A 56365-nucleotide genomic window follows, 5' to 3' on the forward strand; every position below is an offset into this window, starting at 1 on the left:
CAACCCGGCATGGATGCCGGGTTAGCCGCCCCCGGCCATGGATGGCCGATGGCGGCGGGCCCACGGAGCAATGCCGGAGTGAGGGCATGCCGAGCCTAGGCGAGGCACCGAGTGGTGGGGCAAGAGCGTTTGGTTACTTGGCGCTTCTCCAAGTGACCCGCCGTAAGGGCGGAACCAATAGCCGCCATCACCAAAGAAATGGATATACCCCCAATCCCAATCCCAATCCCAATCCCCCCCGTCCCCAGTTGTTCAAAGTTGTAACAGACACACCTCCCCAGAACAAAGCACAAACAAAAACCCCTTTAAAACCAAAAACATACCTACGTTTTAAACCTGTTACAGCCCAAAAATCTCAGATTGCCGCCTTGCTGAACACTCGTTTAGTATGGCCTCAAGTCGCATCACCTCAGACCAATCAAAACAATTAGAGGATTCGCATGACTACTCAATCTTCTCTGCTCAGTCAGGTCGAAGCCGGCGTTGCCTGGATCACCCTCAATCGCACCGCCCAACGCAACGCGCTGGACATCCCGACCCTGAAAGCCCTTCACACCTTGCTGGACGATTTCAACGCCGATCCCGCCGTCCGGGTCGTCGTGCTGACCGGCAGTGGCCGCAGCTTCTGCGCCGGCGCCGACCTCGCCGAATGGGCCGAAGCCGAAGCCCGTGGTGCCCTCGAAACCTACGGCTGGACCGAAACCGCCCACGCCTTGATGAGCCGTTTGTACAGCCTGGAAAAACCCACCATCGCCGCGATCAACGGCACCGCCGTCGGCGCCGGCATGGACCTGACGCTGTGCTGCGATCTGCGCATCGCCGGTCAGTCGGCACGGTTCAAGGCCGGCTACACCAGCATGGCGTACTCGCCGGACGCCGGTGCCAGCTGGCACCTGCCACGCCTGATCGGCACCGAACAAGCCAAGCGCCTGCTGTTTCTCGACGAGTTGTGGGGCGCCGATCGCGCATTGGCCGCCGGCCTCGTCGGCGAAGTCTGTGCCGATGAGCAACTGCTCGACGTGACCACTGAGTTGGCAAATCGCCTGGCCAATGGCCCGACGTTCGCCTTCGCCCAGACCAAAAAGCTCATGCGCGATGGCGCCCAGCGCAGCCTGCCGGAACAACTGCAAGCCGAACTCGCGGCAGGCCTGCTCTGCGGTCGCAGCGAAGACGGCGCCGAAGCCTTGCGTGCTTCCGTGGAAAAACGCCCGGCGCGGTTTGTCGGCAAGTAAATCGGCCTCGCCCCTCTAACCCGTGAACGAACAACAGGTAGCACCATGAATTTCCAACTGACCCAAGAACAAGAAATGTTGGTGGACGCGGTACGCAGTTTTGTCGCCAAGGAACTGCTGCCCCACGAGGAAGCGGTCGACCGTGCCGACGAAGTCTCCCCGGAGCTGGCCGCGCAAATCCGTGGCAAAGCGATTGCGGCGGGTTTCTATGCCTTCAACATGCCTGAGGAAGTGGGCGGTGGCGGTCTGGATTACCTGTCCCAGGCGCTGATCGAGCGTGAGCTGTCCAAGGTCTCCTGGGCGCTGCATGTGTTCGTCGCACGGCCGTCGAAAATCCTCATGGCCTGCACCGGGGACCAGATCAATGACTACCTGTTGCCGTGCATCCAGGGCGAGAAGATCGACTGCTTCGCGCTCACCGAACCGGGTGCCGGTTCCGATGCCAACGCGATCAAGACCCGCGCCGTGCGCGAGGGCGATGACTTCTTGCTGAATGGCAGCAAGCACTTCATCAGCCACGCCGGGCACGCCGATTTCGCCATCGTCTTCGCCGTGACCGACACCTACGAGCAAAACGGCAAGAAGCGCAACGCCGTGACCTCGTTCCTGGTCGATCGCGACACCCCGGGCATGACCATTCGCCGGGGGCCGAAGTGCGTCAGCAACCGTGGCTACCACACCTACGAAATGTTCTTCGACGATTGCCGCGTGCCGGCCTCCAAAGTGCTCGGCGAAGTCGGCAAGGGCTGGGAAGTGGCCAACGCCTGGCTGACGGCCGGCCGCGTGATGGTCGCTGCCAATTGCGTCGGCCAGGCGCAACGGGCACTCGACGTGTCGCTGCAATGGGCGGCGGATCGCAAGCAATTCGGCCAGCCGATCGGCACTTATCAAGGCATCTCGTTCAAGCTCGCGGACATGGTCACGCAGATCCGCGCGGCCGAACTGCTGACCTTGCACACCGCCTGGAAAATGGACCAGGGCACCATGACCGATGGCGAGGCCGGCATGGCCAAGCTGTTCGCCAGTGAAGTGCTCGGCAAGGTGGCCGACGAGGCGGTGCAGATTTTTGGCGGCATGGGCCTGATGGATGAATGCCCGGTGGAACGCATCTGGCGCAACGCGCGGATCGAGCGTGTCTGGGAAGGCACCTCGGAGATCCAGCGTCACATCATTTCCCGCGAGCTGCTGCGGCCGCTGTTGCGCTGACCGGCCTGGAGAATACCTATGTCGCAGACTATTCGTGACAACCTCAAGCGCCTGCTCGCACCGCGCCACCTGGCGTTTGTCGGTGGCCGCAGCATGGCGCGCGCCCTCAAGCGCTGCGCCGAAGGTGGCTACCTGGGGCAGATGTGGCTGGTCAATCCGCAACATGAAACCCTGGAAGGCGTGCCCTGTGTGCGCAGCGTCGCCGAGCTGCCATGCGGGCCCGACGCGGTGTTCATCGCGACTAACCGAGAGCTGACCCTGACCTGCGTCGCCGAGCTGGCGGCAAAAGGAGCGGGCGGAGCGATCTGCTACGCCTCGGGGTTCGCCGAAACGGGCGCCGAAGGTCAGGCCCTGCAGCATCAGTTGCTCAAGGCGGCCGGCCACATGGCGTTGCTCGGCCCCAACTGCTACGGCGTGCTCGACTACCTGCACAGCTCGGCGCTGTGGCCGGTGGCGCACGGCGGCAAGGCCGTGGAGAAGGGCGTCGCCGTCCTGACCCAGAGTGGCAACTTCGCCTACAACCTGTCCATGAGCGACCGCTCGTTGCCGGTGGCCTACATGGCCTCGGTCGGCAATCAGGCGCAATTGGGGGTCGCCGAGTTGATGGACGTGTTGCTCGACGAGCCGCGTGTCACCGCCATTGGCTTGCACCTGGAAGGCCTGAAGAACGTTCCGGGGTTTGCCCGGGCCGCGCACAAGGCGCTGGAGAAGGGTATTCCGATCATCGCGCTGAAAACCGGCGTGTCGCAGATCGGCGCAGAACTGGCGATCAGTCACACCAGTTCATTGTCCGGTTCCGATGCGCTGTACGACAGCCTGTTTGCGCGTCTCGGGGTGATCCGCGTCAGTGGGCCGGTGAGCTTCGTCGAAACCCTCAAGGCGGCCGCGTGCGGCAAACTTCCGGCGGGCAACAGCCTGATCGCGCTGGCCTGTTCCGGCGGCGACGCCGGGCTGATCGCCGACTACGCCGAACACAATGAATTGAGTTTGCCCAAGCTCGATGAAACCCAGCGTGAAGAGCTCGCTCAGGTACTGCCGAGCTACGCCAACCTGGTCAACCCGCTGGACTTCACCACGGCGATCTGGGGCGATGGTGAAGCCTTGAACCGCATGCTCGACAGCGCCCTGCGTACCGAAGCCGATGCAGCGATGCTGGTGCTCGATTACCCGTCGGAGTTCACCGGCGAACGCAAGGAATGCGACCTGCTGCTGGAGTTGTTCTGCGCCGCGCTGGTGCGCCACGGCAAGACCGGTTTCGTCGCGTCGGCGTTCCCTGAACTGCTGCCGCCTCACGCCCGTGAACGTCTGCACGCGCAAGGCGTGGCGGCGCTGCAAGGTGTAGAAGACGGGTTGGCTGCCTGGGGGCGAATCGCCAACTATCAGCGCAATCGCCAGGCCCTGCTCGCGCTCGGTGAATCGGCGCTGGTGCCGCTGTGTCCGCAGGCGCTGGAAGGTGAGGGTCGCTTGCTCAACGAGTGGGAATCCAAACAGGCCCTGCGCGCCTTTGGTCTGCCGACTCCCAACGGAGTGCTGAGCTCACCGGACAACGCGCTGAAAGACGCCGAAGCATTGGGTTATCCACTGGTGCTCAAAGCCGTCAGCGCACAACTGCCGCACAAGACCGAGGCCGGCGCCGTGGCGCTGAACCTCAAGGACGCTGCCGCACTAAGTGCAGCCCTGGAAAAAATGCGTGCGAGCGTTGCCGATTACGCGCCGCACGTGCCGTTCGATCAGGTGCTGCTGGAGCCCATGGCCACGCCGCCGTTGGCGGAGTTGATCGTCGGCATCAAGCGCGAAAACGACTTCGGCCTGGCCCTGATCATCGGCGCCGGCGGAATCCTGGTGGAGTTGCTCAAGGACAGTCGCAGCCTGTTGCTGCCGACCACCGATGGTGCCATTCGCAACGCCTTGTTGAGCCTGCGCAGTGCGACGTTGCTGCAAGGTTTTCGCGGTCGCGAAGCGGCGGACCTCGACGCGCTGGTCGCGGCGATCCGTGCCGTGGCCGACTACGCCTGCGAAAACGCCGGGGTATTGCTGGAACTCGATGTGAACCCATTGTTGGTCAGTGCCCACGGCACGACTGCAGTCGATGCGTTGATTCGCCTCGGCCACGCGTGAGGAAATGAACATGCAAACCAAGACATTGACCGGCGGCCAGGCCCTGGTGCGTCTGTTGGCCAATTACGGCGTCGACACCGTGTTCGGCATTCCCGGGGTGCACACCCTGGAGTTGTATCGCGGCCTGCCCGGCAGCGGCATCCGCCATGTGCTGACCCGTCACGAGCAGGGCGCCAGTTTCATGGCCGACGGCTATGCCCGCGTCAGTGGTAAACCGGGGGTGTGCTTCATCATCACCGGTCCCGGCGTGACCAACGCCGCGACTGGCATCGGCCAGGCCTATGCCGACTCGATTCCGATGCTGGTGATTTCCAGCGTCAACCACACCGCCAGCCTCGGTAAAGGCTGGGGTTGCCTGCACGAAACCCAGGACCAGCGCGCCATGACCGCGCCAATCACCGCGTTCTCGGCGGTCGCGTTGAGCGCCGAGGACCTGCCGGAATTGATCGCCCGGGCTTACGCCGTTTTCGACAGCGAACGGCCACGCCCGGTGCATATTTCGGTGCCGCTGGATGTGCTGTCGGCGCCGGTTGCGCGGGACTGGAGCAACGATGTGGTACGCCGTCCCGGTCGCGGCGCTGCTGCGACGACGGCACTGGATGAAGCCGTGGCCAAGCTGCACGGCGCCAGGCGCCCGATGATCATTGCCGGTGGCGGCGCCTTGAATGCGCAGCCGCAATTGCTCGAACTCAGCACCCGACTGGCGGCGCCGCTGTTCACCAGCGTCGCGGGCAAAGGCTTGCTGGCCCCGGACGCGCCGCTGAATGCCGGCTCGACCCTGTGCGTGGAACCGGGCTGGAACCTGATCGCCGAAGCCGACGTGGTGCTGGCCGTCGGCACCGAAATGGCCGACACCGATTTCTGGCGTGAGCGTCTGCCGCTGAATGCCGAACTGCTGCGCGTCGACATCGACCCGCGCAAGTTCAACGACTTCTATCCCTGCGCCGTGGCGTTGCACGGCGATGCCGGGCAAACCCTCGCCGCGCTGCTGGAACGCCTGTCGCCCGCTCAACGGGATGCCAGCGCCGCCATCGCTGCCGTCGCCGCACTGCGTGAACAGGTCAAGAGCGTCCACGGCCCGTTGCAGACGATCCATCAGGCGATTCTTGAGCGGATCGCCGCCGAGCTGCCGGACAACGCCTTCATCAGCACCGACATGACGCAACTGGCCTACACCGGCAACTACGCCTTCAACAGCCTGGCACCGCGCAGCTGGCTGCACCCGACCGGCTACGGCACCTTGGGTTATGGCTTGCCGGCGGGCATCGGCGCCAAGTTCGGCGCGCCGCAACGGCCGGGCCTGGTGTTGGTCGGCGACGGCGGTTTCCTCTACACCGCGCAGGAACTGGCGACGGCCGTCGAGGAGCTGGACAGCCCGTTGGTGGTGTTGCTGTGGAACAACGACGCGCTGGGTCAGATTCGCGACGACATGCTCGGCCTCGATATCGAGCCGATTGGCGTGCTGCCGCGCAACCCGGATTTTGCCGCACTGGGCCGGGCGTTCGGATGCACCGTAAGCCAGCCGCAAAGCCTGGCCGAGCTGCAAACCGATTTGCGTCACGGCTTCAAGCGTAACGGCGTGACCCTGATCGAACTCAAGCACGCGTGCGCGCACTGACTTTCATTTTTCTGCAGGGATAACGCCATGCGCTTTTCCGATCTGACTCAACGCATCGCTGGTGACGGCGCCGCCGCCTGGGGGATTCATTACCGGGCCTTGGCTCTGCAAGAACAGGGTGAAGACATTCTGCTGCTGTCGGTGGGCGACCCGGATTTCGACACCCCGATGCCTATTGTGCAGGCCGCCATCGACAGCCTGCGCACCGGCAACACTCACTACGCTGAAGTGCGCGGCAAGCGCGCCCTGCGGGAAAGCATCGCCAGGCGTCACCAGCAACGCAGCGGCCAGCAGGTCTCGGCCGATCAGGTCACCGTGCTCGCCGGTGCGCAATGCGCGTTGTTCAGCGTCGCCCAGTGCGTGCTCAACCCCGGCGACGAAGTGCTGGTCGCCGAACCGATGTACGTCACGTACGAGGCGGTGTTCGGTGCCTGTGGCGCGGTGGTGATTCCGGTGCCGGTGCGTTCCGAAAACGGCTTTCGGGTATTGCCCGAAGACGTCGCGGCCCGCATCACCCCGCGCACTCGTGCGCTGGCGCTGAACAGTCCGCACAACCCGTCGGGCGCCAGTCTGCCGCGCAGCACGTGGGAGGCGCTGGCCGAACTGTGCATCGCCCACGACCTGTGGCTGATCTCCGATGAGGTCTACAGCGAATTATTGTTCGACGGTGAGCACGTCAGCCCGGCCAGTTTGCCGGGCATGGCTGAACGCACCGCGACGCTCAACAGCCTGTCGAAATCCCACGCCATGACCGGTTGGCGCGTCGGCTGGGTGGTGGCGCCGCTGTCGCTGTCAGCCCATCTGGAAAACCTCGCGCTGTGCATGTTGTACGGTTCGCCGGACTTCATTCAGGACGCCGCCGTGGTGGCGCTGGAAAGCCACTTGCCGGAACTGGAAACCATGCGTGAAGCCTATCGCCAGCGCCGGAATCTGGTCTGCGAAAGCCTGGCCGGTTGCCCCGGCGTGCGCGCCCTGAAACCCGATGGCGGCATGTTCGTCATGGTCGATATCCGGGAAACCGGGCTCAGCGCCCATGCGTTTGCCGATCGCCTGCTCGACCGTCATGGCGTGTCGGTGCTGGCCGGTGAAGCGTTCGGCCCGAGTGCGGCCGGGCATATTCGCCTGGGGTTGGTGGTGGGCGAAGCACCGTTGCGTGATGCCTGCCAGCGCATCGCCCAGTGCGCCAGTGAACTGATGGAGGTCCGCAACTATGCATAACTACACGACGCTGTTTATCGATGGCCGCTGGCAAACCCCGTCGGGGCGGGGCATCGCCGAGGTGATCAACCCGGCCACGGAAGCGGTGGCCGGTTCGGTGCCGCTGGGTGATGAGCGCGATGTCGACAACGCGGTGGCCGCCGCACGCCGGGCGTTTGGCCCATGGTCGCGTACACCGTCGAGCGTGCGCGCCGGCTACATCCGCGCCCTCGCCGAGCAGTTGCGCGCAGGGGCCGATGAAATGGCCGCGGTGATTACCGCCGAGCTGGGCATGCCGGTGCAATGGTGCCGCTCGGTACAGGTCGACGGGCCCATCGAGGGGCTTGAGCACTATGTCGAACTCGCCGGCCTGATGGACGAAGTGCGCGAGGTCGGCAACTCCCTGGTGATTCGCGAGGCGGTGGGCGTTTGCGCCTTCATCAATCCCTGGAACTACCCGTTGCATCAGCTGATCGGCAAGCTCGCGCCCGCGCTGGCTGCCGGCTGCACCGTGGTGCTCAAGCCGAGTCAGGAAACCCCGCTGCACGCCTTCTGGCTGGCGCGGATGATCGAAGCCATCGACTTGCCGGCGGGGGTGTTCAACCTGGTCAGCGGACCGGGTTCGAAAGTCGGCGAAGCGCTGGCCAAGCACCCGGACGTGGACATGGTCTCGTTCACCGGTTCCACCGGCGCCGGTGTTCGCGTGGCGCAAGCGGCCGCGCCTTCGGTGAAGCGGGTGTGCCTGGAACTGGGCGGCAAGTCGCCGTTGCTGATTGCCGAGGACGCCGACCTGGCCGCCGCCGTGCGCTACGGCGTGCAGGACGTGATGATCAACTCCGGACAGACCTGCACCGCGCTGACCCGCATGTTGCTGCCCGCCAGCCGTTACGCCGAGGCCGTGGAACTGGCCATCGCCGAAACCCAAAGCCTGCGCATGGGCGATCCGCTGGACCCGCACAGTTTCCTCGGGCCGATGTGCTCGGCGGCGCAACGGCGCACGGTGCGTGACTACATTCAGGTCGGCCAGCAAGAGGGCGCACGACTGGTGTGCGGCGGCGACACGGCGGCGGAGTTCGAGCGTGGTTTCTACGTCCGCCCGACGCTGTTCGCGGACGTCGACAACCGGATGCGCATTGCCCAGGAAGAAATCTTCGGCCCGGTGCTGTGCCTGATTCCTTACGCCGACGAAGCGCAAGCGATCCAGATCGCCAACGATTCGCCGTTCGGCCTGTCCAGCGGCGTCTGGGCCGGCAGCAAGGAGCGCGCGTTGCAACTGGGTCGGCAGTTGCGTGCCGGGCAGTGTTTCCTCAATGGCGCGGCGTTCAATTATCAGGCGCCGTTTGGTGGCTACAAACAATCGGGCAACGGCCGTGAATGGGGCGAAGAAGGGCTGGCCGAGTTTGTCGAAGTGAAGGCGATTCAGGTGTGATCGCTGAATGAATGCACCCGAACCACAGGCCATGTCGTAGGTACCGAATTCATTATTTTCTCCGTTTCAAATCAGGGGCAATGCAATGAGCGATAACAAAAACAACAGTACTCAAGCGAACCAGGCATTCAGTTTTCCCCGACGGGACTTTCTAAAATACAGCGCCGCTGCGGCGGCGTTCGCGGGGGCATTTTCCATGGGGTTGCCGATGGGCGCCTTCGCCGAGGAAGCGACGCCAAAACCGGGCGGCGTCTTGCGTCTCGGCCTGGCGGGCGGTAGCACCACCGATTCCAAAGACCCCGGTTCCTGGAGCGACACCTTTACCTTCGTCGGCTTCTCGGCGGTCTATAACACCTTGACTGAAATTGCCGTTGACGGCACCGCGATTCCGGAACTGGCCGAGAGTTGGACCTCGACGCCGGACGCGCGGATCTGGACCTTCAAACTGCGCCAGGGCGTCACCTTCCACAACGGCAAGACCCTGACCGCCGACGATGTGGTTGCCTCTATCCAGCATCACCTCGGCGAGAAATCCACGTCGGCCGCCAAGACCGTGTTGGGCGATGTCGCCAAGGTCAGCGCCCAAGGCACTGACAGCGTGGTGTTTGAACTGCATTCGGGCAACGCCGACTTCTCCTATGTGGTCGCCGATTACCATTTGGTGATCATGCCGAGCAAGGACGGTGTGCCGGACTGGCAGGCCGGTGTCGGCACCGGCGGCTATCGCCTCAAGGACTTCGAGCCGGGCGTGCGCATGACGCTGGAGCGCAGCCCCGATTACTGGAAACCGGGTCGGGCGCATTTCGCCAGCGCCGAGTTGCTGGCGATTTCCGACGGCGCAGCGCGGATCAACGCGCTGGTCACCGGGCAGGTCGATGTGATCAACAAGGTCGACCTTAAAACCGTGGCCTTGCTCAAGCGCAATCCGAACCTGGCCATTGAAGAAACCAAAGGCGCCCAGCACTACACGTTCCCGATGTTGTGCGACAGCCAGCAGTTCCAGGACAGCAATATCCGCCTGGCCATGAAGCACGCGATCAATCGCGAAACGCTGCTGGCCTCGGTGCTGCACGGCTACGGCCTGGTGGGCAACGACCACCCGATCCAGCCGGGCAGCCGCTTCATCAACACCGCGCTGGAGCAGCGTGCGTACGACCCGGACAAGGCGCGTTTCTACCTGCGCCAGGCCGGCGTCGAGTCGCTCAAGGTCAAGCTGCAAGCCTCCGACGCGGCGTACGCCGGGGCGGTGGATGCGTCGGTGCTGTTCAAGGAGCAGGCGCGTCAGGCCGGGATCGATATCGACGTGGTGCGTGAGCCGGCCGATGGTTTCTTTTCCAACGTCTGGATGAAACAGCCGTTCACCACCTCGTTCTGGTACAGCAGCCTGACGGCTGACCGGATGTTCAGCATCGGTTACGCCAAGGGCGCAGCGTGGAACGAAACCCATTGGGACAACCCGCGTTTCAACCAGCTGCTGAACGCCGCGCGCGGCGAGATGAACGACCCGTTGCGCCGCGAGATGTACAACGAAATGCAGTCGCTGTGCCGGGATGACGGCGGGGCGATTGTGCCGTTGTTCGCCAGTTCGGTGGCGGCGCGTTCGAACCGGGTCGCGCACGGTGGGCAGACCGCGCCGTACGGCGAGCTAGATGGCCTGCGCGTGATCGAGCGGTGGTGGCAGGCGTAAGGGATTTGAAAAGCAATGAACATCAACTGTAGGAGCGAGCTTGCTCGCGATGGTGGGTCAGTCACCTTGGTGTCGACTGATAGTCCATCGCGAGCAAGCTCGCTCCTACAGTTGGATATTCGCAGTCTTTGCTGGCGTGCCCGATTCAAGGAACCGCACGATGAATAGTATTTTCAAGTTGTTGGCGCAGCGTTTGGCATTGGGCCTGTTATCGCTCTTCGCGGTGTCAGTGATTATCTTCCTCGCGGTCGGCATGCTCCCGGGCGACATCGCCCAGGCGATGCTCGGCCAGTCCGCCACCCCGGAAACCGTCGCGGCATTCCGCACACAACTGGGCCTGGATCTGCCGCCACTGACGCGCTTCGGCCACTGGATCTGGCACCTGCTGCAAGGAGATCTCGGCGTCTCGCTGGCCAACCAGCGGCCCATCGCCGAACTAGTCGCCTCGCGCCTGGGCAACACCTTCAGCCTGGCGGCGCTGGCGGCAATGGTTTCGGTGCCGCTCGCCTTGTTGCTGGGGATGCTTTCGGCGTTATATCGCAACAGCTGGTTCGACCGCTTGCTCAACACCACCGCCCTGAGCGCGGTGTCGTTTCCCGAGTTCTTCGTCGCCTACATCCTGATCCTGGTGTTCGCAGTGAAACTCAACTGGTTCCCGAGCATTTCCAACCTGGCGCCCGACGCTTCATTGGGCACGATCCTGGAACGCTCGGTGCTGCCGGTCGCGACCCTGAGCCTGGTGGTCATCGCGCAGATGATGCGCATGACCCGCGCCTCGCTGATCAACCTGCTGGCCAGCCCGTACATCGAAATGGCCCGGCTCAAAGGCATCAGCCAGTCGCGCATCATCTTCCGCCACGCCTTGCCCAATGCACTGGCGCCGATCGTCAACGTGGTCGCGCTGAACCTCGCCTACCTGGTGGTCGGGGTGGTGGTGGTCGAAGTCGTGTTCGTTTACCCGGGGCTGGGCCAATTGCTGGTGGACTCGGTGGCCAAGCGTGACATCCCGGTGGTGCAGGCGTGCAGCCTGATTTTCGCGGCGACCTACATTTCGCTCAATACCACGGCGGACGTGCTGTCCATCGCCAGCAACCCACGCCTGATGCACCCAAAGGGGTAGAACATGAGCCTGCTCAAACAATTATTACGGGCGCCCCTGAGCGCCAAGTTCGGCATTCTGGTGATCATCCTCTACATCCTCGTGGCGCTGTTCGCCCCGGTGCTGGCGCCGTATGGCGAAACGCAAGTGGTCGGCGACGGCTTCGCACCGTGGAGCGGCGAGTTTCTGCTGGGCACCGATAACCTGGGGCGCGACATGTTCAGCCGCTTGGTGTACGGCGCGCGCAACACCCTGGGCATTGCCTTTCTGACCACGGTGCTGGCGTTCCTGCTCGGCGGCTTGAGCGGGTTGATCGCGGCGATCAAGGGCGGAGCGGTCGATCAGGGATTGTCCCGGCTGGTGGATATCCTGATGGCAATCCCGCAGCTGATCTTTGCCTTGCTGATTCTCAGCGTGGTCGGCACCACGGCGACGTCGCTGGTGCTGGTGATCGCGCTGCTGGACGCGACCCGCGTGTTTCGCCTGTCGCGGGCGGTGGCAATGAACGTGGTGGTGCAGGACTTCGTCGAAGCCGCGCGTCTGCGCGGTGAAGGCCTGTGGTGGCTGGTGACCCGCGAAGTGCTGCCCAACGCTGCCGCGCCGTTGATTGCCGAATTCGGCCTGCGTTTTTGCTTTGTGTTCCTGTTCATCAGCGCGCTGTCGTTCCTCGGCCTGGGCATCCAACCGCCCACCGCCGACTGGGGCAGCATGGTCCGCGACAACGCGGTGCTGATCACGTTTGGCGACATCAGCCCGTTGCTGCCCGCCCTGGCCGTGGCGTTGATCACGGTCAGCGTCAACTTCGTCGTCGACTGGATGCTGCACAAATCCAGCGGCCTCAAGGAGTGCTGAACATGAACACGAGCAACCACGAAAAACCGTTGCTGGACATCCGTGACCTGCACATCGAAGGTCACTACGAAGACGCCTGGCATCCGCTGATCAAGGGCATCGACCTGACCCTGAAAAGGGGCGAAGTGCTGGGGCTGATCGGCGAGTCCGGGGCGGGCAAGTCGACCCTCGGCCTGGCCGCCATGGGCTACACCCGCGACGGCTGCCGGATCACCGGCGGTTCGGTGCAGTTCGATGGCATCGACCTGCTGCGCGCCAAACCCGAAGCGCTGCGCAAACTGCGTGGCCTGCGCATCGCCTACGTCGCACAAAGCGCTGCGGCGTCGTTCAACCCGGCCCATCGACTGATTGATCAACACGTGGAAACGGCGGTGAAAAACGGTGGCATGAGCCGGGCCCAGGCGATGGCCGAGGCGGTGGAGTTGTACCGGGTCTTGCGTCTGCCGAATCCGGAGCAGATCGGCCAGCGGTATCCGCATCAGGTGTCCGGCGGGCAATTGCAGCGGGTCATGACCGCCATGGCCATGGCCTGCCACCCGGACTTGATCATCTTCGACGAACCGACCACCGCCCTCGACGTCACCACGCAGATCGAAGTGCTGGCGGCGATTCGTGATGCCGTGGCGACCTACGGCAGTGCGGCGATCTACATCAGCCATGACCTGGCGGTGGTCGCGCAAATGGCCGACCGGATCATGGTCTTGCGTCACGGCAAATTGGTGGAAGAGGCCGAGACCCGCAAAATGCTCGGCGATCCGCAGGAGGATTACACCAAGTCATTGTGGGCAGTGCGCAGCTTTCGCACCGAGCCAAAACCCTCACCGCAACAGGAAAAACCGCTGCTGGAGTTGCGCCAGAGTTGCGCCAGCTACGGCCATCAACCGGTGCTGCACGACGTCTCTTTGCGCTTGTATCGCGGCCAGACGCTGGCGGTCATCGGCGAGTCCGGCAGTGGCAAGAGTTCGACCGCACGCTTGATCACCGGGTTGCTGCCGCCCACCTCGGGCCAGGTGTTGTACGACGGTGAGGCGCTGCCGGCGAATTTTCGTCAGCGCAGCAAGGAGCAGTTGCGGCGCATCCAGATGATCTACCAGATCCCCGATACGGCACTGAACCCGCGGCAGCGCATCGTCGACATCATCGGCCGGCCACTGACCTTTTACCTGGGGCTCAAAGGCAAGGCGATGCGTGCGCGGGTGGCCGAGTTGCTGGAAATGATCGAGCTCGATCCGGCGACGTTCATGGAGCGTCAGCCCCGGGAATTGTCCGGCGGACAGAAACAGCGGGTGTGCATCGCCCGGGCGTTGGCGGCTGATCCGCAGCTGATCATCTGTGACGAAGTGACCTCGGCGCTGGATCAGTTGGTGGCCGAGGGCGTGCTGAAACTGCTCAACCGGATTCAGCAGCAACTGGGCGTCGCCTACTTGTTCATCACCCATGATGTTGCCACGGTGAGAGCCATTGCCGATGAGGTGCTGGTGATGCAGCGGGGCAGGGTGGTTGACCACGGCTCGCGCAGCGCTATTTTCACGCCACCGCATCAGGATTACACCGGGCTGCTGTTTTCGTCCGAACCGCAAATGGACCCCGACTGGCTCGACCGGTTACTGGCCGCGCGTGCGTTAACCCCTTCCACAATACAGCTTGAAAGCGTTTAAGGAATTGCCATGAAAGTACTGATCGTTCACGCCCATCCGGAGCCGAACTCCTTCACCGCTGCGCTGCGTGACCAGGCTGTTGCGACCCTCGAAGGTCAAGGGCATGAAGTGCAGGTCAGCGACCTGTACGCGATGAACTGGAACCCGGTGGCCAGCGCCGATGACTTCTCTTCGCGGGAAAACCCGGAGTACCTGGTCTATGCCCTGGAACAACGTCTGGGCGTGAAGAGCCAGTCGCTGGCGCCGGACATCCAGCAGGAACTCGACAAACTGCTGTGGGCCGACCTGTTGATTCTCAACTTCCCGATTTTCTGGTTCTCGACCCCGGCCATCCTCAAGGGCTGGATTGATCGGGTGCTGGTATCCGGTGTCTGCTACGGCGGCAAGCGCTTCTACGACCAGGGCGGGTTGAGCGGGAAAAAGGCGCTGGTGTCGGTGACCTTGGGCGGGCGCGAGCACATGTTCGGTGACGGCGCGATCCACGGTCCGCTGGAAGACATGCTGCGGCCGATCCTGCGAGGCACGCTGGCGTATGTCGGTTTCGACGTGCTGGAACCGTTCGTGGCCTGGCATGTGCCGTACATCAGCGACGACGCGCGCAAGGCCTTTTTGCGCAGTTATCAGCAGCGCCTTGAGCACTTGAGTGATGATCAGCCGATGGTGTTTCCGCGGTTGTCGCAGTTTGATGATGCGTTGTATCCGTTGCCTGGCTGAAGATGCTTGGCCAAAGGTTGATGGTGAACTTTAGGGCCCTATCGCGAGCAAGCTCGCTCCTACAGGGATTTTCGGTGAACCTGCTATTCAGGAACGACCGAGAACCCTGTAGGAGCGAGCTTGCTCGCGATGAGGCCGGTGAGGTCACCCCAAAACCAGGCCTAGATCTCCTTCACCGGCGTCTCACTCTCCACGCCCTTGATCAACCCGATGGCGTGCATGCAATCCGCCTTGTTCACATACGACTCGCCACTGGCGATTGTCTCGTGGTTCCCGGCCCTCAAGCGCCAGCGCCACTGGCCTTTGCCAGTGCTCGGGGTGCCTTTGGACTGCCTGTAAATCTCGAAATACATGGTGCTCGCTCCCTGCGATTGGTCTGTGCGCGTCTGTGTGGCGCGTCGAATGCAGCGTAGCGGAGCAGTTTTTTTTGGCTATCGGGCATGTGTTTCGAATAGTTTGAACATCGGCGCCGCCAGCGCAGTAGACGCTTTCCCCATGGCTTCCTAAACTGAGGCGGGTTTTGGGGCATGGGGGAAACGTATGAATCGTAATGAGCTGCGCAAGGCCGACATCAACCTGATGGTGGTGTTCGAAACGTTGATGCTGGAACGCAACGTCACGCGGGTGGCGGAGAAACTGTTCCTCGGCCAGCCGACTATCAGCTCGGCGCTCAACCGCTTGCGCACGATGTTCAACGATCCGCTGTTCATTCGCGTCGGCCATCGCATGGAGCCGACGGCGCGGGCCGAGGAAATCATTCGGCACTTGTCGCCGGCCCTGGATTCGTTGTCGGTGGCGCTGAGCCTGACCCATGATTTTGACCCCGCCAGCAGCACCATGACCTTCCGCATCGGGCTGTCGGACGATGTCGAATTCGGCTTGTTGCCGCCCTTGCTGCGCGCCTTGCGCCAGGAAGCACCGAAGGTGGTGTTCGTGGTGCAACATGTCGATTACTGGCGGATTCCCGACTTGCTGGCCTCCGGCGATATCACCGTCGGTATCAGCCAGACGCGGGGGCTGCCGGCCAATGCCAAGCGCAAATTGTTGCGACACATCCAGCCAAGCATTTTGCGCGCGGATGCCTCCGACAGCCCGTTGACCCTCGATGAATATTGTTCGCGCCCCCACGTGCTGGTGTCCCACACCGCCAACGTCAGTGGTTACGCCGATGAATGGCTGGCGGAGATCGGGCGTACGCGTCAGGTGGTGCTGTCGGTGCCGCAATACAGTTCATTGCCAGCGCTGCTGGCGGGGACCGACCTGATCGCCAGTCTGCCGGACTACACGGCCGAGGCGATGGCGGCTTCGGGTCAGCTGTTCAAGGAACCGTTTCCGTTCAAGACGCCGACCCTGGACCTGTCCATGGTCTGGCTCAGCCATGTCGACACCGACCCCGCCGAGCGCTGGTTGCGGTCCAGGCTGGAGGCGTTCATGAGTGAACGCGACTTGTCGCTGCTGGCCCGGTGAACAGCCCGGCTCTGTGTTATATGTACGTCTTTGCCGCCCACTTTCAGGAGCCCTGCCATGCCCCACCTGCACATGGAATACACCGCCAACCTGCCGGAACTGAACGCCGACGTCGCGTTGATCCGGCTTAACAATACGTTGGTGGCTTCCGGTCAGTTTGCTGCCGAATACGACATCAAGAGTCGTGCGGTAAAGGTCGAGACCTTCAAGGTCGGTACCGCCCTGGCGGAACGGGGTTTTGTGCATGTGAAGCTGGCGCTGCTCAGCGGTCGTTCGCCGCAGATCAAGAAGCAGTTGTCCGAAAGCCTGCTGGCGGTGGTGCAGGATCTGTGTGCCTGGCCGGCAGACGTCGAAGTGCAACTGGCGGTGGAAATCCTCGACATCGACCGCGAGTCGTACACCAAGGTCGCGATCGAGCACTGATATCCCCTGTGAGAGCGAGCCTGCTCGCGATAGCGGTGGGTCAGTCACCCCATGTGTTGACTATGAATCCGTCATCGCAAGCAGGCTCGCTCCCACATTGGACAATGGGTGTATCGGCAATCAATTGTTTAGCCAACCCACACCCAAAGTTCTTCAAATCCCGATTTAACGACTTGATCGCCCGTGTGACGCTGCTGCGCATCTGTTCACTTCGGTTTTCTCTATGGACGGTTCTCCCGTCGCACTTCCTTCCGAATTAGCCTTCTGGGCGCTGTGGCACTGCCGTCACGCGCGCCCGCCGGATTCCTGCATTTCCCGTTGATTGTTCTTACAGGTCCCGCCCGTTGCGTGGGGCCCAAGCGGCGACGCCTGCGCGTTCGCCTGACGCGGAAAAAAGAGAATTCCCATGAGCAGTGCCACGACCTCCTTTGCCACGAAACAAGAAGCCCTGACCTTTCTCGAACAGAACCCGGACATCGAAATGTTCGAGCTGTTCATCCTCGACAACAACGGTGTACCTCGGGGCAAATTGCTGCACCGCGATGAATTGCTCGCGGTGTACGAAAGCGGGCGGCCGTTGCCGAGCACCATTCTCGGCCTGACCATCAACGGCGACGACGTGGAAAACTCCGGGCTGGTCTGGGACGTCGGTGATATCGATTGCCGGGCTTATCCGGTGAGCGGCAGCCTGACGCGGATGCCATGGCGCCTGATTCCGACAGCGGCGGTGCAGGTCAGCATGCACCCGACAGAGGGCATGCCAGCGACCGTCGCCGACCCTCGACACCTGTTGGCGAAGGTCATTGAAGGCTTGCAGGCCGATGGGTATTACCCGGTGATGGCGGCGGAACTGGAGTTTTATTTGCTGGACCAGCAGCGCGACAGCAACGGTCGGCCACAACCGGCGCGCGATATCGACGGGGGTCGCCCGCGGGCCACTCAAGTCTATGGCTTGCGTGAACTGGAGCAGATCGAGCCGTTTCTGGCTGACCTGTACAGCGCCTGCAAACTACAGGGCATTCCGGCGCGCACGGCGATTTCCGAATATGCACCGGGGCAAGTGGAAATCACCCTCGAACACCGCACCGACGCGTTGCAGGCGATGGACGAAGCGGTGCGCTACAAACGGCTGGTCAAAGGTGTCGCGCACAAACACGGCATGACGGCCTGCTTCATGGCCAAACCGTTCGATGACCTGGCCGGCACCGGCATGCACATGCACGTCAGCCTGGCCGACAAGGAGGGCAACAACCTCTTCGCCAGCGAAGCTGCGGACGGCACGCCACTGCTCAGGCACGCCGTCGGCGGCATGCTCAGCACCTTGCTCGATTCGCTGCTGTTGTTCTGCCCGAATGCCAACTCCTACCGCCGCTTCCAGACCAACAGCTACGCACCCCTGGCGGCCACCTGGGGCGTGGACAACCGCACCGTGAGCTTGCGCGTGCCGGGCGGGCCGGCATTCTCGCGGCATATCGAACATCGCATCTGTGGCGCCGATGCCAACCCTTATCTGGCGGCTGCAGCGATCCTGGCCGGTATCCATCGTGGTATTCGTGAGCAACTCGACCCGGGCGCCCCGGTGGAAGGCAATGGTTACGCGCAGGCGAAGGAGCTGTTGCCGACAGACTGGCTCACCACTTTGCGGGCGCTGGAAGGCTCGAGCTGGGCCCGCGAAGCGTTCGGCGGCAAATTCCTCGGCGTGTACCTGGCGGTGAAACGCGCCGAGTACCGGCAGTTCATGGGGGAGGTGGGTGAGCAGGACTGGCGGTGGTACCTCAACCAGGCCTGAATCCGGGTCAAATAAGTTAAAAGTTTTAGTTCTCGCCAGAAGCCAACCATTCGTTGGCTTCTTTTTCACAAAAAATTGATGGATGGCTACCTAGAATTACTGCTGCCATGGCCAATGGAATTTTCACATTTGCCAAAGGTATTTCTTTTCAGGAACAGCCGATCATCATGTTGAAGATTAAAGCCGTGCGCCCCGAATGGGTGACACTGATTGCCAGCGCCTTTCTACTGGCCGGTTTCAATTTAGTTCTCTGGCAACACCTTTTTGAAATCACCGCGTCCGACGGCAAAGGCATCGTCATGCGTGTGGCCTTCGGGGTGATGATCCTCGCTGCCTTCAACATTGTGCTGACCTTGCTGGCCTTCCGACGCGTGATGAAGCCGGTCCTGACCCTGATCTTCATGATCAGCGCCGGGGTCGCTTACTTCATGACGCAATACGGCGCACTGATTGATACCGGCATGTTGCGTAACTTTGCGCAAACCAATGCAACGGAAGTGCGAGATTTACTGTCGGTCAAGTTGCTTGTTTATATTCTGCTGCTCGGTGTTTTGCCGTCGTGGTTGTTGTGGAAAACACCGGTCAATTATCGCCGCTGGCATCGCGAGTTGTTAAGTAAAGTACTGGTCAGTGTCGCCTCGGTTGCCGTGATCGGTGGCGTCGCGTTAATCAACTATCAGGGCTTGTCGTCATTGTTTCGCAATCACCATGAATTGCGCCTGATGGTGGTGCCGAGCAACTACATCGGTGCCTCGGTGGGTTACCTGCGGGAGCAAGTGGTGTCGGCGCGACAGCCTTTTGTCAAAATCGGCGAAGATGCCCAGAGAAACCCGGCCTGGCAAACCCATGACCGCAAATCCCTGACGGTCCTGGTGGTGGGTGAAAGTGCCCGGGCCGAGAACTTCGGTATCCTCGGTTATAACCGCGACACCACCCCTAAACTGAATAACGAAGCCGGCCTGATCGCGTTTACGGATGTGCATTCCTGCGGCACTGAAACCGCCGTGTCCGTGCCGTGCATGTTTTCCAACATGGGCCGCAAGGATTACAACGCCAGCAAGGCCAAAAACGAAGAGGGCCTGCTGGACGTGCTCAAACGCGCTGGCCTGGACGTGATCTGGCGGGATAACCAGTCGGGCTGCAAAGGCACCTGCGATCGGGTCACCCTTCAGGACGTCAGTAATTTGAATGACCCGGCGCTGTGCGCCGACAGCGAATGCCGCGATGAAATCCTGCTGCAAGGTTTGCAACACTTCATCGATACCCTGGATAAAGACACCGTGCTGGTATTGCACCAGATGGGCAGTCACGGTCCGGAATACTTCAAGCGTTATCCGAAAGAGTACGAGCACTTTACTCCGGTGTGCGAAAGCAACGCGCTGAATAACTGCAGTCGCGAAAGCATCGTTAATGGCTACGACAACACGTTGGTGTATACCGACCATGTGCTGTCGACCCTGATCGATCTGTTACGCAAGAACCAGGAAAAAGTCGATACCGCGATGCTCTATCTGTCGGACCACGGAGAATCCCTGGGCGAGTACAACTTGTTCCTCCACGGCACGCCTTACATGCTGGCGCCGGAGCAACAGAAGCATGTCGCGATGCTGGCGTGGTTTTCCGACAGCTACCAGAAGTCATTCTCGGTTGATACGCATTGCCTGCAAATGAGCCGTGACAAACCCTTGAGCCAAGACAACCTGTTTCACTCGATGCTCGGTTTGCTGGAGGTCAACAGCAAGGTGTACAACCAGGATCTGGATATGTTTGCCGGGTGCCGCGGTGCCGTGGTCGACGGTGTGTTGGCCAAAAAGTGAGTATTTCGACCTGTTTTTTCAAACGTCGGCCGTGATCCAGCGGCCGGTGAATTGTCCCTCTAGAGCATCGAACATGTCCGCTCAGCCCCCTTCCGCCATCGAACTCGAGTTCGCCAGGCGCTACAACCAGGAGCACGCGCGTGTCTGCCTTGAGCCGCGACCTCGTGGCGTGGCCGGGCGCCTGGGGTTGTGGCGTGATGAGCAGCGGGTGCGCAGGGCGCTGAAAATGGCCGGCGAACCGGGTCTGATCCTCGATGTGGCGTGCGGTATCGGGCGCTTCTGGCCGGTGCTGGCGGAACATTCGAACCGGGTGATTCTGGCGTCGGACCCGTCGCAGGACATGCTCAATCACGCGCAGACTCACCACTCGCCGGACCTGCTCAAGCGGATCAAGACGTTTCAGAGCTCGGCGTTCACCATTGAGTTACCGGCCAATGCGGTTGACTGCATTTTTTGCATGGAACTGTTTCAGCACATCGCCACCTCCGAACATCGGTTGGCCATGCTCGAAGAGTTTCATCGCGTCAGTCGCGACACGGTGATCGTGGCGTTGCGGGTCGAACCTCGTTTCAAATTCCTTCGCTCGGGCTTACGCAGTGCTGCCGACCCCTCGCTCGTCAACCGGGCCGACGTAGAAGCCGAGTTCAAGCGAGCCGGATTCTGTTTGCTCAGCCATCAGGATTTCCTGCCCGGTTGTGGGCAGATGCGGGTCTACGTACTGCGTAAGGCCGGTTAGCCCCCACTTGTCAGACAAATCTTGCAGTTCGGCAGGTAATTTCGCTAATGCTCTTGTTCAGTGGATGCGCGGAAATCGCCGGGGGCGATATATACTGCGCGCCATTCTTCAAGGGAGAGCCGTGTGGCCATCGATATTCACTGGATTCGCGACAACGATAGCCTCGGTCAGTTTTGCGCCGAGTGGCAGCAACTGCCGTTCGTTGCCCTCGACACCGAATTCATGCGGGTCGACACCTTTTACCCGATCGCTGGCCTGCTGCAGATCGGTGATGGCGTACGCGCTTACCTGATTGACCCGCTGACCATTGATAACTGGCAACCGCTGGCTGCGTTGCTGGAAAACCCGGCGGTGGTCAAGGTCGTGCATGCGTGCAGCGAAGACCTCGAAGTGCTGCTGCGCCTGACGGGCAGCCTGCCGGCGCCGTTGTTCGATACCCAATTGGCTGCCGCCTACCTGAACCTGGGCTTCTCCATGGGGTACTCGCGCCTGGTGCAAGAGGTGCTCGGCATCGACCTGCCCAAAGGCGAGACGCGGTCCGACTGGCTGCAACGACCACTTTCCGACACCCAGATCAGCTACGCCGCCGAAGATGCCCTGCACTTGGCGGAGGTTTTCGTACAGCTGCGTCCGAAACTGTCTGACGACAAATACAACTGGGTCCTGGAGGACGGCGCCGAACTGGTGGCCAACCTGCGCCGCGAAGTCGACCCGTACGAGGTCTATCGCGACGCCAAGCTGGCCTGGAAACTGTCCCGTGCCCAACTCGCCGTGTTGCGTGAACTGTGCGCCTGGCGTGAGCGCGAGGCCCGTGCACGTGATCTGCCGCGTAACCGCATCGTCCGCGAGCATTCCCTGTGGCCGCTGGCCCGGACTCAACCGGACAACCTCGGCGCCCTGGCGAAAATCGAAGACATGCATCCGCGTACCGTGCGTCAGGACGGCGAATTTCTGATTGATCTGATCAAGCGTTCAGGCAGTGTGTCGCCTGATCAATGGCCACCTGCCGTGCCCGAGCCTTTGCCGGTGGACGCCGCGGCGCTGGTCAAACAGCTGCGCGCGATTGGCCAGGCCGAAGCCGAGCGCCTGAACATCGCGCCGGAACTGATGCTGCGCAAGAAAACCCTGGAAGCGCTGCTCAAAAGCGGTTTCCCCAATGGTCCTTACCAATTGCCTGATTCGCTGCGTGGCTGGCGCCGCGAATTGATGGGCCAAGCGCTGCTTGACAGCCTGGCCACTGCCGGAGAACAGCCTTGAAACGTATTTGCTCCATCTACCGAAGCCTGAAGAAAAACGAGATGTACCTCTACGTGCTCAAAAGCGATGCACTGGAGCGTGTCCCGGAAAGTCTGCTGGCGGCTTTCGGCAAACCCCACCACGCTTTCGACCTGGTGCTGACCCCCGAGCGCAAATTGTCGCGCGAGGACATCACCGTGGTCCTGGAAAACCTCGAAAAGCAGGGCTACCACCTGCAAATGCCACCGGCAGAAGACGAGTACATCGAGCATTTGCCGGAAGAGTTGCTGCGCCGCAACGATCCGATGTAATCGCCAGACAGGTTCTGTTCAGAGCCTTTATGAAACACTGAATGATTTTGGCGATGGCTGCGACGACGGAGGCAACTCCGTCAGCGGGCGTCTGCACTGCTTTTGAAAGGTTTTAACCATGCGCGTTCTGATTGCTGAACACGACCACCCTGTGTACGCCGAACTGTTGCGCCAGGCAGCGCCTGAGCTGGAAGTGCTGACCAGCGGTGACTCTGCCGAGCTGGCCAGTCAGGCTGCCGATTGCCCGATCTGGCTCGGTCAGCCCGACCTGCTGGCGACCCTGTTGCGCCAGGGGCACGAGCCTCAATGGCTGCAATCGACCTGGGCGGGCATCACGCCGCTGCTGGCCGACGGCTTGCCGCGGCACTATCGCCTGACACGGGCGGTGGGGATTTTCGGCCAGGTCATGGCCGAATACGTGCTGACTTACATGCTCGGCCACGAGCGCGAGGTGCTGGCGCGGCTGGTCAGCCAGGTTGAACGCAAGTGGGACAATCGCCATGGTCAGAGCCTGGCGGGGCGCAAGGTGTTGATCGTCGGTACCGGAGACATCGGGCAGACCGTGGCGAAGTTCCTCGTTCCGTTTGGCGTCGAGTTGTATGGCATCGCCAGCGAAGCCCGGGAGCAGGCGCCGTTTGTCGAAGTCGGGACATTGGCTGACCTGCCGCGCTTGGTCGGTGCGGTCGATTACGTGATCAACCTGCTGCCCAATACGCCGGACACTCACGACCTGTACAACGCGGCGCTGTTCAAGCAGTTCAAGCCTACCGGGTTGTTCATCAACGTTGGGCGTGGCGTGGCGGTGGTGGATGCTGATCTGGTCGAGGCGTTGAAAGAAGGGCATCTGGCGGGCGCCGTGATCGACGTCTGCCGTCAGGAGCCGCTGCCGCAACGCCATCCGTTCTGGACCGCCTGGGGCTTGCTGCTGACCGGCCACAGTTCGGCGCCGACTTCGCCGTCGATGATGGTGAACCTGTTTGTCGAAAACTTGCGGGCGTATCAGGCGGGAGAGGCGTTGCGCGGGGAAGTGGATTTCAATCGCGGGTACTGAATACCCGCTCGCTTGAATGTTGTGCAAAACCAACTGTGGGAGCGAGCAGGCTCGCTCCCACATTGGTTTTATGCGCACGCTTAGAGGGTGAAATCACCCTCGGCCGCCAGCTCGCTCAACGGACGACGAGGGCTCGGTTCCTCACGCGCTTGCAGGTAATCCGCCAGCGTCGCTTTATCGCCCAGCTTGCCGATGGCCACGGCCGCGTGCAGCGCGTAACCCTCGGGAATGTTCAGCTCCTTGCGGGTCAACTCCTGATCAAAACCAGCCATGCCATGGGTATGCCAGCCGCTGATGCTCGCTTGCAACGCCAGATGGCCCCAGGCCGAACCGGTGTCGAAGGTGTGCCACAAGGCCGGGGTTTCTTCGGTCGCGCCAGGCACCGCGAACGTGGTTTTCGACACCACGATGACCAGCGCCGAGGCGTGTTGCGCCCAGCTGCGGTTGAATTCGTTCAGCAGGCCCAGGTAACGCTCCCAGTTCGGCGTATCGCGACGCGCGTACAGAAACCGCCAAGGCTGCGAGTTGTAGGCCGATGGCGCCCAGCGGGCGGCTTCGAAGAAGCTCAGCAGGGTTTCCTCGGGAATGGTCTCGCCGGTGAAGGCGCGGGGCGACCAGCGATCGGTGAACTGAGGGTGAATGGCATAGTCGGCAACGCGTGGGTTGGCACTCATCAAGAGATTCCTTGCTACGTTTGAAGGGAAGGTCGTCTGAAACCTGCGGGCGCAGTTGAGCTGAGCGATGAGGTTTTCGCGAGCCGTGGCAATTCACCTGAATGCAACGCGGTTGGGCGTTAATGGCACGCAAGCGTGGCTCCTTGCGACTGGCAAAGCTACTTGGCGGCGCATGAACTGACAAGTGCCGATCTACCGGCAGTCGCCAATGCTTGGCCCACGGGGCTGTGGGCACTAGACTGGCGGCCTTTTCACCACCTGATGTTGATGCTTGAGCCATGGCCGCCAAAGTCGAACCGTTCTGGAAACGCAAAACCCTCGATCAACTCGATCAAGAGGAATGGGAATCGCTGTGCGATGGCTGCGGCCTGTGCTGCCTGCAAAAGCTGGAAGACGAAGACGACAATGCCGTTTATTACACGCGCATTGCCTGCAAGCTGCTGGACCTGAAAACCTGCCAGTGCACCGACTACCCCAACCGCCGGGATTTCGTGCCGGACTGCATCCAGCTCACGCCGGGCAAGGCTGACGAGTTCAAATGGCTGCCGCCGACCTGCGGTTATCGGCTGGTCAGCGAGGGCAAGGACTTGCTGCTCTGGCATCATCTGGTGTGCGGTGATCGCGATGCGGTGCACCGCGAACGTATTTCACAATCCGGGCGCATGCTCGCCGAAGGCAGCGTGGCCGAAGATGACTGGGAAGATCACCTGATTTTTCGAGCGGGTTAATTCCCGACGCTGTTCAATCTGTGGCGAGGGAGCTTGCTCCCGCTTGAGTGCGTAGCACTCACATAATCAGCAGGGATTACAGGAATTTTGGGGCCGCTACGCAGCCCGGCGCGAGCAAGCTCGCTCGCCACAATAGGAGAGGGTATGGCTGTGGGATTGCGGCTGGCATTGGCGGTTGGGCTGTTGACTCTGAGTTTGCCTGGGTGGGCGGCACGCAAAGTCGATCTGGATTACCACGTGCGTCTGCTGCCGCAAAGCGATCAGGCGGAAGTGCGTCTGACCCTGGCCCAAGGCTCGGCCGTGCGCAGTCTGGATTTCGACCTGGGTGACGGCAGCCGTTACAGCGATTTCAAGGCTGACGGCCAGTGGCAGCTCACCCCCGGCCAAGGCACGCGGGGCGTGTGGCAACCGTCCGCCGACAAGGCCAGCCTGACTTACCGCGTGCGCATCAGCCACAGTCTCAAGAGCGGCAGCTTCGACAGCCGCATGACCCCGGGCTGGGCACTGATGCGCGGCGATGACCTGGTACCCGCAGCCAAACTCGATCAACAGGACGGTATCGAGTTGATATCGCGCCTTGAATTCGAACTGCCCAGCGGCTGGAAAAGCGTTGAAACCGCCTGGCCACGGATCGGCAAGAACAAGTTCCGCATCGATAACGCCTCCCGGCTGTTCGACCGGCCCACTGGCTGGATGCTCGCCGGGCATCTGGGCAGCCGTCGCACGCGGCTCGGGGAAACCGAGGTCACTGTCGCCTCGCCCCAAGGCCAGGGCATGCGCCGCATGGACGTACTGACCCTGCTGACGTTTGTCTGGCCGCAGGTGCAAGACGTGTTCGCGCGGCACCCCGGCAAGTTGCTGATTGTCGGCGCCAACGACCCGATGTGGCGCGGCAGCCTGGCCGCGCATGACTCGATCTTCCTGAATACGCGCCTGCCGTTGGTCAGCGAAAGTGGCTCCAGCGCCTTGGTGCGTGAATTGGCCCAGGTGTTCGGGCGGATCAAAGACACGCAACGCAGTGACTGGATCAAAGAAGGGTTTGCCGAGTACTACGCGATCGAACTGGTGCGCCGTGCGGGCGGTATGAGTGATGAGCGGTTCGCGGGTCTGCAGCACAAGCTGGCCAAGGACAGCCAGAAGGTCACGACTTTGCGCGGCGAGCAGATCAGCCCGGCGCAGGTGTCGAAAGCGGTGGTGTTGCTACAGGAACTGGATCGCGAGATTCGCTTGAAGACGCGGAACAAACGTTCGCTGGATGACGTGATGCGCGGGGCGATGCGTCTGGAAAGTGTCGATACCAAGGCATTTGTTCAGCTGGCCGAGAGCGTCATCGGCGACTCTTCCAAAGTCCTCGATACCGAGTTGATTCAGTAACACCAACATTCGCAAGCAGGCTCGGGATCTATTCCGTACACATGACCCCTGTGGGAGCGAGCCTGCTCGCGATGAGGCCATACGCCTCAGCACAATTTCCGGATCAAACCCCGGTTTTAGGCGATTTCAACGAATCATTACCCGTCACCGTCGCGGTTTTCGTCGCCGCCTCGGCATTCGCCTTCAACCGACTCAACTCTTCACCGGCACGCTGAATCTTCGCCCGCACGTTATCCATGTCCTGACGGCTCTTCTCCAGCAAACTCTTGGCCGAACTGTGCCCGGTAATCCCGCGAGCCAGGGCCACACCGCCAATCGCCACCTGGATCAAGCCAAACAAGCCGCCGCGGCGCAGGCCCTTGCCGACCATGACCACGCCGCCGGCCAGGGAGCCGATGCGTTCCCAGCCCTGGACGTTCTGGTCGGGATGCGTCTGGAACGGGGTGGATTCGATACGCTCTACGCGTTTGAGTTCGTGCATGATCTGTCTCCAGGCTGGAAAGCTGCTTCAAGAATAGATATTTAAGCTGACTGCCGAAGCGGACAGCTTGTTCCATCGGATGTGCAGTGAATCAGCGGAATTTAGCCCCGGATCGGGTGTTCAGGCCCTTGGCCATGCGGTCGTAGAGTACGACGTTGACGGTGGCCGCGAGGTTCATGCAGCCGGTCGTCGGGATGTAGACCACGTCTTCGCACCAGTCACGGATTTCTTTATCCAGCGAACCGTCTTCCGGGCCAAATATGTACAGGGCGCGATCAGGGTGGGTGTACTCCGGCAGCGAACGGGCACCTTCGACCAGCTCCACCGCAACCGGCACGCAACCGAGCGGCAGGATTTTTTTCAGGTCATCGATGCCGATCAGCGGAATGTCGTAGTGCACACGCTTGGTGTCGGTGACGAAGTCGGCGGCGCGTTCATAGCGCTTGCCGGTGTAAAACACCGACGCCACGCTGTAACAGCCAGCGGCGCGCATCACCGAACCGACGTTCTCGGGTGATTTGGGGTTATACAAACCAATGCAGCTGTACCGTTTGTCTGCCACGAGCGGGGTGCCTTCGGGGAAAAAACGGCGATTATACGGGGATTGGACGGCAGAGGTCAGTTCGCGGATTGGCGGTGTCTGAGCGATTGCTATCGCGGGCAAGCCCGCTCCCACAGTGATTGCGGTGATTCCAAATAGTGGGTACACCGCAAGCCCCTGTGGGAGCGGGCTTGCCCGCGATGGGACCAGCCAATTCGCTCAAAATCTTCAGTCTTCTTTTTTCATCAGCCCCGCCAACGCCGCAAACGGGTTGTGCGTCGCCTTGGCGATCTTCGGCGAGCTCAGCGAGCCTTCGCCAAAGTACTGCTGGTCGGTATACCGCGAGTGCTCATTGTCGTGGCAATACAGGCACAACAACTCCCAGTTCGAACCGTCTTGCGGGTTGTTGTCGTGGTTGTGGTCGCGGTGGTGCACCGTCAGCTCGCTCAGGCGTTTGCCGGAAAACTCACGGGCGCAGCGGCCGCACACGTGCGGGTACATCTTCAGGGCCTTGTCGCGGTAGCCCATTTCCTTGTCGCGCTGGTTGTCGGCGAGGATGCGGTCCAGCTTCGAAGTGTTGGTCGGAGGCGTTGACGAACTCATGGGTTCACCTTTGTAAAAGACTAATGACGGTATAAGTGGAGTTTAGCTCAGCCCTTGAGCTTCTCGGCAATCCAGATGGTGTGGCGGGTGCCCTTGTTGCCATGGGCGAAGACTTGCACTTCCTCGGCCTTGAAACCGGCCTTCTTCAGCTTGTCGGAAAACTGCTTGTCGGCGCTGGCCGACCAGACCGCCAATACGCCTTTGGGCCGCAGGGCCTTGGCGCAGGCGCTCAGGCCGCCGGCGGAGTAGAGCCAGCTGTTGGCCCGCTGAGTCAGGCCTTCGGGTCCGTTGTCGACGTCGAGCATGATGGCGTCGAACCCTTGCGGCTCGGCTTGCAGCACCTTGGCCACGTCTTCCATGCGGATCACGGTGCGCGGGTCGAGCAATGGGTTTCCGGCTTTCTCCCCCAACGGCCCGCGGTTCCACTCGACCACGCCGGGCACCAGTTCGGCGACCACCACTTCGGCGGTCTTGCCCAAATGTTTAAGGGCCGAGGCGAGTGTGAAGCCCATGCCCAGGCCACCGATCAACACGCGCGAGTCCGGCCGGCCGGCGACTTTGCGGCACGGGATCTCGGCCAACGCATCTTCGGAGCCGTGCATGCGGGTGTTCATCAGCTGCCCGCCGTCGCCGCCCTGGATCTTGATGACAAAATCCTCACCGTATTCGAACAGGCACAGGGCACCGCCGTTTTCAGGGATAGGGGCGGTGTCGAGCAGAACGAAACGTTTCATGGAGCTCTCTTGAGAAGATTGGGCATTGGGGGAGGGCAAACGGACGCAGTTGGGAGTAGCCTGCAAACAGACAACAAGGCCAACGGAGCCATTGATGAAGCGCACCATTCTAACGGTCATTGCCTTGGCCGCGCTCTCGATAACTGCAGTGCGGGCTCAGGAATTGCAGACGATACCGATCAGCCCTTCGCCAGCGCCCGGTTCGCCCGGTACCGCGACCCCCACGCCGTATCCGCAAATCAGCCCGGCACCCTTGCCCAAAGTCGGCCCGGGCAGCGGCGGGCCGCCCTTGGTCCCTATCGAGATGCCAAGCCCGCCGAGCAAAGACCAGCCCGTGCCGGGACTGGAGCAAAACCCGCCCAGGGGCAAACCGCCGGGCGGTTAGATTTGCTGCAACAGCAATTGCCCGTCGGCCATGCGCAGGCGTTTGGACAGGGAGACGGCGAGGGCGCGGATGATCTTCGCGGCGATTTTCGGCGCGTCGTTGATCATTTTTTCAAGCGAGTCCTTGCCCAGGTTGAGCAACTGGCAGTGACTGGCGGCCACGCAGCTGGCTGAACGACGTTCACCGTCGAGCACGGCCATCTCGCCGAACGAGCGCCCGCTGCGCAAGGTGGCCATGGTCACCAATTGCCCATCTTCGGTGGTTTTCTGCACCGCCACCTGGCCAGTGTGGATGATGCACATGAAACTGCCGGCATCGCCCTCGTGAAAAATTTCTTCGCCCTGGGCGACGGTGCTGATGCTGAAATAGCCCGAAGCCGCTGCAAAGTCTGCGGGCAGCAATTGATTGAACAGGCCGCAGTCCATCAGCCAGTCGCGAATTTCGTTGTTCAGTAAGGTCGGTTCTGACATGTCTTCACAGTCTTTTTATTGTGTCTGGTTCCGGTTGTTCGGGATGTCCCCAATCCCTTGTGGGAGCGAGCCTGCTCGCGATGGCGGCGGCACATTCAACATCTCTATTGAATGTTGAGGCCTCATCGCGAGCAGGCTCGCTCCCACATTGAAAGGGTGAACATGCCTTAAGACCAATACACCCGGCCAAGTTCCTCAGGCAATGCCCAAAACCGCGAAAACAAATGCGTATTCGAGCGCCACGTCACGCAATCCCTGATATCGGCCGCTCATCCCGCCATGTCCGGCGCCCAATTCGGTCTTGAGCAGTAGCGGATTGTTGTCGGTCTTGGTCGCGCGCAGTTTCGCCACCCATTTGGCGGCCTCCCAGTACTGCACGCGACTGTCGTTGTAGCCCGCGATCACCAGGGTCGCCGGATACGCTTGCGCGGTGACGTTTTCGTACGGAGCGTAAGCCTTGATCCGATCATAAACGTCCGGCTCTTCGGGATTGCCCCACTCGTCGTATTCGGTGACGGTCAGCGGCAGGTCCGGGTCGAGCATGGTGTTCAGCACGTCGACGAACGGCACTTCGGCAATGGCTGCAGCAAACAACTCTGGCCGCATGTTGAGCACGGCGCCGATCAGCAGGCCGCCGGCGCTGCCACCGCTGATCGCCAATTGCGATGACGTGGTAAAGCCATTGGCAATCAAGTGTTCGGCACAGGCGATAAAATCGCTGAACGTGTTGTGTTTGTGTTCCTGCTTGCCCGCGCGATACCAGGCCTCTCCCAGCTCTCCGCCGCCCCGCACGTGAGCGATGGCAAAGGCAACGCCGCGATCCAGCAGGCTCAGTCGTGCATGGGAGAACCAGGGGTCGAGGCTTTCGCCGTACGCGCCGTAGCCGTAGAGATACAGCGGGGTTGGCTTGCCGAGGGCTTCGCGCTTGACCACCAGGCTGATAGGCACTTGCGTGCCGTCGGGCGCCGTCGCCCACAGGCGCTGACTGACGTAGGCGTCGGCGTCGAACGGGCCCAGCACCGGGGTTTCCTTCAGTACTTTTTGCTCGCCAGTCCCCAGCTCGAGCTGGCGGATTTGTGCCGGGCGGTTCAGCGCTTCATAGCGCAGGCGAATCCGCTCGCTGACGAACTCCAGGCTGTTCTGCACATGCAGGCTGTAGGCCGCATCCGGCAATTGCACCCGGTAACTCGGCAGGTCGTGCGGGTGGACTTCAATGATGGGCAAGCCGCCTTCGCGCAAACTCAGGGTCATGGCCCCGGCGTTGAGGCTCATGCCGTCGATCATCACGGTGTCGCTGTGCGGGATCAGGTTTTGCCAGTCAGCCTCGGTCGGCGCCACGCCGGTATCGATGGCGTGATAAAGGGCAAAATTGATGCCGTCGCGGTTGGTGCGGATGAACCAGGCCCATTGGCCGTCGAGCGCGCCGTGGTCGACGTCGTATTCGTGGTCTTCAACCCGTGGCGCCAGGCAGGTGAAGGGTTGCTGCGGCTGGAACGCGTCGAGCACCCAGACTTCGCTGGTGGTCTTGCTGCCCAGGGACAGCAGTAGTTGCTGTTCGGAACTCGAGCGGTAGCAGTGCATGAAGAACCGGCCGTCCGGCTCGTGGAAAACTTCCTCGGCGGCGGTGCCGTCCAGCCGATAGCGGAACAGTTTGTGCGGGCGGTGGGTGTCGTCGAGTTCGCCGAAGAACAGCGTCAGGCTGTCGTTGGCCCAAGTCATGCTGCCGTCGCAATCCTGAAACTCCAGTTCGCTGACACGGCCGTTGGACAATTCCTTCACGAACAGCGTGTAAATCTCGTCGCCCGTGGTGTCGAGGCTGTAGGCCAGGCGTTGATGGTCAGGGCTGATGCTGAACGCGCCGAGGGAGAAGAAGCCGCCGTTGGCCAATTCGTTCGGGTCCAGCAGCAGTTGTTCCCGGCTCTCGTCCAGCTGCAGGCTGTCATCGGCCGGGCGCGGGCAGCGGTAGTGACGGGCGTATTCGTCACCGGCGGTGGTCCGCGTGTAATACAGGTACGGGCCCCAAGGGGAGGGTAGGGACAGATCGGTTTCGAGAATCCGGCCCTTGATCTCTTCGAACAGGGTTTCACGCAGCCCGGCCTGATCAGCGGTTTGCGCTTCCTGGTAGCTGTTTTCAGCCTTCAGGTAGTCGAGCACCGCTTCGGTGTCGCGCTCCTGCAGCCAGGCATACGGGTCAGAACCTTCAGCCTTGCGGGCAATCGGGGCATCGGAAACGTTGGCGGATAGGGGCATGACGGGCTCTCGAACTATGTACGGAATTAGGTTTCAGGCGAACTGCAAATCTTGATGCTTTCACAAAACCTGTGGGAGTGAGCCTGCTCGCGATGGCGGACGGACAGGCAACATGGATGTTGAATGAGCTGACCTCATCGCGAGCAGGCTCGCTCCTACAGGTTTGGCATCGTGACCGACTGGCATTGGGACAAGCCTGAAGTGTGAAAAGTCGTTACTATAAGCGCCTCTTTGCCTGCCTTGCCATGGACACCATGACCGAGAACGACTATCTGATCGCTTGGGGCTTCTACGCCTTTGCCGCTTTAGGCTGCCTGTTGGTGTGGATGCGCATGACCCGCTGGATGTGGCGCTGGCTGCGTGAGCCACTGCGACTGCTGATGGCGGTGTTGCTGTTCAGCCCGACCATCATCGACCCGGTGAAGGAAAAAGTCGCCCCGGCCATCGCCATTACCGTCCTGGACCTCGCGTTCAAGGTCGGCAACAACGCCTGGCGGGCAATTTCCGACCTGTTCATGTACGGCATGATCGCTTTCGGGATCTACCTGGTGTTCGTCGCGATCCGTTTCCCTATCGAGCGTGCATCCAGGGCTCGCAAGGAACAGGCCGAGGCCGCCAAAGCGGCGGCCAGGGCCGACGACCCTGAAGACGATCAACCGTTCGGCGGTGCCGGCGATGATCGTTACGGTCGTCCTCCCGTCCCGAGCAACCCTCAGCGTTTGCGGGTCGAACCGCGTTTGTAACGTTGCCCCTGCCTTGAAGCGAGAGTCCGAACATGTGTGAGTTATTGGGCATGAGCGCCAATGTGCCGACCGATATCGTGTTCAGCTTCACCGGGCTGATGCAGCGCGGCGGCCGTACCGGGCCGCACCGTGACGGTTGGGGCATCGCGTTTTATGAAGGCCGTGGCCTGCGACTGTTCCAGGACCCGGCGGCCAGCTGCGAATCCGAAGTCGCGAATCTGGTGCAGCGCTACCCGATCAAGAGTGAAGTGGTGATCGGGCACATCCGCCAGGCCAACGTCGGCAAGGTCTGCCTGTCCAATACCCACCCGTTCGTGCGCGAACTGTGGGGGCGCAACTGGTGTTTCGCCCATAACGGCCAGCTCGCGGACTTTCAACCGACCGCCAGTTTCTATCGCCCCGTCGGCGATACCGACAGCGAAGCGGCGTTCTGCGATTTGCTCAACCGCGTGCGTGCCGCGTTTCCGGAACCGGTCGAGATCGAAGCGCTGCTGCCCGACCTTGTCGCCGCCTGCGCCGAATACCGCAGCAAAGGTGTGTTCAACTGCCTGCTGAGCGATGGTGACTGGCTGTTCTGCTATTGCTCGACCAAACTGGCGCAGATTACCCGTCGCGCCCCGTTCGGCCCGGCACGCCTGAAAGATGTCGATGTGATCGTCGACTTCCAGGCCGAAACCACCCCCAATGACGTGGTCACGGTGATCGCCACCGAACCCCTGACCGAAAACGAAACCTGGACCCGTTACGAACCGGGCCAATGGAGCCTTTGGCGACGCGGCGAATGCGTCAGCCAGGGCAAGACCGAATAAGGATCTCCCCCCATGTTGCTCAGTTATCTAAGGCTGGTGTTGTTTGCGGCGGGCCTGTTGATCGGTGTCCAGGTGCCGGGTTTCCTCAGCGATTACACCAAGCGGGTCGAAGCCCATCTGATTGAAGCGCAAACCAGCCTCAGCGGTTTCCAGGGCACGGCCAATCAGTTCTTCAAGGGTGACATGCAGGCGCTGGTCGCCCATTACCGCGCCAGCGAAGACCCAATCTTTCGCAGCGACGCCGACAGCCTGAGCACCTTGCTCACCCGTCAGTTGGCCCTCGATAAACAGTTCCAGGCCATGCAAGGCCCGTGGTACATCCGTGTGCTGCAGGTGGTATTGGCCGCTGATCCGGACATTCGCAAGGAAACCTGGAATGGCTACAGCTACCAGATCCTGTTGACGCCCGAAGCGATGATCTGGGGCATGAGCGGCGCGTTGCTGCTGTCTTTCGGCATCGAATGCCTGTTGCGGTTGATCGACTGGGTGGTGCTGGGCGGCAAACGCCTGCGCCAGAGCCGGCCGATTGAAGACCGGGATGTGCGTGGGCTGTAACGGTTGATGCGGTTCCTGTGGTGAGGGGATTTATCCCCGTTCGGCTGCGCAGCAGTCGTAAAATCGGCGAGCGCGATTTGCCTGAATTTGCGGGGGCGGATGGTTTAGGGCCGCTTCGCAGCCCAACGGGGATAAATCCCCTCGCCACAGTCAGGGTTTAGTCAGCAAGAATGATGTAATCCTCACCCACCTCACGCGCATACCCCGTCAACACCTGCTGACACAACGCCACAATCTCCTCGACCCATTCCACCCCCGTGCGCCACGACACCACCACTTGCAAATCCGGTGGCCGTTGATCGATGGCCAGCAAGGTCAAATCCCCCCGCGCCAGTTCCTCGGCCACCAGCACCGGTGGCAATGCACCAATGCCAAAGCCATCGCGCAGCAGCCGGGTAATCGCCGACACCGAGTTCACGCAGTTCAGTCGCGGCGTCATCACGCCATTGGCCTGCATCAGCGCCAGCACTTCCTGGTGCGGGTGTGAATTCTTCGAGTACGTAATGATCCGCTCCCGCGCCAGGTCGGCCACGCCGGAATACTCGCGGTTGTAGATCGAGTGGGTGGCGGCAATCCAGCCCATCGGATGACTCGCCAATTCCAGGCTGCGCACGCTTTCCTGACGCAACAGATCTGTCTGCAGGATCAGATCGAGGAAGCCTTTTTGCAGCTGATCGCAGAGGTTGAGCGAGGTATCAGCCACCAGCTCGATTTCCACCAGCGGATAGTGCTCCGTCATCTGCGCCACCAGCGGGCTGAGCCAGGTGTGAATCACCGTGTCCATCACGCCGATGCGCACGCGTCCGACCTTGCTCGAACGCGTCTCGATCGACTGCCTCAGGGCCTGCATCGTGTCCATCATCTGCTCGGCATAGTCGAGCACTTTCAAACCTTCGGGGGTCAGGCTCACGCCGCGTGAATCGCGCAGGAACAGCTTCACCCCGAGCTCGCCTTCGAGCACCGCGATGCGGCTGGAAATCGAGGCCTGGGTAGTGAAGAGCTTGTCGGCGGTCAGGCGAAAACTCTTGAGGCGTGCGACCCAGACGAAGGTCTCGAGAAACTTCAGGTTCATGGGATAAAGTTTTTCTTATGTCTAGGGCGGGGTTTTATTAGTTGGACGCAGCAGGGCAGGGAGCCCAAGAATCAGCGCATCCGGTTCCCACGATAGGCGTCGTCGGGGCTCAGAACAATACCAATAAAATATGCGCGGAGATTTGCCATGAGTGCGCCCGACACCCTCGACATCCCCACGGCCACGGCTCGCCCGGGACCTTTCGACTGGTATCGCAACATCAATCAGCAGGAACGCCGCACCTTCTGGAGCTGCAAGATCGGCTATGGCCTGGACGGCATGGACACCCAGATGCTCAGCTTCGTGGTGCCGACCCTGATTGCCATGTGGGGCATCACCACCGGCGAGGCCGGGCTGATTCACACCAGCACCTTGATCGCCTCGGCCATCGGCGGTTGGGTGGCGGGGATTCTCTCCGACCGCATCGGTCGCGTACGCACCTTGCAGCTGACGGTGCTGTGGTTCGCCTTCTTCACTTTTCTCTGTGGCTTCGCGCAAAACTACGAACAGCTGCTGATCAGCCGCACCTTGATGGGGTTCGGTTTCGGCGGCGAATGGACCGCCGGTGCCGTGCTGATGGGCGAAGTGATTCGCGCCAAGGACCGGGGCAAAGCGGTGGGCATGGTGCAATCGGGCTGGGCCCTGGGGTGGGGGCTGACGGCGATTCTGTATGCGCTGCTATTTTCGGTGTTGCCGCCGGAAGACGCCTGGCGCGCTCTGTTCATCCTCGGCATCGTCCCGGCGATTTTTGTGATCTTCGTCCGTCGACTGGTCAAGGACCCGGAAATCTACCGCGAAGCCAAGGCCAAACAAGAAGCGAGCAACCCGGCGAAGTTCTACGAGATATTTGCCCCCGGCATCCTCTTCACCACGATTCGGGCCTCGGTACTGACCACCGGCGCGCTGGGCGGTTACTACGCGATTACTTCCTGGCTGCCGACGTTTCTGAAGAACGAACGTGGTTTGAGCGTACTCGGCACGGGCGGTTATCTGGCGATGGTGATCGTCGGTTCCTACGTCGGTTACGTCATCAGCGCGTATTTGACTGACCTCCTGGGGCGCAAGAAGAACTTCATCCTGTTCGCGGTCGGCTCGTTCACCATCGTGCTGCTCTACACCCAACTGCCGGTCAGTAACGGCGTGATGCTGTGGCTGGGCTTTCCGCTGGGCTTCTTTGCCTCGGGGATCTTCAGTGGCATGGGCGCGTTTCTGACCGAGCTGTTTCCCACGCGGATTCGCGGTTCGGGGCAGGGTTTTTGCTACAACATCGGCCGGGCGTTGGCGGCGTTGTTTCCGCTGCTGATCGGTTTGCTGAGCCAGAAGGTGCCCTTGGGTGTCGGCATTGGTGCCTTTGCGGCGGTTTCCTACGGGGTGGTGATTCTTGCGGCGCTCAGTCTGCCGGAAACCCGTGGCAAACAACTGGATGCGCAGTAATCTGCCTTCATCTGAAAAGAATAAAACCTACAGGAGTGTTCACCGTGAGCCGCCTGCTATTGAACTGCGACATCGGCGAGAGTTTCGGTAACTGGACCATGGGTCTGGATGCGGAAGTCATGCCGTTCATCGACTGCGCCAACATTGCCTGCGGCTTCCATGCCGGCGACCCGAGCATCATGCGCAAGACCGTCAGCCTGGCCTTGAGCAATGGCGTGAAGATTGGCGCACACCCGGCCTATCAGGACCTGGTCGGTTTCGGCCGTCGCTCCATGGCCTACACCGCGCAGGAAATTCAAGACATCCTGCATTACCAGATCGGCGCCCTCGACGGGATTTGCCGGGCTCAGGGCGGGCGCGTCAGCTACGTCAAGCCGCACGGTGCGATGTACAACGACATGATGGCCAACCCGGCGCAATTGCGCGCCGTCCTGCAAGCCGTAGCGGCTTATGACAAGACGTTGCCGCTGATGTTGATGGCGACGCGCGATAACAGCGCCGCCCAACGGTTAGGTGATGAGTACGGCGTGACGCTGTGGTTCGAAGCCTTCGCTGACCGCGCTTACGACAGTGCAGGCATGCTGGTCTCGCGGCAACAGCCGGGGGCGGTGCACCACGATCCGGAAAAAATCATCGATCAGGCGCTGACCATTGCCCGTGGCGATCATCTCACCGCCAGCGACGGCAGCGCTTTGTACTTGCAGGCCAATACCCTCTGCGTGCACGGCGACAACGCCAGTTCGGTGGCCGCTGTGAGACGGATTCGTGAAGCCCTCGATCAGCAGAGTGCACCATGAAACCGCGTGTGGAAGTGGTGGCGCTGGATTGCCTGATGGTGCGCCTGTTCGATGAAATCGCCGAAGCCAATATGCCGTGGATGCTCGCCGCCAGTGAAAGCCTGCGTTCGGTGTTCGGCGGGCATCTCATTGATTTGGTGCCGTCCTATACGACGTTGATGGTGCATTTCGATTTGACGGCGTTGAGTCCGTCTCAGGCTCGGGAGCTGATTGCGCTGGCCTTGATCGATCTGTCGCCCAATGCCCATGCCCGCGGTCGATCTCATGTGCTGCCGGTCTGGTACGACTTGAGCGTTGGCCCGGAGCTGAGCCTGTTGTCCCGGCGCAGCGGGCTGGCGGTGGAGGAGGTGATCCGCCGCCACAGCGAGCGCGAGTATCAGGTGTTTGCCTTGGGCTTCGCACCGGGTTTTGCCTTTATGGGGCTGGTGGAAGAAGTGCTCGCCGCGCCGCGCCTGAACACACCACGCAAAAAGGTCGCGGCGGGCAGTGTCGGCATTGCCGAACGCCAGACCGCCGCGTACCCGGTCGTGTCCCCCGGCGGCTGGAACCTGATCGGCCGCACGCCGGCCAAACTGTTCGACCGCGAACGTGACGGCTACAGCCTGATGCAACCGGGCGACACCGTGCGTTTCGAAGCGGTCAGCCATGCCGAGTTCATCAATCTGGGCGGTAACGATACGCCACTGGAGGCGCAGGCATGAGCCGTCTATTGATTGAGGCGAGTACGCCGCTGTGCCTGTTGCAGGACGCTGGTCGATTTGGCGTGCGGCATTTGGGCGTCACCCAGGGCGGAGCGCTGGACTGGCGTTCGATGTCGTGGGCCAACTGGCTGCTGGGCAATGAGCTGGATGCAACGGTGATCGAAATCACCTTGGGCGGGTTCAGCGTTGTCGCCGAGGAAGACTGCCTGCTCGCGCTGGCGGGGGCGGATCTGGGGGCACAACTGGACGGTCAGGCGCTGGCGCCATGGCGCAGTTTCAAACTGCGCAAGGGTCAGCGTTTGCAGTTCACTCAGCCGCTGCTGGGCGCGCGGGCTTACCTGGCGGCGCCGGGCGGGTTTGATGCGCCACAAGTGTTGGGCAGCCGTGCGACGGTGGTGCGCGAAGAACTCGGTGGCCTGGACGGTATGGGCCGGGCGTTGGCCAAAGGCGCGTCGTTGAGTTACGCCGCGCCAGCGCCGTTGCTGGTGCGGGAACTGGCGGCTGAGCAGGTGCCGGATTTCAACGCCGACTCACCGTTGGACCTGGTGCTTGGCGCGCAGATTGGCGAGTTCAGCGGCCAGAGTCTGTTCGATGCGTTCAACAGCGCCTGGACCCTCGACAGCCGCGCTGACCGGATGGGTATTCGTTTGCTGGGGACTGCGTTGGCGTACCAGGGAAAGCCGATGATTTCGGAGGGAATACCGCTGGGCGCGGTTCAGGTCCCGCCGGACGGGCAGCCGATTGTGTTGCTCAATGACCGGCAGACCATTGGTGGTTATCCGCGTTTGGGAGCGTTGACGCCGTTGGCGTTGGCGAGGCTGGCGCAGTGCTTGCCGGGGGCAACGGTGCGGTTGCGGCCGGTGGTGCAGGACGTCGCGTATCGCGAACAGATTGAATATTTGCAGCGCTTTTAGTTGTGGCGAGGGAGCTTGCTCCCGCTGGGTCGCGAAGCGGCCCCTCTCATCTGAAAAAAGAATGGGACTGCTGCGCAGTCCAGCGGGAGCAAGCTCCCTCGCCACAAGTTCAGCGTGCTACTTGGAAAGAAACCGCATCCCTTCCTCCAACCCCCGCAACGTCAACGGATACATCTGGTCGTCAATCAAATCGCGCACGATATTGGTCGAAGACGTATACCCCCACGTATCTTTCGGATACGGGTTAATCCAGATTAGCTTCTTGTACTTCTCCTTGAAACGCTGCATCCACACATACCCGGCTTCTTCGTTCCAGTGCTCGACGCTGCCACCGGCCTGGGTGATTTCATAAGGCGCCATCGCCGCGTCCCCAATGAAAATCACTTTGTAGTCCGCGCCGTACTTGTGCAGCAGATCCTGGGTCGACGTGCGTTCGGACGTGCGACGCATGTTGTTCTTCCACACCGATTCATAAATGAAGTTGTGGAAGTAGAAGTACTCCAGGTGCTTGAACTCGGTCTTGCAGGCCGAGAACAATTCCTCGCAGATCTTCACGTGGGCGTCCATCGAGCCACCGATGTCGAACAGCAGCAACAGCTTGACGGTGTTGCGCCGCTCGGGCCGCATCTGGATGTTCAGCAACCCGGCATCTTTGGCGGTGTGGTCGATGGTGCCATCGATGTCGAGCTCTTCCGCCGCGCCCTGACGGGCGAATTTACGCAGCCGGCGCAGGGCGACCTTGATGTTGCGCGTGCCCAGTTCCACCGAGTCGTCGAGGTTCTTGTACTCGCGCTGATCCCAGACCTTGACCGCTTTGCCCTGGCGCTTGCCGGCATCGCCGACCCGAATGCCTTCCGGGTTGAAGCCGCCGGAGCCGAACGGGCTGGTGCCGCCGGTACCGATCCATTTGTTGCCGCCGGCGTGGCGCTCCTTCTGTTCCTCGAGGCGTTTCTTGAACTCTTCGATCAGCTTGTCCAGGCCACCCAGGGACTGGATCGCTGCGCGTTCTTCATCGGTCAGCGAACGCTCGAATTCCTTGCGCAACCAGTCTTCAGGGATCAATGCCTGAAGGTGGTCGTCGAGTTTTTCCAGGCCGTTGAAGTAAGCCCCGAAGGCGCGGTCGAATTTGTCGAAATGCTTTTCGTCCTTCACCAGGATCGCCCGGGACAGGTAATAAAACTCGTCCATGTCGGCGAAGGTCACGCGTTGTTTCAGCGCGTTGATCAGGTCGAGCAACTCGCGCACCGAGACCGGGACCTTGGCTGCGCGCATTTCATTGAACAGGTTGAGCAGCATGGCGTTGGCCTCTACGTATCGGAGCTTAGCGAGTGCCGCGACGGCTCATGAACGCCAGGCGCTCAAGCAATTGCACATCCTGTTCGTTTTTCACCAGTGCACCGGCCAGCGGCGGAATCGCCTTGGTCGGATCGCGTTCGCGCAGCACCGCTTCGCCGATGTTGTCGGCCATCAGCAGCTTCAGCCAATCCACCAGTTCGGAGGTCGATGGCTTCTTCTTCAACCCAGGCACCTTGCGTACGTCGAAGAACACGTCCAGCGCTTCGCTGACCAGGTCTTTCTTGATGTCCGGGTAGTGAACGTCGACGATCTTCTGCAACGTGTTGCGGTCCGGAAAGGCGATGTAGTGGAAGAAGCAGCGGCGCAGGAACGCGTCCGGCAGCTCTTTTTCGTTGTTGGAGGTAATGATGATGATCGGGCGTTTCTTGGCCTTGATGGTCTCGTCGATTTCGTAGACGTAGAACTCCATCTTGTCGAGTTCTTGCAGAAGGTCGTTCGGAAACTCGATGTCGGCCTTGTCGATTTCGTCGATCAGCAGAATCACCCGCTCTTCAGACTCGAAAGCCTCCCAGAGCTTGCCCTTTTTCAGGTAGTTGCGAACGTCGTGGACTTTTTCCGTGCCCAGCTGTGAATCGCGCAGGCGGCTGACCGCGTCGTACTCGTACAGGCCCTGGTGCGCCTTGGTCGTGGATTTGATGTGCCAGGTGATCAGCTTGGCGCCGAAGGACTCGGCCAGTTGCTCGGCGAGCATGGTCTTGCCGGTACCCGGTTCGCCCTTGACCAGCAGCGGCCGTTCCAGGGTAATGGCGGCGTTGACCGCCAGCTTCAGGTCATCGGTGGCGACGTAGGCCTGGGTGCCTTCGAACTTCATCTGCTAATCCTCGAACGGTAACGCCGACCTGACGGGGCAGGGCGGGGCGCAATAATTGTAGTGCCCGACTATAACGCGCTGCCCGGTCGACTGTGAACGCAGACGGCTTATTCAGTCTCTGAATGGAGCGTCACATCTTGACTCGGTCTCGGCGGCTGGCCAGTATTGAGCTATCGCCATTTTGGCGATAGCTTGCCCGGCATGTCTACTAAATATCGATTTCGCGACACGTACCGCATTCAGCTACGCGAGAAGGATCACCCACCGCCCCATGTCCACCTGACCGGTGGCGGGCTCGACGTGATGCTCAGCCTGGAGACCGTCGAAGTGATGGTGGGGAAGGCGCCGCCGCTGATTATCAAGGAAGCGCTGAGTTGGGTCAGGGCTCATCAAGCGCAATTGCTGGAGGATTGGAAACGATGTTACCCATGAAGCGACCACGGTTGTTGGCCGTGCAGGCCTTGCCCGATTACCGCCTGTCGCTGACGTTTATCGACGGTCAGCAACTTAACATTGATTTGAGCCGGGACCTGCGCGCCTATCCGGGGTTGAAGCCATTGCTGGAAGCCGGGGCTTTCGAAGGTGCAACCCTTGGCGACGATGGTTGGTGCGTCGAGTGGCCGGATCATGACATCCAGATTGGGGCAGACACACTTTATCTGGATGCCTTGGCGCAAAACGCAGTGGACGAAAATACCCGGGTCTTCATCGACTGGCGTGCTCGCACCGGTTTGCCGCTTAATCAAGCGGCCGAGGCATTGGGGGTCAGCACCCGCAGCATCACCCGCTACAGCAGTGGTCGTGAGCCGGTGCCCCGATCTCTCGCCCTGGCTTGTCTCGGTTGGGATTTTTTGCAGCAGCAATCAAGCTCGGCACGGGCGGCCGAAGAAACCGGCCGCTACACCGTTACGCGCAAACCCTAACCGGCCTCGGGCTTCGGCCGTTCATAGCGGGCATTGAACGCCTGAATGAAACCATTGCGTAAAATCTGCAAAAACGCCTGGAACGCGCTGATATCTTGCCGATGCACGCTGCCACTCAGCTCGACGCGGGTTGCAAACTGGTTCTTGCCCTGGTTTTTCAGCACGGTTTCGGAACCGCCGACAATGGCCTCCCAGATCGAACGGAAAATGCCTTTGTCCTTGTTTTCCACGTCCTGCTGCCAATTGAACACGTCCACGTCCTTGAGCAGCGGCTTGATGTAACCGGTTAACTGGGCCTTCTTGGCTTGCGCTTCAATCACCACATCGCCGTGCCCGGCGTTGAAGTCAAACTTGCCGTAGGCCGAGGCGAAGTCGTTCATGCGCTTGAGTTCCAGGTCCTTGGCCCGCAGTCGGAATTCGAAGTCTTCGAAATTGCTCAGCGGGTCGAAGGTCGCGGTGGTTTCCAGAGGCGCCTGGCCCAGCAGCAGGGCTTTGCCTTCAAAGCGTGCATCACGTTTGCCTGCCTTATCGACGACATTGGTCAGGTTATAAATGCTGGCATTGACCTTGGTGGCGTTCATGTTCACTGGCGGCTTGGAATTGAAGTTCCGGAAACTGATCTTGCCGTCGAAGATGCGCACTTCGTCCAGTGTGATCGGGGCCAGTTTGCTCAATTGCGCCCGCCAGTCGGTGCCCTGGCCGGTCTGCGAGTTTTGTTTGTTGGCGCCACCGTCGACAAAATTCACCTCGGGGTTGAAGAACTGCACCTTGGCCACGACAGCATGGTCGTATATCAGCGAGTGCCAGCTCACGGAAAGGTCGATCAGCGGTGCGTTGACGAAGGGCACCGGGACCTTGCCATCGACCTTGACGATCTTCAGCCCGTTGATTTTGTAGGCCCCGCGCCAAAGGGCCAGGTCTACGTCGGTGACTTGCCCACGGTAATCGCCCATGTTCGCCAGCTTGTCGTTCAGATAATCGCGCACCATGTAGGGCAGGGCGATGTGCAGTGCAATCAGCAGCACGACGAGGGCGGCGAGGATCCACAGGGGCCATGTGTATCGACGTTTCATGATGGCAAATCTCTGGCGTTGTAAAGGCATTGACTGCTGCGACGCGTGGACGTTCGGCCCGACTGGACGACCACAGGCAAGAGGCATACCTTGGTGCGCTTATTCAACGCTGTATAAGGACCCAGCCATGAGTCGTATTTTCGCTGACAACGCCCATTCCATTGGCAATACGCCGCTGGTTCAGATCAACCGCATCGCTCCGCGCGGCGTGACCATCCTGGCCAAGATCGAAGGGCGCAACCCGGGTTATTCGGTCAAGTGCCGCATTGGCGCGAACATGATCTGGGATGCCGAGAGCACCGGCAAACTCAAGCCTGGAATGACGATCATTGAACCGACTTCGGGTAATACCGGCATCGGCCTGGCCTTTGTGGCTGCGGCACGCGGCTACAAGCTGATGCTGACCATGCCGGCCTCGATGAGTATCGAGCGCCGTAAAGTGCTCAAGGCACTGGGCGCCGAACTGGTGCTCACGGAACCGGCCAAGGGTATGAAGGGAGCGATTGAAAAGGCCGCCGAAATTCTCGCCAGCGACCCCTCCACCTATTTCATGCCGGCGCAATTCGATAACCCGGCCAACCCGGCCATCCACGAAAAAACCACCGGTCCGGAAATCTGGAACGATACCGACGGTGCGGTCGACGTCCTCGTGGCAGGCGTCGGAACTGGTGGAACCATTACCGGCGTTTCGCGGTATATCAAGAATACCCAGGGCAAACCGATCATCTCCGTGGCGGTGGAACCCGTGGCTTCGCCGGTGATCAGCCAAGCGCTGGCCGGAGAGGACATCAAACCGAGCCCGCACAAGATTCAGGGGATCGGCGCCGGTTTTGTGCCGAAGAACCTTGATCTGTCGATTGTCGATCGGGTCGAGTTGGTGACCGACGACGAATCCAAGGCCATGGCGCTGCGGTTGATGCAGGAAGAAGGGATTCTGTGCGGAATTTCTTGCGGTGCGGCCATGGCAGTGGCCGTTCGCCTGGCCGAAACCCCGGAAATGCAGGGCAAGACCATTGTGGTGATCCTGCCGGATTCCGGTGAGCGCTACCTGTCGAGCATGTTGTTCAGCGATTTGTTTACCGAACAGGAGAATCAGCAGTAACGGCGATCGGCATCAGGTTGACTCAGGTCAGCCCATGTTCAGGCGCCTTATGTTAATAAGTACTTTGTTGCGCAATCGTTAACACTGAATGTTTGGTTTTACGGGTTCTTCCCCGGGCCGCTAGTGATTTATCATGGGCGGCTGCCACGTCGGGTAAATGACGTTGTGCAATGTTGCCTATTCTCAAGGAGTTGTTGATGACCTTTTCCTTTGCCGCGAAGGCGTCGCTGTTGCTGCTGTTCCTGGGCAGCACCCTCTATGTGCATTTGCGCGGCAAGGCGCGGTTGCCGGTCCTGCGTCAATTCGTCAACCATTCGGCGCTGTTCGCACCGTACAACGCCTTGATGTACATGTTCTCCGGCGTACCGTCCAAACCGTATCTGGACCGCAGCAAGTTCCCGGAACTGGATGTGCTCAAGGACAACTGGCAAGTCATTCGCGACGAAGCCATGCACCTGTTCGATGAGGGCTACATTCGCGCCGCCGAGAAAAACAACGATGCCGGTTTCGGATCGTTCTTCAAGAAAGGCTGGAAGCGTTTTTATCTCAAGTGGTATGACAAACCCCTGCCGTCCGCCGAAGCCCTGTGCCCGAAAACCGTGGCGCTCGTCAGCAGCATCCCCAATGTCAAAGGCGCCATGTTTGCGCTGTTGCCCGGTGGCAGCCATCTCAACCCGCACCGCGATCCCTTTGCCGGTTCCTTGCGTTATCACTTGGGCCTGTCGACGCCGAACTCCGATGATTGCCGCATCTTCGTCGATGGTCAGGTTTACGCCTGGCGTGACGGTGAAGACGTGATGTTCGATGAAACCTATGTGCATTGGGTCAAGAACGAAACCGAGAAAACCCGGGTCATTCTGTTCTGCGACATCGAACGTCCGTTGAGCAACCGCGTCATGACCCGCATCAACCGCTGGATCAGCGGCTGGCTGGGCCGTGCCACGGCACCGCAGAACCTGGACGATGAACGCGTTGGCGGGATCAACAAGGCTTACGCCTGGAGCAAGAACTCCAGCGACAAGTTCAGCGGTGTAGTGAAACAGTGGAAGCGCCGCAATCCAAAGGCTTACCGCGTGCTGCGGCCGGTGCTGGCGGTGGTGGTGCTGACGTTGTTGGGGTATTGGTTGTTTGGGTGATTCGCTTTTCAGATGAAAAAACCGCTCCTTGTGAGCGGTTTTTTTATGAAGACAGTTTAAACGACGCTCCCGCGAGCACTCCCATAGGCTCTTCGGCTACAGGGTTTGAAATGAACAGTTGACCCGATACTAGTCGCACTTTCTCCAAGGTAGGCGGCATCCAGTGAATTGTCGTTACTGGCCCTTTGTCCAAGTCATTGCAATCCATGTCACCCGCTGGTTATAGTCGGCGCTCGGTGATTCCAACCCACCGTTCACCCCATCCAATAAAGATCAGCCCATGCCAGCTTCCCTCATCAACGCGGTAGTCGATTCAGCGGTCAACGCTGGCGTCGTGCCGTGCGGGGATCAGCAGCCTGCGCAGATCAGTCATTACCCCCCACCTGTCCGTAGCACGCCGGTGTACGCAGTCGTATCACCGCCGGGCGTTGGCGTTTCGGGCTGATCAGCGTTCCTTGCTGTTCCCATGCCTGTCTGAAAAAGCGCCCGTCTGAAAAAACTACTGGATTTCAGCTTCGGCTGAGTTGGCTTTTTGTCTGACTACAGGTGGTATTCATGTTTGTCCTTTCGAAAAAATCCGCGCTCGCGGCGGCGTCCACGAGCCTGTTCGTCCTGCTGTGGAGCAGTGGGGCGATCTTCTCCAAATGGGGCCTGGCCCACGCGTCACCCTTTGCCTTCCTGCTGATTCGCTTTGCCATTGCGCTCTGTGGGTTGGTGTTGCTGGTGCCGTTGCTCAAGCTGAAATTGCCCAAGGGTGGCAAGCCGATGCTGTATGCGATGGCCACGGGCGTGGTGTTGCTGGGGGCTTATCAGATTTTCTATCTGTTGGCCCTGGACCTGAAAGTTACGCCCGGCGTGATGGCCACCATCATGGGGGTGCAGCCGATTCTTACGGTGGTGATCATGGAGCGTCAGCGATCGGCCAGCAGGGTGTTCGGCCTGATGCTGGGGCTGGCCGGGTTGATCATGGTGGTTTACCAAGGGATTGGTCTGGCCGGTATGTCGATGGCGGGTATGCTTTTTGGGTTGCTGGCGCTGGCGAGCATGACGTTCGGGTCGATCATGCAAAAACGGATTACCGATAATCCGCTTGGGACGCTGCCGGTGCAGTACCTCGCGGGACTGTTGCTGTGCGGGGTGTTTGTGCCGTTCCAGCCTTTTCACTTTGAACACAGCAGCGGGTTTATTGTGCCGGTGTTGTGGATGGGGTTGGTGGTGTCGGTGTTGGCGACGTTGTTGCTGTATCGGCTGATCGCCCGGGGCAATCTGGTGAATGTCACCAGTTTGTTCTATCTGGTGCCGGCGGTGACGGCGGTGATGGATTATCTGTTTTTCGGGAACAGGCTGGCGATGTTGAGCATGGTTGGGATGGTGCTGATTATCGTTGGTCTGGGGGTTGTATTTCGTAAGGCTGGGTAAATGGACCTGGCTTTTGCGGGTGTCCGCATTCCCCCTGTGGGAGCCAGCAGGCTGGCTCCCACATTGGATTGGGGTGTACTTGAGAGAGATCAGTCGACTGTCAGGCCGCCTTGCTGTTGATTTCGCTTTTGAGGCGGAACCAATATCAGCCGTTACCAAAAAAAACGGATATGTACGCCGATAAAAAACCAGCCCTACTATTTGCCCAACGCATGCTCCGCCCGCACCGAATTCATAAACGCCTGCATCGCCGACGACTGAATGCGATGCCGCCGGGTAATCAACCCATACGGCGGCAAACGCGATTCAAACTTGATCGGCAACACCGCCAGCAAATCCCGCCCCGGATAATCCTCGACCACCGACACCGGTGTAACACCGAGCATGTCGGTCTGCTGGATCAACGAGAGCAAGGTCATGATCGACGTGGTCTCGACGATGCTGTTGGGGATGTCGACCCGCGCATTGTGGAACACCTGATTGATGATCGCGCGCATCGGGCTCGGGTGTTGTTGCAGCACCCAAGTCATGTTCTGCAGTTCCGCCCAGCTCAGTTGCGTCTCCTGTGCCAGCGGATTATGCGCACCGGCAATCACGCACAGGGCTTCTTCGCCGAGGCTGTCGAACAGCAGCTCTTCGGCGCGCGCACCGGCCGGAATCCGTCCCAGCACCACATCCAGTTGATCCTGCAACAGCGCCTGCACCAGCACGTCGCTGGTGTCGACCTGGATGCTCATGGACAGCCGTGGATGACTTTGTTTCAAGGTCGCGATGGTGCGGGTCAGCAACCCCGAGGCCAGCGCCGGAATCGCTCCGACTGCCACCCGCCCGAGGTTGCCGGATTCGAGCGCGACCAGTTCTTCACGCATGCCGCTGAGTTCGGCAAACACCATGCGCGCGTAGTAAATGACGGTTTCCCCGAACGGGGTGGAGCGCATGCCCCGAGGCAGGCGTTCGAAGAGTTCGACACCGAGCAAATCCTCGGCCTCATGCAGCATTTTCGTCGCCGCCGGTTGGGTCATGCCGATGTGGTCGGCGGCGCGGCGCAACGAGCCGAATTCCTGCAGCGCCAGCATCAGGCGCAATTGGCGCAGACGCAGTCGACTGTGGATCACGTTGGCTTCTGGAATTCGGGTCATGAGGCGCGCTCGAAAAAAAGACTGCGGCAAGCCTGACAACAAATGTCAGGCGTTGCCAGCATTGCTGCGTCACAGCACCGATTTTGGCTTGGCGACGTGGGGTTTGCGCAGGCCCGTCAGCGCACCCAGTGCCTTGGAAATCAGCGGCCAGAACAGCATCAGCAGCGCGGCTGTGGTCAGGCTGCCCACCAGTGGGTTGGACCAGAAAATCCCCAGATGCCCGTCGGAGAACAGCATCGACTGGCGGAACGCATCCTCAGCCTTGTCCCCTAGCACAGCCGCCAGCACCAGCGGCGCAATCGGATAACCGAGTTTCTTGAACAGGTAGCCCAACGCGCCGAAGCCCAGCATCAACACCACGTCGAAGAACGAGTTGTGCACCGAATACGCGCCGATGGCGCAGACCATGATGATGATCGGCGCAATGATCGAGAACGGAATGCGCAAGATCGAGGCGAACAGCGGCACAGTGGCCAACACCACGATCAGACTGACGACGTTGCCCAAGTACATGCTCGCAATCAGGCCCCAGACAAAATCATGCTGCTCGACGAACAGCGTCGGGCCAGGGTGCAGGCCCCATATCATCAGGCCACCGAGCATCACGGCGGCAGTCGCCGAACCTGGAATGCCCAGGGTCAACATGGGCAGCAGGGCGCTGGTGCCGGCCGCGTGGTCGGCGGTTTCCGGGGCGATCACGCCTTCCAGTTCACCCTTGCCGAAGTTGTCGCGATTTTTCGAGAAGCGGCGCGCCAGGCTGTAGCTCATGAAGGACGCTGCAGTTGGACCGCCCGGTGTGATGCCCATCCAGCAGCCAACCAGCGTGCTGCGCACAATCGTCCACCAGTAGCGCGGCAACTTGGCCCAGGTCCGCAGGATCACCATCGGCGTAATGCGCGCATGCTCGCCGCGAAACACCAGGCCTTCTTCGACCGTGCAGAGGATTTCACCGATGCCGAACAGACCGATCACCGCCACTTCGAAGCTGATGCCGGTCATCAGGACGGGCTGGTCAAACGTCAGGCGCAGGTTGCCGGATACGGTGTCCATGCCGACCGCCGCCATGGCAAAACCGATCATCATCGCCACCACGGTTTTCAGCGGCGGGTTCTTGCTCATGCCGATGAAGGTGCAGAACGCCAACAGGTACACCGCGAAGAACTCCGGTGAACTGAACGACATGGCGAACGCAGCAATTCGCGTCGACAGGAACGTCAGCAGCAGCACCCCGGCCAGGGCGCCGATCAATGCCGAGCTGAACGCCGCGGTCAGGGCTTCGGCGGCTCGGCCTTCGCGGGCCATCGGGTAGCCGTCGAAGGTGGTCGCCACCGATGACGGCTCTCCGGGAATGTTGAACAGGATCGAGGTGATCGAGCCGCCAAACAGCGCGCCCCAATACATGCACGACAACAGGATGATCGCCGACACCGGCGACATGGTGAACGTTAGCGGCAGCAGCAACGCCACGCCATTGGGGGCGCCGAGGCCAGGCAATACGCCGACCAGAATGCCCAGCAAAACGCCGATCACCATCAGGCCGATGTGGCCCGGGGTCAGGATCAGGTTCATGCCTTGCAGCAGGGAATCGAACTCGCTCATTTGAAATTTCTCCCGGCCAGCGCAATCCAGTCACCCATCGGGCCGGCATCCAGCGGGACCTTGAACCACAGCGCGAAAATCAGGTAACTGGCCAGCACCGCACCCAGCGACACCGTGCCGATCATCCATTTGCCATAGGGTTTGACGCGGACCTTGTCACGCCACATGAACCAGGCAATGAAGCACGCCGAGGCCACGTAGATGCCGGTGAAAGGCATCGCGCCCACGAACAGCGCAATCGGGATGAACACTGATAGTACTTGCCTGAATGCACTGCGGCTGACGAAGGCAATGCTCAGGGCCTGCCAGCGCACCAGGGTCAACACGCCGTTGGCCACGCTGGCGGCGCTCAGCATCAGGCCGATGTAGAAGGGAAAGTAACCCGGCTCGGGGCCGGAATCGCCCCAGCCGATACCTTGTTCGAGACTGCCGAACATCACCACCACGCCAATCAGCGCCGTGAAGAGGGCCAGGCCGAGTTCGACCCAGCGAGTACCGACCAGCGCCGGTGAATCCGAAGAATGGGACATGAAAACACCTCCAGGGGCGACGGCCGCGCGCAAGCGAGCGGCCGTCGGCGGCTCAGTTTTTCAGCCAGCCGGCTTCTTTGAACACCGGGGTCACGCGGGCGGTGTCGCTCTCGATGTAGGCGGTCAGTGGCTCGCCTTCGAGGAAGGTCGGCACCAGCGCGTTCTGTTTCACGTAGGCCTTGAATTCCGGGGTCTCGGTGACTTTGCGCATCAGCTCGACATAGAACGCCCGCTGTTCGGCGGTGACTTCGCCGGGCATGAATACGGTGCGCGGGAAGCGGTATTGATCGATGCCCAGGCCTTGTTCGTGACAGGTCGGTACGTCGGCCCAGGCTTTATCACCGGCGACTTTCTCGGTATAGCTCATGCGTTCTTTACTGAACACGCAGAGCGGCTCGACCTGATCGCCGCGCCATTGGCTGATGCTTTCGCTGGGGTTGTTGACGTTGGCGGCGATGTGTTTGCCGGCCAGTTGCGTGGCGGCTTCGCTGCCGCTCTTGAACGGGATGTACACCAGTTTGCTGTTGTTGGTCTGGTTCAGCAGCAGGGTCAGGGTCTGGTCCACGTCCTTGGACTGGCTGCCGCCCATGCGCAGGTTCGACGGGTCGGCCTTGACCGCTTCGTAGAAGCCTTTGGCATCCTTCCATGGCGCGTCTTTGTAGCTCCAGAGAATGAAGTCGTCCTCGGCCACGGCGGCGACCGGCGTCAACTCCTGCCATTGATAGCCGAGCTTGGAAACCAGGGGCAAGAGGTAGATGTTGTTGGTGCCGATCACCAGTTTTTCCGGATCGCCCTTGTTCATTTTCAGGTCGAGAAAGGCTTCGGCGCCATTGCCGCCGCCCTTGTTGAGGACGATGGTGTTCACGTCGAGAAACTTGTGGGTGGTGATGATCGACTGGATCAGCCGACCCAACTGGTCGGTGCCGCCACCGGGACCGCCAGCGACCACGATTTCGACGTTCTTGTCGGGCTGCCACGCGGCTTGGGCCAGGGCGGGGAGGGTGCCCGCGGCGATCAGGGTGCAACCAAGAAACAGACGGGATGTGCGACGGACGAATGCATTTCGCATGGAAGGGCCTCGTTTTTGTAGTTGTTATGAGTGGCTTGTCGATGCTTGTAAGCTGCAAGCCTGGGCCGAGTGTGGGAAGCCTGTGGCCCGGCGTCTAGTCAAAACAATACATACACCGATAGCCTGGGGTTATAGCTCGGCATCTTCAGTAGGAGCGAGCATGCTCGCGATGGACTCAAACGCGCTACGGTAATCCTGGAACCACGCGTTTTCGTTGAAGACCATCGCGAGCAAGCTCGCTCCTACAGACAACGTTGAAAGCTCATTGAAAGCCAGGCATGCCATAACTCAAGGCTATCGCCGTATTCCCAGTTTTGATTAGACGGTTATCACTGAGCCTTCGATAGTGCTCACCAACGCCGTCCTGTACGGCAACGTTGCCCCACACAAAAATAATAAATCGAGGTACGCACCATGGCTCGTCCCAGTGCTTCCCTGCATCTGCCCGGCGCAGGTGTCCAGCCCACGGCAGCGGCCACACCGCTGACCGGCACCACCAAAGCCAGCAGCGTGCGCTGGCGGATCTTCGCGATCATCTTTGCGTTGACCATGGTCAACCTGATCGATCGGGTGTCGCTGTCCATCGCGATGCCGACCATCGCCCATGAATTTTCGCTGTCGCCGAGCATGCAAGGGCTGATCCTCAGCAGCTTTTTTTGGGCGTATGCCCTGTTGCAGATCCCCGGTGGCTGGATGATCGATCGCTTCGGTCCGCACCGGGTCATCAGTTGGTCCACCGGGTTGTGGGGGACGTTTCAGGTGTTAGCGGCGTTTGCCACCGGCGGCTTGTCGTTGCTGTTTGCCCGGGTCGCCCTCGGTGCTGCGGAAGCGCCGTTGTTCCCTTCGGGCGGCAAGCTGATTTCCCTGTGGCTGGCGCCGAGCGAGCGCAGTCGCGGCGCGGTGCTGATGGACAGTGGCAGCCCGTTGGGGGTGGCCATCGGCGGGTTGATCATTGCCTACCTGATTGCGTCGCTGGATTCGTGGCGCCTGGCATTCATCATCGCCGGCATCGCGACGTTGGTGCTCGCCTGGTTGGCGCGTCGTTACCTGCGGGATGACCCGGCGACTCACCCGCAAGTGAATGCCGAAGAGCTTGAGAAAATCAACGCCGGGCGCGCCACGCCAGCGGCCGAAGCGGCGCGTGTGCCGGTCAAGGGCCTGGGCATCGCCGCCCGTTCCCTGAGCGGTCTGCTGATCGGTCGCGCCAGTTGGGCGATGGTGTATTTCGGTCTGCTGACCTGGGGCCCGAGTTACCTGGCGCAGGCCCGTGGCTTCGATATCAAAGGCATTGGCGCGGCGACTTTTGTGATTTTCGTATGCGGCGCATTGGGTTCGTTGACCGGCGGTTTCCTCTGCGACGGCTTGATCCGCAAGAGCGTCAGCCGTGGTGTGGCGGTCAAGAGCCTGCTGGCGTTTTCCGGCCTGGTGGCCCTCGGCGCGTTCCTGTTGCTGCCGACCCTGAGCAATCCTTTTGCGGCCGTGGCGTTGTTGGCCATGACCGCGTTTTTCCTGATGTGGGGCAGCCTCTACTGGAGCTTCCCCGCGCTGCTGGCGGCGCCGGCGCGGGTCGGCCTGATCGGCGGCGTAATGAACATGGCCGGCAGCACCGGGGGCATCGCGGTGCCGATCCTGGTGGGGGTGATCCTGCAAATGGCCGGTGGTTTTGCGCCGGTGCTGGGGTTCTTCGCGGTGTGCTCGGCGGTGTTCGTCCTGGCCACGTTGTTCATCAGTCTCGACGAGGTCCGTCATGGCTAAACACGCATCCGGTACCCTGTGGGATGGTCCGATCATTGATGCCCATCATCACTTTTGGGACCCCTCGATAAACGACCATCCGTGGTTGGCGCCTGAAGCCGCCATCCCGTTTCGCTACGGCGATTACAGCGCAATCAAGCGTCGCTATTTTCCCGACGACTACTTCGCCGATGCGGGCTCGCACAACGTCGTGAAAACGGTGTACATCGAGACCGAATGGAACCCGCAAGACCCGATTGGCGAAACCCGTTTCATCGAAGGTCTGGCCGCTCGTTATGGCGTGCCGAATGCCATCGTGGCGCAAGCCTGGCTCGATCATCCGGACGCCATTGCGGTGCTGACCGAGCAAGCCGGTTTCAAGGGTGTACGCAGCGTACGCCACAAACCCGGTGGGCCGACATCGCCCGCGCAGGTGGGGCATGTGCGCAGCCTGATGAGCGACGAACACTGGCGGCGCAGTTACGCCGCGCTGCAAGGGCTGGGGCTGCATTTCGATTTGCAGGCACCCTGGTGGAACCTGCACGAGGCCGAGCGCCTGGCCCGGGACTTTCCCGGCATCACGCTGATTCTCAACCATGCCGGGTTGCCCAATGATCGCAGCGCCGAAGGCCTGGCCGGTTGGCGGCTGGCGTTGGCGCGGCTGGCCGAGTGGCCTAACGTGCAGGTGAAAATTTCCGGCCTGGGTCAGGCCGGTCGGGCGTGGCGCGCCAAGGACAATGCCTGGATCGTGCGCGAGGTGATCGCCCTGTTCGGCACCGACCGGGCGATGTTCGCCAGCAACTTCCCCGTGGACAGCCTGTGCGGCTCGTTCGACGACATCTACAGCGGTTTCAAATCCATCGTCGCCGATCTGCCCTGGGCCGATCAGGAGCGACTGTTCTACAGCAACGCGCAGCGGGTCTACCGCTGCGAACCTTGCGCCATTGACCGGACATTGCCTGAAGTCTTGAGGAGCGAAGCATGAACAAATCCACCATCGCCATGGTCCTGGGTGACCCGGCCGGTATCGGCCCGGAACTGATCGCGCGCCTGCTCGGCGAGCCGTCGGTGCGTCGCCAGGCCAACGTGATCCTGATTGCCGACGAGGCGGAAATGCGCCGTGGTATGCGCATCGCCGGGACGGAATTTCCGTACCGTCGCGTGGAGTCGCTGGAACAGTTGGAATTTCACGACGACACGCCGCTGTTCTATGACTTCCGTGGCGACACGGTCGGCGAGTTTGCGCGCAGTGAAGCCAGTGTGATTGGCGGTCGCTACAGCCTCGACACGCTGGAAAAAGCCCTGCGCCTGACCGAGGCCGGCACCACCGACGCGATCCTGTTCGGGCCGCTGAACAAAACCTCGCTGCACATGGCGGGCATGGCGCATAACGATGAGCTGCACTGGTTCGCCGAGCTGCTGGATTTCCACGGGCCGTTCTGCGAATTCAACGTGCTCGACAACCTCTGGACGTCGCGCGTGACGTCTCACGTGGCGTTGGCCGAAGTGCCGGGCATGCTCAGTCAGGCTCGGGTGGTGGAAGCGATCCAGCTGATCGACACCGCGCTCAAGCGCAACGGCCTGGAGAAACCGCGCATCGGTGTCTGCGGCTTGAACCCGCACAACGGCGACAACGGTTCGTTCGGCCGCGAGGAACTGGACATCATCGGTCCCGCGGTGCGCTCGGCGCAGGCGTTGGGCATTGCGGCTGAAGGGCCGTACCCGGGCGACACGATTTTCCTCAAGGTTCAGGGCGATGCCAGTGCCTTCGACGCGGTGGTGACGATGTACCACGACCAGGGGCAGATCGCGATCAAGTTGATGGGCTTCTCCCGTGGCGTGACGGTGCAGGGCGGCTTGCCGATCCCGATCACCACCCCCGCCCACGGCACCGCGTTCGATATCGCAGGGCAGGGCAAGGCCAACGTCGGAGCGATCCGCCAGGCATTCGAGATTGCCTGCCGGATGGGCGCCAACACCTACTGATACACACAATCGAGCATCACCTTCGATCACTGTGGGAGCGGGCTTGCCCGCGATGACGGCCTGACAGGCACTCAAGAAGCGCCTGTCAGACTGCTATCGCGGGCAAGCCCGCTCCCACATTTTTTTGTGTGATGCCTGATAACCCTATCTACCCGGCAACCGCAGTTTGCGATCACCCCAGGTTATCGATGGATGCGCATAAGTGATTATCCGCACACCCGGTGCGCTGGCTAAAGTCGCTCCATCGAATGACCACAGCCGGCCACCCGAGCCGCCTCGATTCATCCGAATCAACAACTACAAAAAGCCCGCCTTGTCACTTCCGCAAGGCACATACCGGCACTAAAGGAACATTTACATGACCCGTTCAGATTCCGCCCTGGCTCTGTCCAGTGCCATCTCCAAAAGCCGGCTGCGCCTGCTGCCGTTTCTGATCCTGATGTACATCCTCGCCTTCATCGATCGCTCCAACGTCGGCTTCGCCAAAGCCGCGTTGCAGGCCGATACCGGGTTGGGTGATGCGGCGTTTGCGTTTGGCGCGAGCATCTTTTTCATTGGCTACGCGTTCTTCGAAGTGCCGAGCAACTACATGCTGCACCGCCTCGGCGCGAAGGTCTGGCTGTGCCGGATCATGGTCACCTGGGGCCTGGTGTCGGCGGCCATGATGTTCGCCCACAACGCCCAAACCTTCTACGTTCTGCGCTTCCTGTTGGGGGTCGCCGAAGCCGGTTTCTTCCCGGGGATCATCCTCTACCTCACCTACTGGTTCCCGGCGCAGAGCCGTGGTCAGGCGCTCGGTCTGTTCTACTTCGGCTTGCCGCTGGCACTGGTTTTGGGCAGCCCGCTGTCGGGCTGGTTGCTGGACTTCCACGGCGTGTTCGGCCTGACCAACTGGCAGTGGTTGTTCGTTGTCGAGGGTTTGATGGCGTCGGTGGTCGGCATCGCTGCGTACTTTTATCTGGTCAACCGCCCGGCTGACGCTACCTGGTTGAACGGTGAAGAAAAGCAGGCGCTGCAAACGGCGCTCAACGAAGAAGAAGCGCAGAAAAAAGACAGCAGCCCCCACGGATTTCTCAGCGCCTTGCGCAACCCTCGGGTGCTGCAATTCTGCCTGGCGTATTTCACCATTCAGATGAGTGTCTACGGCGTGGTGTTTTACCTGCCGACCCGCATCGCTGGCCTGCTCGACGGCCACGTGGGTCTCAACGTCGGCCTGATCACTGCGATTCCGTGGATCTGCGCCTTGATCGTGACTCGCCTCGTCACTCGCTATGCCGACCGCGCTGGTCAGCACCGTCGCCTGGCCGTGTGCATGTTGACCATGGCCGCCCTCGGCATCGCCGCTTCGGCACTGGGCACCAGCATGGTCCCTGTGGTGTTGGCATTCTGCTTCGCTGCCGCCGGTTTCGTCTCGGTGCAACCGCTGTTCTGGACCATTCCCACCAGCTACCTCAGCGGTGCTGCCGCCGCCGGCGGGATCGCCCTGATCAACTCCGTCGGCAACCTTGGCGGCTTCGTTGCGCCGAACCTGAAAACCGTGATGGAAACCAGTTTCGCCGACCCCCGCGCCGGCATGTTCGCCT

At 61.1% G+C, this 56365-nt stretch carries 55 protein-coding genes (1 of these 55 cut by a window edge); 39 read left to right on the forward strand and 16 right to left on the reverse strand.

The window, feature by feature from the left end; all coding sequences use genetic code 11:
• Window positions 1–440 precede the first annotated feature (440 nt).
• From EJA72_RS14820 to EJA72_RS14870, 11 genes are all read left to right on the forward strand, one after another.
• Window positions 441–1232: an enoyl-CoA hydratase/isomerase family protein gene (locus EJA72_RS14820; protein WP_157712177.1), complete on the forward strand. Its 792-nt coding sequence runs from the start codon at window positions 441–443 to the stop codon at window positions 1230–1232.
• A 45-nt stretch (window positions 1233–1277) separates the two neighbouring features.
• Window positions 1278–2438 (forward strand): acyl-CoA dehydrogenase family protein, encoded by a 1161-nt coding sequence (locus EJA72_RS14825; RefSeq protein WP_157712178.1) that lies wholly within the window; start codon window positions 1278–1280, stop codon window positions 2436–2438.
• Window positions 2439–2456: 18 nt separating this feature from the next.
• Complete coding sequence (locus EJA72_RS14830; protein WP_157712179.1) at window positions 2457–4556, forward strand: acetate--CoA ligase family protein; 2100 nt, start codon at window positions 2457–2459, stop codon at window positions 4554–4556.
• A 10-nt stretch (window positions 4557–4566) separates the two neighbouring features.
• A complete protein-coding gene (locus tag EJA72_RS14835) occupies window positions 4567–6174 on the forward strand; it encodes a 5-guanidino-2-oxopentanoate decarboxylase (protein WP_157712180.1) in 1608 nt (535 codons plus the stop codon).
• 27 nt (window positions 6175–6201) lie between these two features.
• Window positions 6202–7392: a pyridoxal phosphate-dependent aminotransferase gene (locus tag EJA72_RS14840; RefSeq protein WP_157712181.1), complete on the forward strand. Its 1191-nt coding sequence runs from the start codon at window positions 6202–6204 to the stop codon at window positions 7390–7392.
• The gene (locus EJA72_RS14845; RefSeq protein ID WP_157712182.1) at window positions 7385–8800 is read left to right on the forward strand and encodes an aldehyde dehydrogenase family protein; all 1416 of its coding nucleotides are present in this window, start codon (window positions 7385–7387) and stop codon (window positions 8798–8800) included. Before EJA72_RS14840 ends, EJA72_RS14845 begins: the two co-directional genes overlap by 8 nt.
• Window positions 8801–8885: 85 nt before the next feature.
• On the forward strand, window positions 8886–10487 hold the full coding sequence (locus EJA72_RS14850) for an ABC transporter substrate-binding protein (protein ID WP_157712183.1): 1602 nt from the start codon (window positions 8886–8888) through the stop codon (window positions 10485–10487).
• A gap of 160 nt (window positions 10488–10647) precedes the next feature.
• Entirely contained in the window at window positions 10648–11607 is a 960-nt protein-coding gene (locus EJA72_RS14855) for an ABC transporter permease (RefSeq protein ID WP_157712184.1), read from the forward strand.
• Between the two features lie 3 nt (window positions 11608–11610).
• Window positions 11611–12438 (forward strand): ABC transporter permease, encoded by an 828-nt coding sequence (locus EJA72_RS14860; RefSeq protein ID WP_157712185.1) that lies wholly within the window; start codon window positions 11611–11613, stop codon window positions 12436–12438.
• 2 nt (window positions 12439–12440) lie between these two features.
• Window positions 12441–14096 (forward strand): ABC transporter ATP-binding protein, encoded by a 1656-nt coding sequence (locus EJA72_RS14865; protein WP_157712186.1) that lies wholly within the window; start codon window positions 12441–12443, stop codon window positions 14094–14096.
• Between the two features lie 9 nt (window positions 14097–14105).
• Window positions 14106–14810 (forward strand): NAD(P)H-dependent oxidoreductase, encoded by a 705-nt coding sequence (locus EJA72_RS14870; protein WP_157712187.1) that lies wholly within the window; start codon window positions 14106–14108, stop codon window positions 14808–14810.
• Window positions 14811–14971: 161 nt separating this feature from the next.
• Here the strand turns inward: EJA72_RS14870 and EJA72_RS14875 are convergent, their stop codons facing one another.
• Window positions 14972–15163 (reverse strand): DUF1508 domain-containing protein, encoded by a 192-nt coding sequence (locus EJA72_RS14875; protein ID WP_157712188.1) that lies wholly within the window; start codon window positions 15161–15163, stop codon window positions 14972–14974.
• 187 nt (window positions 15164–15350) lie between these two features.
• Between EJA72_RS14875 and EJA72_RS14880 the strand changes: the two genes are divergently transcribed.
• From EJA72_RS14880 to EJA72_RS14915, 8 genes are all read left to right on the forward strand, one after another.
• Window positions 15351–16277 (forward strand): LysR family transcriptional regulator, encoded by a 927-nt coding sequence (locus tag EJA72_RS14880; protein WP_157712189.1) that lies wholly within the window; start codon window positions 15351–15353, stop codon window positions 16275–16277.
• A 57-nt stretch (window positions 16278–16334) separates the two neighbouring features.
• Window positions 16335–16700: a 5-carboxymethyl-2-hydroxymuconate Delta-isomerase gene (locus EJA72_RS14885; protein WP_157712190.1), complete on the forward strand. Its 366-nt coding sequence runs from the start codon at window positions 16335–16337 to the stop codon at window positions 16698–16700.
• Between the two features lie 406 nt (window positions 16701–17106).
• Window positions 17107–18489 (forward strand): glutamine synthetase family protein, encoded by a 1383-nt coding sequence (locus tag EJA72_RS14890; RefSeq protein ID WP_157712191.1) that lies wholly within the window; start codon window positions 17107–17109, stop codon window positions 18487–18489.
• Window positions 18490–18656: 167 nt separating this feature from the next.
• Window positions 18657–20306, forward strand: coding sequence for a phosphoethanolamine transferase (locus EJA72_RS14895; RefSeq protein ID WP_157712192.1), 1650 nt, complete (start codon window positions 18657–18659; stop codon window positions 20304–20306).
• A gap of 73 nt (window positions 20307–20379) precedes the next feature.
• Window positions 20380–21042: a class I SAM-dependent methyltransferase gene (locus EJA72_RS14900; protein WP_157712193.1), complete on the forward strand. Its 663-nt coding sequence runs from the start codon at window positions 20380–20382 to the stop codon at window positions 21040–21042.
• A gap of 123 nt (window positions 21043–21165) precedes the next feature.
• Window positions 21166–22299 (forward strand): ribonuclease D, encoded by a 1134-nt coding sequence (rnd, locus tag EJA72_RS14905; RefSeq protein ID WP_178129375.1) that lies wholly within the window; start codon window positions 21166–21168, stop codon window positions 22297–22299.
• Window positions 22296–22589, forward strand: coding sequence for a YcgL domain-containing protein (locus EJA72_RS14910; protein WP_090181298.1), 294 nt, complete (start codon window positions 22296–22298; stop codon window positions 22587–22589). Before rnd ends, EJA72_RS14910 begins: the two co-directional genes overlap by 4 nt.
• A 118-nt stretch (window positions 22590–22707) precedes the next feature.
• Window positions 22708–23640, forward strand: coding sequence for a D-2-hydroxyacid dehydrogenase (locus EJA72_RS14915; protein WP_157712194.1), 933 nt, complete (start codon window positions 22708–22710; stop codon window positions 23638–23640).
• An 80-nt stretch (window positions 23641–23720) separates the two neighbouring features.
• On the opposite strand, the gene EJA72_RS14920 is transcribed toward EJA72_RS14915, so the two are convergent.
• Window positions 23721–24314: a nitroreductase family protein gene (locus EJA72_RS14920; RefSeq protein ID WP_157712195.1), complete on the reverse strand. Its 594-nt coding sequence runs from the start codon at window positions 24312–24314 to the stop codon at window positions 23721–23723.
• Window positions 24315–24592: 278 nt separating this feature from the next.
• Here EJA72_RS14920 and EJA72_RS14925 point away from each other — a divergent pair, with 278 nt between their 5' ends.
• Entirely contained in the window at window positions 24593–25042 is a 450-nt protein-coding gene (locus tag EJA72_RS14925) for a YcgN family cysteine cluster protein (protein ID WP_157712196.1), read from the forward strand.
• Window positions 25043–25186: 144 nt separating this feature from the next.
• The gene (locus tag EJA72_RS14930) at window positions 25187–26416 is read left to right on the forward strand and encodes a hypothetical protein (RefSeq protein ID WP_157712197.1); all 1230 of its coding nucleotides are present in this window, start codon (window positions 25187–25189) and stop codon (window positions 26414–26416) included.
• 103 nt (window positions 26417–26519) lie between these two features.
• Here EJA72_RS14930 and EJA72_RS14935 read toward each other — a convergent pair whose 3' ends face one another.
• The 4 genes from EJA72_RS14935 to EJA72_RS14950 form a co-directional block, all read right to left on the reverse strand.
• Window positions 26520–26897, reverse strand: coding sequence for a DUF2892 domain-containing protein (locus EJA72_RS14935; protein WP_157712198.1), 378 nt, complete (start codon window positions 26895–26897; stop codon window positions 26520–26522).
• A 91-nt stretch (window positions 26898–26988) separates the two neighbouring features.
• Window positions 26989–27459, reverse strand: a complete 471-nt coding sequence (locus EJA72_RS14940; protein ID WP_178129376.1) for an RNA methyltransferase — start codon at window positions 27457–27459, stop codon at window positions 26989–26991.
• A 207-nt stretch (window positions 27460–27666) separates the two neighbouring features.
• Window positions 27667–28041, reverse strand: coding sequence for a YajD family HNH nuclease (locus tag EJA72_RS14945; protein WP_157712199.1), 375 nt, complete (start codon window positions 28039–28041; stop codon window positions 27667–27669).
• 47 nt (window positions 28042–28088) lie between these two features.
• Complete coding sequence (locus tag EJA72_RS14950; RefSeq protein WP_157712200.1) at window positions 28089–28775, reverse strand: spermidine synthase; 687 nt, start codon at window positions 28773–28775, stop codon at window positions 28089–28091.
• A gap of 94 nt (window positions 28776–28869) precedes the next feature.
• Here EJA72_RS14950 and EJA72_RS14955 point away from each other — a divergent pair, with 94 nt between their 5' ends.
• Entirely contained in the window at window positions 28870–29160 is a 291-nt protein-coding gene (locus tag EJA72_RS14955; protein ID WP_157712201.1) for a hypothetical protein, read from the forward strand.
• Here EJA72_RS14955 and EJA72_RS14960 read toward each other — a convergent pair.
• Both EJA72_RS14960 and EJA72_RS14965 read right to left on the reverse strand, forming a co-directional pair.
• Entirely contained in the window at window positions 29157–29630 is a 474-nt protein-coding gene (locus EJA72_RS14960; RefSeq protein WP_157712202.1) for a cyclic nucleotide-binding domain-containing protein, read from the reverse strand. The genes EJA72_RS14955 and EJA72_RS14960 overlap by 4 nt on opposite strands.
• Before the next feature lie 195 nt (window positions 29631–29825).
• The gene (locus EJA72_RS14965; RefSeq protein ID WP_157712203.1) at window positions 29826–31880 is read right to left on the reverse strand and encodes a S9 family peptidase; all 2055 of its coding nucleotides are present in this window, start codon (window positions 31878–31880) and stop codon (window positions 29826–29828) included.
• A 245-nt stretch (window positions 31881–32125) separates the two neighbouring features.
• Between EJA72_RS14965 and EJA72_RS14970 the strand changes: the two genes are divergently transcribed.
• From EJA72_RS14970 to EJA72_RS14980, 3 genes are read left to right on the forward strand one after another with little or no spacing between them, the layout of a single operon-like run.
• Entirely contained in the window at window positions 32126–32623 is a 498-nt protein-coding gene (locus tag EJA72_RS14970; protein ID WP_157712204.1) for an MFS transporter, read from the forward strand.
• Between the two features lie 32 nt (window positions 32624–32655).
• On the forward strand, window positions 32656–33432 hold the full coding sequence (locus tag EJA72_RS14975; RefSeq protein ID WP_157712205.1) for a class II glutamine amidotransferase: 777 nt from the start codon (window positions 32656–32658) through the stop codon (window positions 33430–33432).
• Between the two features lie 12 nt (window positions 33433–33444).
• Window positions 33445–33987, forward strand: coding sequence for a DUF2937 family protein (locus tag EJA72_RS14980; RefSeq protein WP_157712206.1), 543 nt, complete (start codon window positions 33445–33447; stop codon window positions 33985–33987).
• Window positions 33988–34144: 157 nt separating this feature from the next.
• On the opposite strand, the gene EJA72_RS14985 is transcribed toward EJA72_RS14980, so the two are convergent.
• Entirely contained in the window at window positions 34145–35059 is a 915-nt protein-coding gene (locus tag EJA72_RS14985; protein ID WP_157712207.1) for a LysR family transcriptional regulator, read from the reverse strand.
• A 147-nt stretch (window positions 35060–35206) separates the two neighbouring features.
• Here EJA72_RS14985 and EJA72_RS14990 point away from each other — a divergent pair, with 147 nt between their 5' ends.
• Genes EJA72_RS14990 through EJA72_RS15005 form a run of 4 tightly spaced genes read left to right on the forward strand, consistent with a single transcriptional unit; the run spans window position 35207 to window position 38905 of the window.
• The gene (locus EJA72_RS14990) at window positions 35207–36493 is read left to right on the forward strand and encodes an MFS transporter (RefSeq protein WP_157712208.1); all 1287 of its coding nucleotides are present in this window, start codon (window positions 35207–35209) and stop codon (window positions 36491–36493) included.
• Between the two features lie 44 nt (window positions 36494–36537).
• The gene (locus EJA72_RS14995; RefSeq protein WP_178129377.1) at window positions 36538–37290 is read left to right on the forward strand and encodes a 5-oxoprolinase subunit PxpA; all 753 of its coding nucleotides are present in this window, start codon (window positions 36538–36540) and stop codon (window positions 37288–37290) included.
• Window positions 37287–37991, forward strand: a complete 705-nt coding sequence (gene pxpB, locus EJA72_RS15000; RefSeq protein ID WP_157712209.1) for a 5-oxoprolinase subunit PxpB — start codon at window positions 37287–37289, stop codon at window positions 37989–37991. The genes EJA72_RS14995 and pxpB overlap by 4 nt, the downstream gene beginning before the upstream one ends.
• Complete coding sequence (locus EJA72_RS15005; protein WP_157712210.1) at window positions 37988–38905, forward strand: biotin-dependent carboxyltransferase family protein; 918 nt, start codon at window positions 37988–37990, stop codon at window positions 38903–38905. Before pxpB ends, EJA72_RS15005 begins: the two co-directional genes overlap by 4 nt.
• A 117-nt stretch (window positions 38906–39022) precedes the next feature.
• On the opposite strand, the gene EJA72_RS15010 is transcribed toward EJA72_RS15005, so the two are convergent.
• Complete coding sequence (locus tag EJA72_RS15010; RefSeq protein ID WP_027925858.1) at window positions 39023–40201, reverse strand: VWA domain-containing protein; 1179 nt, start codon at window positions 40199–40201, stop codon at window positions 39023–39025.
• Between the two features lie 25 nt (window positions 40202–40226).
• On the reverse strand, window positions 40227–41072 hold the full coding sequence (locus tag EJA72_RS15015; protein WP_157712211.1) for a MoxR family ATPase: 846 nt from the start codon (window positions 41070–41072) through the stop codon (window positions 40227–40229).
• A 201-nt stretch (window positions 41073–41273) separates the two neighbouring features.
• On the opposite strand from EJA72_RS15015, the gene EJA72_RS15020 reads away from it, so the two are divergent.
• Together EJA72_RS15020 and EJA72_RS15025 are read left to right on the forward strand one after the other, a co-directional pair.
• Window positions 41274–41504, forward strand: coding sequence for a DUF4160 domain-containing protein (locus tag EJA72_RS15020; protein WP_178129378.1), 231 nt, complete (start codon window positions 41274–41276; stop codon window positions 41502–41504).
• Window positions 41492–41995 (forward strand): DUF2442 domain-containing protein, encoded by a 504-nt coding sequence (locus EJA72_RS15025; protein WP_157712213.1) that lies wholly within the window; start codon window positions 41492–41494, stop codon window positions 41993–41995. The genes EJA72_RS15020 and EJA72_RS15025 overlap by 13 nt, the downstream gene beginning before the upstream one ends.
• Here the strand turns inward: EJA72_RS15025 and EJA72_RS15030 are convergent.
• Window positions 41992–43068: a DUF748 domain-containing protein gene (locus tag EJA72_RS15030; RefSeq protein ID WP_157712214.1), complete on the reverse strand. Its 1077-nt coding sequence runs from the start codon at window positions 43066–43068 to the stop codon at window positions 41992–41994. The genes EJA72_RS15025 and EJA72_RS15030 overlap by 4 nt on opposite strands.
• Before the next feature lie 127 nt (window positions 43069–43195).
• Between EJA72_RS15030 and cysK the strand changes: the two genes are divergently transcribed.
• The 4 genes from cysK to EJA72_RS15045 all read left to right on the forward strand — a co-directional run bounded on the left by cysK (window position 43196) and on the right by EJA72_RS15045 (window position 46725).
• Window positions 43196–44170 carry a cysteine synthase A gene (cysK, locus tag EJA72_RS15035; protein WP_157712215.1) on the forward strand — a complete coding sequence of 325 codons (975 nt, stop codon included), beginning with the start codon at window positions 43196–43198 and terminating at the stop codon, window positions 44168–44170.
• Window positions 44171–44367: 197 nt separating this feature from the next.
• A complete protein-coding gene (locus tag EJA72_RS15040; RefSeq protein ID WP_157712216.1) occupies window positions 44368–45306 on the forward strand; it encodes an aspartyl/asparaginyl beta-hydroxylase domain-containing protein in 939 nt (312 codons plus the stop codon).
• 280 nt (window positions 45307–45586) lie between these two features.
• Window positions 45587–45751 carry a hypothetical protein gene (locus tag EJA72_RS28960; protein WP_178129379.1) on the forward strand — a complete coding sequence of 55 codons (165 nt, stop codon included), beginning with the start codon at window positions 45587–45589 and terminating at the stop codon, window positions 45749–45751.
• 110 nt (window positions 45752–45861) lie between these two features.
• Window positions 45862–46725, forward strand: a complete 864-nt coding sequence (locus EJA72_RS15045; protein ID WP_157712217.1) for a DMT family transporter — start codon at window positions 45862–45864, stop codon at window positions 46723–46725.
• A 197-nt stretch (window positions 46726–46922) separates the two neighbouring features.
• On the opposite strand, the gene EJA72_RS15050 is transcribed toward EJA72_RS15045, so the two are convergent.
• The 4 genes from EJA72_RS15050 to EJA72_RS15065 all read right to left on the reverse strand — a co-directional run bounded on the left by EJA72_RS15050 (window position 46923) and on the right by EJA72_RS15065 (window position 51062).
• On the reverse strand, window positions 46923–47864 hold the full coding sequence (locus EJA72_RS15050; RefSeq protein ID WP_157712218.1) for a LysR family transcriptional regulator: 942 nt from the start codon (window positions 47862–47864) through the stop codon (window positions 46923–46925).
• Between the two features lie 69 nt (window positions 47865–47933).
• Complete coding sequence (locus tag EJA72_RS15055; protein WP_157712219.1) at window positions 47934–49463, reverse strand: tripartite tricarboxylate transporter permease; 1530 nt, start codon at window positions 49461–49463, stop codon at window positions 47934–47936.
• On the reverse strand, window positions 49460–49993 hold the full coding sequence (locus tag EJA72_RS15060) for a tripartite tricarboxylate transporter TctB family protein (protein ID WP_157712220.1): 534 nt from the start codon (window positions 49991–49993) through the stop codon (window positions 49460–49462). Before EJA72_RS15060 ends, EJA72_RS15055 begins: the two co-directional genes overlap by 4 nt.
• Before the next feature lie 52 nt (window positions 49994–50045).
• Window positions 50046–51062 carry a tripartite tricarboxylate transporter substrate binding protein gene (locus tag EJA72_RS15065; RefSeq protein ID WP_157712221.1) on the reverse strand — a complete coding sequence of 339 codons (1017 nt, stop codon included), beginning with the start codon at window positions 51060–51062 and terminating at the stop codon, window positions 50046–50048.
• Window positions 51063–51476: 414 nt separating this feature from the next.
• Between EJA72_RS15065 and EJA72_RS15070 the strand changes: the two genes are divergently transcribed.
• The 4 genes from EJA72_RS15070 to EJA72_RS15085 form a co-directional block, all read left to right on the forward strand.
• Window positions 51477–52817, forward strand: a complete 1341-nt coding sequence (locus EJA72_RS15070; RefSeq protein ID WP_157712222.1) for an MFS transporter — start codon at window positions 51477–51479, stop codon at window positions 52815–52817.
• Complete coding sequence (locus EJA72_RS15075) at window positions 52810–53781, forward strand: amidohydrolase (protein WP_157712223.1); 972 nt, start codon at window positions 52810–52812, stop codon at window positions 53779–53781. Before EJA72_RS15070 ends, EJA72_RS15075 begins: the two co-directional genes overlap by 8 nt.
• A complete protein-coding gene (locus EJA72_RS15080; RefSeq protein WP_157712224.1) occupies window positions 53778–54782 on the forward strand; it encodes a 4-hydroxythreonine-4-phosphate dehydrogenase PdxA in 1005 nt (334 codons plus the stop codon). The genes EJA72_RS15075 and EJA72_RS15080 overlap by 4 nt, the downstream gene beginning before the upstream one ends.
• A gap of 358 nt (window positions 54783–55140) precedes the next feature.
• On the forward strand, window positions 55141–56365 hold the 5' portion of the coding sequence (locus EJA72_RS15085) for an MFS transporter (RefSeq protein ID WP_157712225.1). Its footprint extends 101 nt past the window's final position; only the first 1225 of its 1326 coding nucleotides appear in the window; it begins with the start codon at window positions 55141–55143; its stop codon lies beyond the right edge, outside the window.

The organism is Pseudomonas sp. PB120, assembly GCF_009761815.1.
Classification (GTDB): domain Bacteria; phylum Pseudomonadota; class Gammaproteobacteria; order Pseudomonadales; family Pseudomonadaceae; genus Aquipseudomonas.

Coding starts and splice junctions, on each gene's coding strand:
- EJA72_RS14935 (WP_157712198.1), bottom strand. CDS start 26,897: ATGCACGAACTCAAACGCGTAGAGCGTATCGAATCCACCCCGTTCCAG.
- EJA72_RS14990 (WP_157712208.1), top strand. CDS start 35,207: ATGAGTGCGCCCGACACCCTCGACATCCCCACGGCCACGGCTCGCCCG.
- EJA72_RS14895 (WP_157712192.1), top strand. CDS start 18,657: ATGTTGAAGATTAAAGCCGTGCGCCCCGAATGGGTGACACTGATTGCC.
- EJA72_RS14860 (WP_157712185.1), top strand. CDS start 11,611: ATGAGCCTGCTCAAACAATTATTACGGGCGCCCCTGAGCGCCAAGTTC.
- EJA72_RS15040 (WP_157712216.1), top strand. CDS start 44,368: ATGACCTTTTCCTTTGCCGCGAAGGCGTCGCTGTTGCTGCTGTTCCTG.
- EJA72_RS14825 (WP_157712178.1), top strand. CDS start 1,278: ATGAATTTCCAACTGACCCAAGAACAAGAAATGTTGGTGGACGCGGTA.
- EJA72_RS14850 (WP_157712183.1), top strand. CDS start 8,886: ATGAGCGATAACAAAAACAACAGTACTCAAGCGAACCAGGCATTCAGT.
- EJA72_RS15030 (WP_157712214.1), bottom strand. CDS start 43,068: ATGAAACGTCGATACACATGGCCCCTGTGGATCCTCGCCGCCCTCGTC.
- EJA72_RS15060 (WP_157712220.1), bottom strand. CDS start 49,993: ATGTCCCATTCTTCGGATTCACCGGCGCTGGTCGGTACTCGCTGGGTC.
- EJA72_RS14980 (WP_157712206.1), top strand. CDS start 33,445: ATGTTGCTCAGTTATCTAAGGCTGGTGTTGTTTGCGGCGGGCCTGTTG.
- EJA72_RS15070 (WP_157712222.1), top strand. CDS start 51,477: ATGGCTCGTCCCAGTGCTTCCCTGCATCTGCCCGGCGCAGGTGTCCAG.
- EJA72_RS15020 (WP_178129378.1), top strand. CDS start 41,274: ATGTCTACTAAATATCGATTTCGCGACACGTACCGCATTCAGCTACGC.
- EJA72_RS15015 (WP_157712211.1), bottom strand. CDS start 41,072: ATGAAGTTCGAAGGCACCCAGGCCTACGTCGCCACCGATGACCTGAAG.
- EJA72_RS14875 (WP_157712188.1), bottom strand. CDS start 15,163: ATGTATTTCGAGATTTACAGGCAGTCCAAAGGCACCCCGAGCACTGGC.
- EJA72_RS14955 (WP_157712201.1), top strand. CDS start 28,870: ATGAAGCGCACCATTCTAACGGTCATTGCCTTGGCCGCGCTCTCGATA.
- EJA72_RS14840 (WP_157712181.1), top strand. CDS start 6,202: ATGCGCTTTTCCGATCTGACTCAACGCATCGCTGGTGACGGCGCCGCC.
- EJA72_RS15080 (WP_157712224.1), top strand. CDS start 53,778: ATGAACAAATCCACCATCGCCATGGTCCTGGGTGACCCGGCCGGTATC.
- EJA72_RS14965 (WP_157712203.1), bottom strand. CDS start 31,880: ATGCCCCTATCCGCCAACGTTTCCGATGCCCCGATTGCCCGCAAGGCT.
- EJA72_RS15005 (WP_157712210.1), top strand. CDS start 37,988: ATGAGCCGTCTATTGATTGAGGCGAGTACGCCGCTGTGCCTGTTGCAG.
- pxpB (WP_157712209.1), top strand. CDS start 37,287: ATGAAACCGCGTGTGGAAGTGGTGGCGCTGGATTGCCTGATGGTGCGC.
- EJA72_RS14985 (WP_157712207.1), bottom strand. CDS start 35,059: ATGAACCTGAAGTTTCTCGAGACCTTCGTCTGGGTCGCACGCCTCAAG.
- EJA72_RS14890 (WP_157712191.1), top strand. CDS start 17,107: ATGAGCAGTGCCACGACCTCCTTTGCCACGAAACAAGAAGCCCTGACC.
- EJA72_RS14900 (WP_157712193.1), top strand. CDS start 20,380: ATGTCCGCTCAGCCCCCTTCCGCCATCGAACTCGAGTTCGCCAGGCGC.
- EJA72_RS14950 (WP_157712200.1), bottom strand. CDS start 28,775: ATGAAACGTTTCGTTCTGCTCGACACCGCCCCTATCCCTGAAAACGGC.
- EJA72_RS15045 (WP_157712217.1), top strand. CDS start 45,862: ATGTTTGTCCTTTCGAAAAAATCCGCGCTCGCGGCGGCGTCCACGAGC.
- EJA72_RS14845 (WP_157712182.1), top strand. CDS start 7,385: ATGCATAACTACACGACGCTGTTTATCGATGGCCGCTGGCAAACCCCG.
- EJA72_RS28960 (WP_178129379.1), top strand. CDS start 45,587: ATGCCAGCTTCCCTCATCAACGCGGTAGTCGATTCAGCGGTCAACGCT.
- EJA72_RS14835 (WP_157712180.1), top strand. CDS start 4,567: ATGCAAACCAAGACATTGACCGGCGGCCAGGCCCTGGTGCGTCTGTTG.
- EJA72_RS15025 (WP_157712213.1), top strand. CDS start 41,492: ATGTTACCCATGAAGCGACCACGGTTGTTGGCCGTGCAGGCCTTGCCC.
- EJA72_RS14870 (WP_157712187.1), top strand. CDS start 14,106: ATGAAAGTACTGATCGTTCACGCCCATCCGGAGCCGAACTCCTTCACC.
- EJA72_RS14925 (WP_157712196.1), top strand. CDS start 24,593: ATGGCCGCCAAAGTCGAACCGTTCTGGAAACGCAAAACCCTCGATCAA.
- EJA72_RS14915 (WP_157712194.1), top strand. CDS start 22,708: ATGCGCGTTCTGATTGCTGAACACGACCACCCTGTGTACGCCGAACTG.
- EJA72_RS15050 (WP_157712218.1), bottom strand. CDS start 47,864: ATGACCCGAATTCCAGAAGCCAACGTGATCCACAGTCGACTGCGTCTG.
- EJA72_RS14865 (WP_157712186.1), top strand. CDS start 12,441: ATGAACACGAGCAACCACGAAAAACCGTTGCTGGACATCCGTGACCTG.
- EJA72_RS14930 (WP_157712197.1), top strand. CDS start 25,187: ATGGCTGTGGGATTGCGGCTGGCATTGGCGGTTGGGCTGTTGACTCTG.
- cysK (WP_157712215.1), top strand. CDS start 43,196: ATGAGTCGTATTTTCGCTGACAACGCCCATTCCATTGGCAATACGCCG.
- EJA72_RS15055 (WP_157712219.1), bottom strand. CDS start 49,463: ATGAGCGAGTTCGATTCCCTGCTGCAAGGCATGAACCTGATCCTGACC.
- EJA72_RS14855 (WP_157712184.1), top strand. CDS start 10,648: ATGAATAGTATTTTCAAGTTGTTGGCGCAGCGTTTGGCATTGGGCCTG.
- EJA72_RS14945 (WP_157712199.1), bottom strand. CDS start 28,041: ATGAGTTCGTCAACGCCTCCGACCAACACTTCGAAGCTGGACCGCATC.
- EJA72_RS14960 (WP_157712202.1), bottom strand. CDS start 29,630: ATGTCAGAACCGACCTTACTGAACAACGAAATTCGCGACTGGCTGATG.
- EJA72_RS14920 (WP_157712195.1), bottom strand. CDS start 24,314: ATGAGTGCCAACCCACGCGTTGCCGACTATGCCATTCACCCTCAGTTC.
- EJA72_RS15075 (WP_157712223.1), top strand. CDS start 52,810: ATGGCTAAACACGCATCCGGTACCCTGTGGGATGGTCCGATCATTGAT.
- EJA72_RS14970 (WP_157712204.1), top strand. CDS start 32,126: ATGGACACCATGACCGAGAACGACTATCTGATCGCTTGGGGCTTCTAC.
- EJA72_RS14830 (WP_157712179.1), top strand. CDS start 2,457: ATGTCGCAGACTATTCGTGACAACCTCAAGCGCCTGCTCGCACCGCGC.
- EJA72_RS14975 (WP_157712205.1), top strand. CDS start 32,656: ATGTGTGAGTTATTGGGCATGAGCGCCAATGTGCCGACCGATATCGTG.
- EJA72_RS15065 (WP_157712221.1), bottom strand. CDS start 51,062: ATGCGAAATGCATTCGTCCGTCGCACATCCCGTCTGTTTCTTGGTTGC.
- EJA72_RS14820 (WP_157712177.1), top strand. CDS start 441: ATGACTACTCAATCTTCTCTGCTCAGTCAGGTCGAAGCCGGCGTTGCC.
- EJA72_RS15010 (WP_027925858.1), bottom strand. CDS start 40,201: ATGCTGCTCAACCTGTTCAATGAAATGCGCGCAGCCAAGGTCCCGGTC.
- EJA72_RS14885 (WP_157712190.1), top strand. CDS start 16,335: ATGCCCCACCTGCACATGGAATACACCGCCAACCTGCCGGAACTGAAC.
- EJA72_RS14880 (WP_157712189.1), top strand. CDS start 15,351: ATGAATCGTAATGAGCTGCGCAAGGCCGACATCAACCTGATGGTGGTG.